Genomic DNA, 57,671 nt, shown 5'->3' with positions numbered 1-57,671 from the left:
CACCACGTGGAAATCATGCAGATGGCCGACCGACGCGTCCTCATCATCATCATCACCGACCGTGGGCGAGTCGACCAACGCATCGTGGAATTCGAGCGGGACCTCACCCCCGACGCCGTCACCACCCTCCAACAGGAGTTCATCACTGCCCTCAAAGGCCGTACCCTCAGCGAAGCTTCCACCGCAGTTGCCGCGCTCCTCGCCGAACCACACCATCTCTACTCCGAAGAACTCGCCCGCGCCGGGCATATCATCCTCGACACCCTTGTGGAGCACCCAGAAGAACGGCTTCTCCTCGGAGGGACCTCCCATCTCACCCGGCATGCCGCAAGCTTCCACGGCTCACTGCAAGAACTCCTCGATGCGCTAGAGGAACAGGTTGTCATTCTGAAACTGCTCAACAGCGCAGACACCAATCCACTTGGAGACCCCCACGCAGTCACCGTTCGCATCGGAGAAGAAACCCACCTGGAGCATATCCATGGAACCTCCGTCGTCTCCACCACCTACGGCGCAGACGACTCTGTCTTCGGAGGCTTGGGAGTCATCGGACCGACCAGAATGGACTACCTCACCAACATCGCGGCGGTATCCGCAGTCGCCCGGTACATAGGAGAAATTCTTGCCGGGCACTAGCCCTCCTCAACTACCTGCGGTGTGACATCACCGGACACACCGCCAGCCACCTGCCCCTGCTCCATAACAGATACACACGAAGGATCGTTCCTCTTGGCTTTGGACTATTACGGCCTCCTCGGCGTAGACCAGGACGCCACAAACCGCGACATCAAAAGCGCCTACCGTAAACTCGCTCGTGAACTGCACCCCGATGTCAACCCCTCCGAGGAGGCAGCAGAGAAGTTCAAACAGGTTACCACCGCCTACGAGGTACTCTCCGACCCCGAAAAGCGGCGCATCGTCGACATGGGCGGAGATCCCCTCGGACAGCCCAACGACGGCGGATTCGGAGGATTTGGCGGCGGAAGTATGGGAGACATCTTCGACGCCGTCTTCAACATGGCAGGCATGGGAGGCATGCGTGCAGGCGGAGCAGAACCACGCTCCCGCGTTCAGCCCGGCAGTGACTCTCTCACCCGCCTCCAGCTCACCCTCGAAGAGTGCTTCCGGGGTGGCCTCCAGGACCTCGACGTTACCACCTATGTCCTCTGCCCCGACTGCCGAGGCACCGGATCAGAATCTGGAGCACAGCCCGAAACCTGCCCGCACTGTGGCGGTAGCGGCCAGATTCAAGAAGTTCAGCAGTCCTTCCTTGGCCAAATTGTCACCACTCACGCCTGCCCCAACTGTGGTGGTACCGGCCAGATCATTGCCGACCCCTGCCGCACGTGTGACGGCGACGGACGTGTCCGTCGCAACCGCACCGTCACTGTGAAGGTTCCGGCAGGTGTGGGCAGCGGAATGCGTATCCGTCTGGTGTCCCAAGGTGACGTGGGTCCCGGTGGTGGCCCCGCCGGTGACCTCTATGTCGAAGTGCAGCAAAAACCCCATCCTGTCTTTACCCGTGAGAGCGACGACCTACACTGCAATGTGTCTATCTCGATGGTCGATGCCGCCCTCGGCTGCGAAGTTGACCTTGATATGCCCGATGGGGAGGTCCACACTGTCCGTATCCCGGCGGGCACTCAGCCGGGCGCCGTCCGCCGTGAGCACGGAAAAGGAATGCCGAATGTGCGGACCGGCCGCCGGGGTAACCTCGTCGTGCTCGTTAACGTCACCATCCCCAAGGACCTCGACGAAGAAGAAACCGCGGCTTTGCAGACGCTCCGCCGTCTTCAAAAAGGTGGTGCGCGCGTGCTCTCCGATGATGACGACGACAACCTGTTCAGCCGCTTGAAGCAAGCCTTCCAGCGTTAGTTACGAGCAGGTTAGGATAGCTTCATGAGTCTCCCCGTATTCCGCATTGACTCAGCCGATATGAGTGCTGAACCCGGCGCCACTCTCACGCTGAATGGTGCCGAAGGCCGCCATGCGGTGACAGTGAAACGCCTCCGAGTGGGGGAGAAGTTGATGATCGGTGACGGTGTCGGCACCCTGGCCGTCTGTCGCGTCACCGGCATCGACGGCAAAGACACCTTGCATGCCACTGTCGACGGGGTAAAAAACGTGTCCCGGCAAAAGCCTGCCGTCACCATCGTGCAAGGTATCCCCAAAGGCGACGCCGCCGACCTGGCAGTAGATCTGGCTACCGAGGCAGGCGTCGACCGCATCATTCCCTGGCAAGCGGAACGGTGTATCGCCCAATGGAGTGGCTCCAAGAAGGACAAAGGTCAGGCGAAATGGCAGAAGACTGCCATAGAAGCCGCCAAACAATCCCGCCGTGCTTGGGACCCAGAAGTGACCCCAGTGGCCACCCTCGATGACATTGTGAAGCTGGTGTCCGAGACACAGAAAGCCAGTGGTGTTGTCGCAATTCTGCATGAATCTGCCCGGGTGAAGTTCGCCAGTCTGCCCTTTAACCGCGCCACGAGTATCGTCCTCATCGTCGGGCCAGAAGGCGGCCTCACAAAAGAGGAAATCACCGCTTTGGAAACCGCGGGCGGACAATCCGTCATAATGGGACCTACCGTTTTGCGAAGTGCTGCCGCCGGCGCAGTCGCGTTGGGGGCCATGGGAGTCCTCACGGAGCGTTGGTAGCAAGGTAAGCTAAGGTTATGCCGTTCATCACCCGCACCTTCACTCTTGAAGGTGACACCATGCCGGCTCTGCTCGGCGCGCACGATGCCAATCTCCGCGAACTAGAAAAACTCCTTAGCTCCGATATCCACGTCCGAGGAACTGAACTTACTCTCGCCGGCGATCCTGACGATCCCGCTGATCTCCCTCTCTCACAAGCTGTCATCACTTCCCTCCTCGACACCATCGAGCAGGGCGTTATTCTAGACGTGCCGATGGTGCGTCGGACTGTCTCCATGCTCGCTGGCTCCGGCCACGATCAACCGTCAGAAGTATTCTCTACCCGGGTCGTGAACGTCCGCGGACGTACTATTCGGGCCCAAACCTCCGGCCAGAAACATTACGTCGAGGCGATCGCTAACCACACCATCGTCTTCGGTATCGGCCCAGCCGGCACCGGCAAAACTTACCTTGCCATGGCCATGGCAGTGAATGCGCTCCGCTCGAAAGAAGTCAACCGCATCATTCTCACCCGCCCCGCCGTTGAAGCAGGCGAGAATCTCGGCTTCCTCCCCGGTACCCTCAACGACAAAATCGATCCCTACCTGCGTCCACTCTACGACGCCCTGCGGGACATGATGGAACCTGAGCAGGCCCGCAAAATGATGGATACCGGGGTCATCGAAGTGGCCCCTCTGGCCTACATGCGTGGACGTACACTCAACAACGCCTTTGTTATTTTGGACGAAGCCCAGAACACTACCGCGGAACAAATGAAAATGTTCCTCACCCGCTTGGGTGCCGGATCCACCATGGTCATCACCGGTGATGCCACCCAGGTGGACCTCCCCGGCGGGAAAACCTCCGGTCTGCGCATCGCTCGACGCGTCCTGGAAGGTACCCACCCCGATATCGCTTTCATCGACCTCACCAGCGAAGACGTGGTACGCCATAGTCTTGTTACCGCCATTGTGGAAGCCTACGGGCGCTACGATGAAGAGCAGGAGAGACGTCGCGAACGGCATTCCTCCCAGTGGAAAGACGGTTCCCGTCAAGGGCCCTCACAGTGGAAGCATGAAAACTAGGCAATGAGCATCGAAGTAGCAAATGAATCCGGCATGGACGTCGACGAAACTATTCTTATCGACGTAGCCACCTACGCGCTTCAGCGTATGGACGTTCACCCCGCTGCGGAACTCGCCATCACCTTGGTCGATTTAGCCACTATTGAACAGTTGCATGTTCAATGGCTCGACCTTCCCGGGCCGACAGATGTGATGAGCTTCCCCATGGATGAACTCACCCCCGGTGGACGCCCGGATGCGGTCCAACCCGGACCGGCCATGCTGGGAGATATTGTCATCTGCCCGCAATTTGCCGCTGACCAGGCTAAACGTGCTGGACACGGGGCCGGGCATGAGATGGCGCTCCTCACAGTCCACGGTGTGTTGCATTTACTGGGATACGACCACGCAACAGCTGCCGAAGAGCAGGAGATGTTTTCGCTCCAAAACGCCCTCCTCGCGGAGTGGTATGACCAGCGCGATAGTCGCGTGTGAAAGGGATAGATCCACCACATTATGAGTTTGCTTGCCATCCTGAGTCTGGTCTTCGGACTCATTCTCATGGTCTTCGCAGCTCTCTGCGCAGCCCAAGACACCGCCCTCAATAACGTTTCTCCCGCTCGTGTCGTCGAAATCGCCCACGAGAACGAATTGGGTTCCCGCAAGATGCTTTACGTGGTGGAGCACCGAGACACCTACTCGGCCCTTATTGTTTTCCTTCGCACCACCTTCGAACTCGTCGCCACCATCCTCTTCGCGACGTTGTTCCTGGAAACGGTGGGAACAATGGAGGGTCGAGGTACCGGAACCGCCTGGGCGTTGGTCTATGCCGGCATCGTCAGCGTGCTCTGCAGCTACGTGGTGGCGGGAGTGTCAGCCCGCACTCTTGGGCTGCAAAAGCCCTACACAGTGCTGCGCTATACTGCTGCGCTACTTATCGCTTTCGGCTGGGTCTTCCGGCCCATCAGCCGCCTTCTCGTCCGTGTCGGCAATGCCGTAACTCCCGGTAAAGGATTTAAAGAAGGCCCCTTCTCCACCGACATTGAGCTCAAGGAGTTCGTCACCCTCGCGCAACAACGAGGTGCCGTTGAAGACGACGAACGCGAGATGATCGAATCCGTCGTCCAACTAGGTACCAATAATGCCCGCTCCGCCATGGTTCCACGTACGGATATGGTATGGATCGAGTCCACCAAAACCGCTAACCAAGCCATCAAACTTGCGGTGAAGTCTGGATTCTCCCGCATTCCCGTCATCGCCGACACCGTCGATGACGTCGTGGGTACCGTCTACCTCAAAGATCTTGTCGCCTATACCTACTCGGAGGTGGAAGACGCAGATAGTGTCACCGTCGGTGAACTGATGCGTCCCGCTTGGTTCATCCCCGATTCAAAGAGTCTTGATGACGTCCTCGATGAGATGCGCGCCAAGCGGAACCATATCGCTGTCCTCATCGACGAATATGGTGGGGTGGCTGGACTCATCACCATCGAAGACATTCTGGAAGAAATCGTTGGTGAGATTTCGGATGAGTATGATGCCTCCGAAGTTGCTCCCCTCGAAGAGCTGGGTGACAACCGGTGGCGTGCCTCCGCCCGCCTCTCCATTGACGACCTCGCCGAAGCTGTCGGGGTAGAGTTCAGCGAAGAACTACTCGACGAAGTTGATACTGTCGGCGGATTACTGGCCTACGAACTAGGTCGCGTGCCATTACCGGGAGCCCATATTCACACGGATACGCTGGACTTGGTGGCAGAGGCCGGGCATGACCACCGCGGCCGCCGTCGCGTTACTACCGTGCTGGTAAAAAAGATCCTCCCGGTATCCGAAGAGACCCCCGCTGACGAGGATGAAGGTAAGGATGACTGAACATTCTGTAGACCAGCCGCACGCCCCATACCGGTCGGGCTTCGTCTGCTTTGTGGGCCGCCCGAATACCGGCAAATCGACGCTCACCAACGCCATGGTGGGCCAGAAGATCGCCATCACCTCGAACCGGCCGCAAACCACTCGCCACACCATTCGCGGGATTATCAGCACTGACACGGCACAGCTCATCGTGGTCGATACGCCGGGGCTGCACCGCCCCCGTACACTCCTCGGGGAGCGACTTAACGAGCTCGTCAAAGACACCTTTGCGGGCGTGGACATTATTGGCCTCTGCATCCCCGCGGACGAACCCATCGGTCCAGGAGACCGGTGGATTCTAGACCAGGTGCGAACCAATGTCCCACACACTCCAGTCATCGGCCTCGTCACGAAAATCGACAAAGTTTCCCGCGACCAGATCGCCGCACAGCTCATAGCAGTGTCCGAACTCCTCGGACCTGCTGCAGAAGTCGTGCCGGTTTCCGCTAATTCTGGGGAGCAGGTCGATACTGTCGTCGATGTCTTCACCTCCCTTCTCCCAGCCGGCCCACAGTTCTATCCAGAGGACGAACTCACCGATGACGACACCGAAAAATTCCTCTCCGAACTCATCCGGGAAGCAGTCCTAGAGGATGTGCGGGACGAACTCCCGCACTCTATTGCCTGCAGCATCGAAGAAATATACCCGGACCCCGACGATGAGGGGCGCACGGTAGTGCACGCCACAATCTATGTCGAGCGGGACAGCCAGAAAGGCATTGTCATTGGCAAGAAAGGGGCACGTCTGCGTAAGGTTGGCCAGCGTGCACGCCAGGGCATGAGCAGAGTGCTTGGTACGCGCGTCTACCTGGATCTCCACGTCAAGGTACTAAAGGATTGGCAAACCGACCCCAAACAGCTAGGTAAGCTGGGTTTTTAACCATGCCGTCCTTTCGGGACCAGGGGCTGGTGTTACGCCATTACAACCTGGGGGAAGCAGACCGCATCATCGTGCTCTTCACTCGTGGGCATGGCGTCGTACGATGTGTAGCCAAAGGCATCCGCCGCTCACGCTCTCGTTTCGGGGCGAGACTGGAACCCTTCACTCTTACTGACGTACAGATTTACCCCGGACGCAATCTCCGTACCATCACCGAAGCGGCGACGGTCGAAACATTTAATTCCCGCATTGTGTCCGACTACGGACGGTACACAGCGGCAGCTGCCATCCTGGAAGCCACTGAACGATTGCTGGGTGAAGAGCAGCCCAACCCACGTCTTTTCGATCTCACCGTGGGGGTACTGGGGGCCTTGGCGGAAGGCCGGCGGGAACCCCAACAGATGGTCGATACCTATCTGCTCCGTGCCATGGCGGAGGCAGGGTGGGCGCCCGAATTGGAGAAATGCGCAGTATGCGGTGCGAAAGGTCCACACCAGGCCTTCCATCCGGCGGCAGGGGGAGTCGTCTGTGCTCAGCATCGTCCCCCCGACAGCGCCACCCCCATGTTCGGTGTACTCGACTACCTACGGGCGCTACGGGATGCGCGGTGGGAGCGCGCTGATGTCATTGCCGGAGACCGAAAGCTTGGTCAGAGGGTGCAAGAGGAAGCCCACCGACTAGTCGTTGCCCATCTACAATGGCATACGGAACGGAAGATTACCGCCCTCGATGTGGCGGACGAGGCAGAAAGAGGACAGCGTCGATGAGCTCATGGCGCGACAAGCTCGCCGATTTCTTCACCAGCTCAGAAACGAGCAGGAAACGGCTCTCCGGCACCACGCTCTCCGCTATCCAACAGCATTCGCTCCGTGAGGTGGAGGGCGCGCGCACCTATGCCGACGACGTGCCCGTCACTGAAGACCTCTTGCCCGACCAGGAGATCCGTATTCATACGCGAGGCCCGCAGATGGATCCCTGTTTCGAAGGACATGACTTCACCTCGGCTCCTCCCGCGATACCCGCCGAGTTTCTACCCCGCCACATTGCGCTGGTGATGGATGGGAATGGACGCTGGGCCCAACAGCGGGGGATGACCCGCACCGAAGGGCATCGACGGGGTGAGGCGGTGCTGTTGGAGGCCTGTCGTGCCTGCCTTGAAGCGGGGGTACCCTGGCTTTCCGCCTACGCATTCTCTACCGAAAACTGGACTCGCAGCTACGAAGAAGTCCGCTTCCTCATGAGCTTTTCCCGAGATGTCCTGCGCTGGCAGCGGGATGAACTCAATGAGATGGGAGTTCGGATTCACTGGGCAGGACGCCGACCCCGTTTGTGGCCGTCCGTCATCAAAGAACTCGAAATTGCGGAAGAACTCACGCAGCATAACGACAATATGCACCTCGTCATGTGCGTCAATTATGGAGGACGTGCAGAGATAACCGATGCCGCTAACCGTCTGGCGATGGCTGTCAAAGAAGGTGTGCTCGATCCTCGCGACATCAGCGAAAAGACGCTGTCTGACCTGATGTATGTGCCCGAAATGCCGGATGTAGACCTTTTCCTTCGCCCCTCCGGGGAAAAACGCACCAGTAACTTCCTCCTGTGGCAAAGTGCCTATGCCGAGATGGTGTACCAGGATGTGTTATTCCCAGACTTTGACCGCAGTCATCTATGGGCAGCACTTGACGAGTACGCCCGCCGCGACCGCCGTTTTGGGGGTGTCAAAAACACCTAAAAGTGGGGAGTTAAAGGGGAGTGGGGATATGCCGAAACAGGCTACAGGAACCGATGGTGGAGAATCTCCTCCGCGTGGCACAGTGCGTCGTTGACAATCTCTGACAGGTGCTCATCGACCAGAGAGTACTCATGCTCACGGCCTCGACGCGTGGACTTCACCACGCCGGCATTCTTCAGCACCCGCAAATGCTGGGACACCGCTGGCTGAGGAATATTCAGTGCTGCCACCAATTCGTGCACACAACACGGACGATGCTGCAGCTGGACAATAATCGCGATGCGAGCAGGGGCAGTAAGAGATTGCAGAAGAGTACCGGCAGCCTCCATCACCTTATGTGGAGGAAGTTCTGCCAGATCCTTATCCACGAAGCCAGAGGAGTGTTCTTCCGGTGCTTCTGCCATTCTGCGCCCCCGTCTCTCAATCCTGCGGTGAGTCTGTTCAGTGACAACTCTTTTTACATCATAGCGAGCTTGGCAAGTACGTAGTTGTGGGAATCTACGCCGCTGCTGCTCAAATGGGGTTTAACAGCGGTGCCTGCTAAGATTTTGCTGCAGAGACTTCACATCTGGCATGTTCAAAGGAGTTCATGGCCGTGGCCAAAAATAACCTCGTTGAGTCCGTCGCTAACTTGTGTAAACGCCGGGGCATCGTATACCCGTGTGGCGAGATTTACGGTGGCACCCGCTCCGCGTGGGATTACGGCCCGCTCGGTGTCGAACTCAAAGACAATATTAAGCGCCAATGGTGGAACAGCATGGTGCGCAGTCGCGACAATGTCGTCGGTTTGGACTCGTCCATCATCTTGCCTCGCCAGGTGTGGGAGGCCTCCGGCCACGTCGAGGTTTTCACCGACCCGCTCGTAGAATCCCTCTACACTCACAAGCGTTACCGAGCAGACCACCTCTTGGAAGCCTACGAAGAGAAGCACGGCCACGCCCCCGCTAATGGCTTGGCAGATGTACCGGATCCGGAAACCGGACAGCCGGGCAACTGGACCGAGCCGAAGGCCTTCTCTGGACTCATGAAGACCTACCTTGGCCCCGTTGACGATAAGGAAGGTCTGCACTATCTGCGTCCGGAAACGGCCCAAGGTATTTTCGTTAACTACAAGAATGTCATGACGACCTCTCGTTTGAAGGTCCCCTTCGGCATCGGCAACATCGGCAAGTCGTTCCGTAACGAAATTACTCCCGGCAACTTCATCTTCCGCACCCGCGAGTTTGAGCAGATGGAGATGGAATTCTTCGTCAAGCCGGGAGAGGACGAAGAATGGCACCAGTACTGGATCGATGAGCGCTGGAAGTGGTATACCGACCTCGGCGTGAGGGAAGACAACCTGCGTCTCTACGAGCATCCGAAAGAGAAGCTTTCGCATTACTCGAAGCGCACTGTCGATATTGAGTACGCCTTCCACTTCACTGGCTCCAAGTGGGGTGAGCTCGAAGGCATCGCGAACCGCACTGACTACGATCTCACGGTTCACAGCAAGCACTCTGGCGAGGACCTCTCCTTCTTCGAGCAGGGTACCGGCGAACGTTTTATCCCCTATGTCATTGAGCCTGCGGCTGGTCTGACCCGCTCCCTGATGTGCTTCCTGGTAGATGCTTACGAGGAAGAGGTAATCCCAAAGGCGAATGGCAAGATTGACAAGCGCACGGTGCTCCACCTTGATCCGCGTCTGGCACCCGTTAAGGCTGCAGTGTTACCGCTGTCCCGTAACGAGGAGCTCAGTCCGGTCGCCCGTGACCTCGCAAACCAGTTGCGTCGGCGGTGGAACGTCGATTTCGACGATGCGCAAGGTATTGGCAAGCGCTACCGTCGTCAGGATGAAATCGGCACTCCGTTCTGCGTTACCGTCGACTTTGACACGAAGGACGATCAGGCTGTCACCATCCGTGAACGCGATACGATGAGTCAAGAACGAGTGTCGCTCGACAATGTGGAGAATTACCTCGCTGAACGAATGCGTGGCTGTTAGCTAACAGCCCGTGCGCCTCGTGGCCTCACGGAGGACAATGGGAGCAGGGTACACTCTCGAGTGCCACATAGTTACCTGTACACCCACTTTCGAAGGAATCGACCAGGTTAGATGGATGGCGTTCTCCTGAATCAGGAGCTCGTCTTTCGAGTCATCGACTTGACGGGCGTCGTTGGCGCAGGCTGCTTAGGTGGCACTGTGGCACGCCGTCATAAGTTCGACCTGGTTGGTTTTCTTATCCTGGGTATTAGCACCGCACTGGGTGGCGGTATTTTGCGTGACCTCATGCTCAACCTCACACCCATTGCCTTGACTGACAATGCCTATCTGGTAGCAGCAGTTTGTGGCGTATTTATCTCCATGGTGCTGCGTATTGACGGGCGAAAGTTTTGGGTGAATCTCTTCAGCCTGGTCGACGCCATGACGATTGGATCCTGGGCGGCGACGGGTGCCTCAAAGACGCTCGCCGCCGGGTTAGGTGTAGGGCCCGCACTTGTGTTGGGTGTTATTACCGCGGTGGGTGGTGGTGTTACACGCGATATCTTGGTGGGCCGTACCCCAGAAGTGTTCGGCGGTAATACACTCTATGCCACCCCAGCACTCGCTGGTGCAGCCGTTGTGACCATGGTGCATGGCATCGGTTACCCCGGTGTGGGTATGATCGCCGGCACCATTACCGGTATTGCTCTCTGCCTGCCTGCACAACTGTTCGGCTGGTCGCTTCCGGTGATTCCCGATTGGAGTCTGGATTCTGCGGCTGCGGAAATGTTGCGCAAGGTGAAAGGCGACAAGTCTCGTCGCGCAAAGTCCCATCTCAAGGGACTACAGATGATGGAAGAGCAGGTTCACCAAGCGCAGATGCAGGCAGCAGAAGACGCCGCCACCAGCGAGCCAGGTGACGGATTCCCCGCGGACACTGAGCCACCTGGTGAGGGCCCCGCAGAGGGGACACCTCCGCCGCCTATCTTCGATAAGACAATGTAGGGAACGTCTCCTTAGAACTTACCGCCTATTCCAGATGGTCCGCCGAAGGATCCTCCAATGCCGGAGAACCCTCCCGAGTTACCCAAAGAACGAGCAATACCGACAGCCCCGTTGCTGACTGCGGACCAGCCATTGTTGTAGGACGATCCGCCACTCAGTAGATTGCCCAACAGCATACCGCCCAGGAAGCTGCTGGCGTTGGTGCCAGAGCGGATGCGCTGATCCCGGTTGTACATTGTGGCATAAGTGCGCTGGTCGTGTGCGGCTGCCTGAATGGCCTCCTGTGCCATCATCATGGCCTTTTGGGCCTCTTGCAGAGCGGTTAGATAGTCGGTTTCTGGCACTTGTTCTGCCATATGCAGATGAGTTTGCGCCTGTGAGAGGCGCGTACGGGCGGTTGCCTGCACAATATTCGTCCGAGTATTCACCAGGTCTTGAGCTGCCCGCACTTGTTGCTGAGCAGTAATAATAGCCTGGTGTACGGTCTCTTTTTGTCGCTGTAGGGTGTTGGCTTGCCCTTCAGTTGAGATGAGAGTGGACTGCAAGCTAGTGTCGGCAGCGACCAGCTCGTTATAGCAGGGGAGTGGCATAGCCTCCCCGCGTGATTCGGCGCGTTTGAGTGCCTGACGAGCCAAGTTGACCGCATTTTGCACTGGATTCGTGTTGACGGTGGAGCTCTTCGCGAGTGGGCTGGAGAGGAAACTCTCGGCCTCTGCCAGAGTCTTGGTGAGCTCTTCCTTTTGCCCCTGCAAGCTGGCTTGCGCGTGTGTAATATCCTCGTCAGCATGATCCACTGCGGCAAGCAGGCGCTCTGCCTGGGCAAGGAGCTTTTCTGCTTGCACAATCGCCGGTGCTACTGGATAGTGTTCCTCGCTGGGGCGTTTGAGTCCCTGCCGGGCACCATCCAGAGAGTCTTCTGCAAGGGAGATGTTCTCTTCTGCACCAAGGACGTTCGCTTCGATTGTTTCCAGGTTGAGCCGCTTATAGCGTTGCTGTAGCGATGAGATGGTCTGGCGGGCAGGCTCCAACCGCGCACGTGCTTCCACAGTACGAAGGGTGAGATTCGCAATGCGGGACTGTGGATCGGCCATGATGTCGCGCATTTGCTCAAACTGGGTGGCGTTCTCATTGAGAAGCTTGCCGGCATCGTCACAGTGCCGGAGTAATTCCGTCAGCATTTGGTGTTGCTGTTGTTGTGTTTCGGGGAAAGCGTCATCCAATTCTTGGCGGATTGTGAAAGCCTGGCGTAGATGCGCGGAGGCCTTCTGGAGGGCGATCTGGTACTGCTCCACTGCCGCATCTCCAAATTCCTGTCGAGCGTTAAGGACCGCCTGGTTAGCTTGCCGGATGGCGTTATCGGTAGCGATGAGCACTTCCTTTGACCGCTGATGCAGCGTGCCCAGTGGCACCGCCCCGAGGGGGTTGGGGGCGCCCCATTGTGGGTTAGCCAGTGCGTTCATGGCTGCTTCATTGTTGCGCTTGCGACGGGCCAAGCGGCGGACCACATAGTAGATAGCAACCGCGGCGGCAGCCACAAGTGCGAGGATGAATGCGCCTAACCCGAGGGGAACGTTGTCATCAGTAGTGGATCCAGCCGGCTGGGAACTCCGCACCGCATATAAGCCCTCTACTGTGGCGGGGCCAATGTTGCCCCAGGAAGCATCACTTTGCTGCAAGGAGGGGATGAGATACTTATTCATCAGCGTTTGCATCTGGTAGGTGGTGAGAGAGCCACCTTGCCCAATGTAGAGCTCTCTCTGCTGCGTCGCGACGGTGATAACAACGTAGTTCGGCCCCGCAATGTCGGACAGGGACACAAATTCTTTGGTCCACCCAGCTGGGGTGAGGTCTCCGTAAGTGTCGACGAAGACGAAGTAGATATCCAGGCCCAGTTGTTGGCGGACATCTACCGCAGCATCCTCGAGTTTTACCTGATCAGTCTCAGAAAGTGTGGTATTGCGTGCCACCACGTCTGTGCTATCCGGCATAGCAAAGGGCTCCACTGCATTACTGGCTGCGGGAGACCCCGCCAGCACACCTAGCGTGAGGAGAAGAGCGACACAACAACGCTTGAGAACGTTCACCATGGGGACAGAGACCCTCCCTTATCCATAGACGGACGGAGATAGGGGACAACAAAGTAGAGAGGTTGTAAGAACTCTCCGACTTAAGACTACTGGAGTTTCGCACCGCTGTATGGAGAAGAGGCAGTGGACCCCGCCCGCTCGCTAGAATGGGGGCGAGATGAGTGTATATACCGATCATGACCTAGCCCGACGCCTCCCAGAGCGACCAAAGGCGGCGCAACTGGGGGAAACTGGCAACTATGATCGCCGGAGCCCCTTCTCCCACGATCGTGCCCGCATCCTCCATAGTGGTGCACTGCGACGGTTAGCGGATAAAACTCAGGTGGTGGGTCCTCAGCAAGGAGATGTGCCACGCACGCGCCTGACCCATTCCCTTGAAGTCGCACAAATCTCCGGGGGCATCGCGGCAGGGCTGGGCGTCGATGCAGATCTCGCGGAGCTCGCCGGCCTAGCACACGACATTGGGCATCCCCCTTACGGTCATAATGGAGAACATGCTCTCAACGATCTTGCAGCTAGCTGCGGAGGTTTCGAAGGTAACGCACAGACGCTGCGGATTCTCACCCGCCTTGAGCCGAAGGTACTTGGCAGAGAGGGGATGTCGGTAGGCCTTAACCTCTCCCGCGCAGCACTCGATGCCGTCTGTAAGTATCCGTGGACTCGTCGTCCGGGGGTGCGAAAATTTGGGGCCTACGCCGATGACGCAGATACCCTGGCTTGGATTCGAGACAGCGCGCCAACCGGCCATAAGTGCTTGGAAGCACAGATCATGGATTGGGCGGACGACATCGCCTACTCAGTTCACGATGTCGAAGATGGGATTCTGGCCGGTCGTATTGACCTACGGGTACTAGGAGACAATTCGGAAGCTGCAGCCCTGGCAGCAGATGCCCATGCCACGTTTGGACTCTCCGCCGACCGTGTTGCAGCCGCTGCTGCCCGCCTTTGGGAGCTACCACATGTACGGGAAGTGGCTGACACCTGTGTCTCCAACTCTGGGACGCTAGTGGGGTCCGGGAATTACTTTGGCTCCCGGAGTAACTTGGTGGCGCTCAAACAACTCACGTCAGAACTAGTAGGACGCTTCGTTAACTCCACAATCGCCGCCACCCGGGCTCACTACGCGGGAGAACTGGGACGCTACCGGGGCGATCTGACGATCCCGCACGACATTGAAGCGGAAGTGGGGCTTCTTAAGACGGTGGCAGTCCGCTACGTCATGCACAATGTGGACCACCTGAAGGCACAGGAGCGTCAATATGACCGTATTTTCCGAGTGGCGAGCTGGCTGTTGCAGACTGGTGAGGGCGGCCTTGACCCGGTCTTTTGGGATGATTGGAAAGTAGCTTGTGCGGTGGGTGATGATGCCCGCCGTATGCGGATCGTGGTCGACCAGATCGCCTCGTACACCGAAACTCGTCTAGAACGTGTCGATAAAGCTGCCGCTGGTCTGCAAGCAGGGTGGGGCTAGGGCACGCTGGCATTCGCCCGCATGGGGTATCCTCAAACCATGGCCAAGGGACGGATTCCAGAAAGCGACATTGAGGCAATCCGTAACCTGGTGCGCATCGAAGACGTCGTCGGGGAATACGTGTCGCTGAAACCCGCCGGTGTCGATTCTCTCAAGGGGCTGAGCCCCTTCACTGACGAGAAAACTCCCTCCTTCCACGTTCGCCCCAACCACGGCTACTACCACTGTTTCTCTACGGGGGAGGGAGGTGACGTGTTCAGCTTCCTCATGAAGATGGAACATGTCACGTTCGTTGAAGCGGTGGAACAGCTAGCTGACCGCATCGGCTATCGCATCCACTACCAGGGAGGCGGCGCCACCACCCCCCAGCAGCGAGGGACGCGCCGACGGCTACTTCAAGCCAACGCAGCCGCGCACGAATTCTACCAGCAGCAGTTGGAAACCCCGGAGGCGCAGCCGGCCCGCGACATGCTCCTGGAACGGGGTTTTGATGTCGACACCATTAAAGAGTTCGGTTGCGGTTACGCCCCAGCAGGATGGGACACTGTCACTCGTCACCTGCAGAAACAAGGCTTCACCTTCGATGAGCTGGAGGCCGCCGGAATCTCCAAGATGGGCTCGCGAGGAACCCCTATCGACCGCTTCCATCGTCGCCTCTTATGGCCCATTTGCGCCCCCAGCGGGGAAGTGATTGGTTTCGGCGCACGCAAACTCTTCGACGACGACACACTCGGGAAGTATATGAACACTCCCGAAACCATGCTCTATAAAAAGTCCAAAGTTCTCTTTGGACTCGATAAAGCCAAAAAGTATATTGCCGAATCACACCAGTGCGTCGTCGTGGAAGGCTATACGGACGTGATGGCGATGTGGGCAGCTGGTGTGAAAACCGCCGTTGCCGCCTGCGGTACCGCATTCGGTGATGATCACCTGGCTATTCTGCGCCGCTTCCTCATGGATGATAACTACTACCGGGGAGAGATCATCTACACCTTCGATGGAGACGAAGCGGGTCAAAAAGCTGCCATGAAGGCATTTACCGGCGATCAGCAATTCGCCGGCCAGAAATTTGTCTGTATTGCGCCGGGCGGAATGGACCCCTGTGAGCTGCGACAGGCCGAAGGAGATGCCGCCGTACGGGATCTCATTGCACGCCGCATTCCGATGTTCGAGTTTGCGCTCCGCTCCCTACTGAGAGATTTTAATCTCTCCATCCCAGAAGGGCGGGTAGCAGCTCTCGAACGTCTTGTCCCAGTTGTTGCAGCTATTCATGATGCGGCGCTACGAGACGAGTATGCGCGCCAGCTTTCCGGCTGGGTAGGATGGCACGATCCCACCGAAATTGTGAATCGCGTGCGACAAGCCGCGCGTACCGCAGGGCGGATGCCGGCAGGAGGTCCGAGTGGACGGACGCAGCGAGGACGGTCGCAGCGGAGCCCACGAGGTGCTTCTTCCTTCTCTACACGTACTGGAACGGGAGGAGCTTCAGGTGGGCTGGCCAGTCAGAGCCAGCCTCGGATGCTGCATCCCCGCAAACCCTCTGAAGGTAGTGAAGAGGGGCGGCAGCGCGCGGCAGTGCGCCTCGCCATCCAGTATCCTCACACTGCCGGAGCTGGCTTTGACGCGTTGGGGTCCGACGCCTTCACCTACCCGCTCTACCGCACCATCCGGGATGCTATCGAAGCAGTAGGAGGCTGCACGAATGCGGTGGTGGACCATAACTGGGTCCCGTCCATTCAAGAACATATCGACGACCTGGTGGTACAGGGTGTGGTATCGGAGATCGCCGTCGAAGATATGCCAGTAGACCAGGAGCATATGGTCAGTTATGCGGAGGGTCTTTTCGCGCGCCTTGAGGAAGCATGGGTGGGGCAACAAGTAGCCGAGCTGAAAGCTGCCTTACAGCGAAAGAATCCGTCTACTGACCCCGACTACCACGACATGTTTAAGGATCTTGTGGCGCTGGAAGAATACCGGGCCACCTTGAAACAACTCGCCATCGGAACTTTCTGACAGCGCATCGGTACACCTGCTTTTCACCTACTTTTCCCCCTGTCCACCTGGCAATTTGGAGAGTTGTGGGGTGGGTAGGTAAGCTATCCATTCGTAACACCAAGGTGTTTAATCCCCCATAGCTCAATTGGCAGAGCATTCGACTGTTAATCGAAGGGTTGTTGGTTCGAGTCCAACTGGGGGAGCTTTTTTTACCCTATTTTGGGGTGCGGAAAATGGGCGGGTACAGAAAACGCTTACTTCACTGTGATGAAGCAAGCGTAACGATGGGAATGTTTTATTTACCTTGTCGGCTATTCGTGGAAGGTCCACTGCACCATGTGTCCCCGTGACAGAAGAATGGCGTAGAGCAGGTTGAGACGTGCGTTGTACTGCCCCCAACTGAGGCCAGATTGTGTCGCTTCTTCACTGGCTTCGTAGGTTTCTTGGTTGCGGAAACACTTGAGTTCTACAACCTCGTCTTCGCTATTGTCGAGCAGCTCTTTATTTTCGATGGAGCTGCAGACTTCTTGACAGTATTCGAAATAACCTTCGATAGTGCTCTGGAGGTAGTCAAAAACTTCCTGGGGTACTTTGACTCCACCAGTGATCCAGCGCACTGAGGATCGTCGATCGTAGAGCTGGGTGGCTTCTCGTAGTTCCCGAAGAGTTAAACCGCTAAGTGTAAACAGTCTGCGGATTTGAGCATTCTCGGGATAGGAACAAGCAGACATGTATTAATACCGTAATCGTCGTGCGAAAGAACTTGTTTAACGTGTAGATGCTATCTGTGGATCGAAGTATTAATACAGATCATAGCAAAGAAGTTTTATCGTTAAGAAACACTCATTTTGCCAGTGGGGGGTATCTCAGGCGCTTCGGCTTATACTGACGGAAACATAGTAATAAACAGTAATAATAGGTAGTAAGCGCGCTGCTGTTGCGTCTGTCCGAACAGGAGATGTCATGACTGAGGCTGCATATCCGGTAGATGTGTCGGTAGATTTTGCAGACGCCCAGCTGGTCGCTACCGACATCCATTACGACTATCCCGGTAGCCCCGTCCTCACTAACATCAATCTCACGCTTTCCGCAGGAGACGTACTGGGATTAGTTGGTGACAACGGAGTGGGCAAGTCTACCCTGCTGTGGATCCTCTCCGGTCGTCTCAAACCCAGTGCCGGTCGTGTCACCCACCAAGGAACCCGCGTTCTTGGAGCGCAGGAGCTCGAGGCCCCCTTCGACTCCACCGGCCGTATGCTTGTCGAGGAGGCTCTCGGGCCTGCCCGTCGCCGTCTCCAGGCACTGGAAGACGCCGCCAACGTTATGGCTACCACCGAAGATCCTGAAGCTGCCGCGCAAGCAGAACGACGCTATTCCGAGATCTTTAACGACGTCATGGCCCATGATGCCTGGAGTGCTGAGCATAACGCGGAAGTTGTTCTCGATAATTTAGGTCTGACTGGAGAGGGAGTCTCCGGGCATCTTCTCGACCAATGCACTGTCGACATGTCAGGTGGTGAGCGAGCTCGTCTCGGGCTCGCCCTTGCCCTCATTAGAGCACCTGAAATCCTCCTGCTCGACGAACCTACCAACCACCTTGATGCGCGCGGGCGTGAGCTCGTTGCCAAAACTATCCGAGAGCACCCGGGAATCGTCGTCTTGGCAACCCACGACCGTGACTTCTTGGATGCCACCTGCACTCATATTGGCGACATTGTGCGTAATCGCGAGGGTATCGGTATCTTCACCGGTAACTGGACCCAGTACGACAAACACCGCCGGCACGAACGTCAGCTATGGGAACACCAATGGCGCACCGAAGAGCACCAACGGGAACATTTGGAGACCACCATTGAGAAGGGTGCGCGCGAGGTTTCTCCTGGCCGTGTACGCCAGGATAACGACAAACTCTCCTACAACCTGGCCGGCGGTCGAGTGGAAAAACAGATCGCCCGCCGAGTTAGAGCCGCGCGCCAAAAGCTTACGGAATTGGAGGAGAACGGGGTGGCAAAACCGCCAGTTCTGCTGGGATTTAATGCCCCTCTGGCGAAGGCACCAAGCGGTAGACGTGTTGCCGCTGGTTCCGAAGAGGACTTCCATCTGAAGCTCCGTGGGGTGATAGTTCCCAAACGCGTCCACGTAGGTTCTCTCACCATCCGGCCTGGCGAAACTGTCATCATCACCGGCCCAAATGGATCCGGGAAATCTAGCTTGCTACACGTCATCACTGGTGCACTTCAACCGGAAGCGGGAGAAGTGCAGGTGGGTCAGGGTGCCACCTTGTCGATCCTGGAGCAAGTACAACGGTGGGAGGACCCGAAGAAGAGCGCTGCGGAACTCTACTCCTTCGTCTCCGGCCCGCACTCGCTGGACTTAGACGATCTGGGTCTTATCACTCCTGAAGATGCTCAGCGCCCAGTGGGTGATCTCTCGTTAGGACAGCAGAGACGGGTAGCCTTGGCCTTGCTCGTAGCTAACCCACCGGAAATTCTCTTAATGGATGAGCCGACTAACCACTTGAGTGTTGACCTCATCGAAGAGGTACAGGATGCGATTAAACAGTGCGAAGGGACTATTGTCGTCGTCACCCACGACCAACGCATGATCGAACAGGTAGAAGCGCGTCACTTAGTCGTTAAAGATGGAGAGGTGGAAGAGCTTCCCCGAGGTGTACTGCCCGAGATCTTCGATTAGTGTGCGGCGCAGAGTAGCCCTTGCTCTGGATTCCGAAGCGCTGCTCTGCATTCTGCACTCCAGTTGTGCATTCAGCGCTGTGCATACTGTGAGATGAACCTTGTTAGCCCCATTGCATGAGAAGGGTACTTCGGAATATTGTGGAAGACATGACCGAACGTGCATCTGCAGATTGGGACGCCCTCTACAGTGAGACACCTGCCCCCTGGGGAGGAACCCCTGCTGCGGCAGTCGTGGAACGGCTCTCGACTATGGAACCCGGTTCCGCTCTCGACTTGGGGTGTGGGGAAGGTCGTCACGCTCGTCTCCTGGCTCAGATGGGCTGGGACGTAGTAGGTGTTGATCTCTCCTCCGAGGCGATTCGTATAGCGGCAGAGCACGAGTCATTGGGGCCGAAGATTGTCTATACAGTGGGGGACGTCTGCAGCTGGGTACCGGTCTACGATGCGCAGGTTACTGGCGATGATCGTTTCACCAGCGGCAAATTTGACCTCATTTTGGGTGCTTACCTGCATTTGCCAATGCATCAGCTGCGGGATGTGTTGAAGCGTAGCCAAGCCTGGTTGAAGCCGCACGGGGCGCTTCTCTATCTTGGGCACGCTGCCGAAAACCTCCGTCACGGTATTGGGGGCCCACAGGATTCTGCACTTCTTCCGACCGTCGCTGATCTAGCCAGCGCCAGTGCGGGAATGCGGGTCATTCGTCTCGAGCATATGGTGCGCCCCGCCGGCCATTCGCAAGCGGTCGATGTCCTTCTTCATGCTGAAAACTGGGACTAGTACCGGAACCGTTGCTTCCATGTCGAGGTAGTGGTGTGGGGTTAGACGCAGGTGCCGTCCTCCGCGCATTGTTCGGCAGGTGTTTCTGTTTGCACCGTCACATGGTGAAGGTGGTAGGTGTGCTCCATGAGTTCTTGTACGTGCTGACGTGCTTGCGGATTGGTAGTGACAACGTGGACGGATCCGATGTTGTCACCGGTGGTGAGGCTCCACACATGAAAGTGGTGGAGTGCTTGTACACCGTCCACGGACAAGATGTCATGGCGAAGGGACTCCATATCGACATCAGTGGGGGTGCCTTGTAGGATGACGTTTCCTACTTGGCGGAGCAGTGCGACTGCTCGCGGAAGTACCCATATGGCGATAAGGACTGCAACGACGATGTCGGCATATACCCATCCCGTGAGATAGGTGATGAGACCCGAGATGAGTACTCCCACCGACCCCACCATGTCTGCCATCACTTCTAGATAAGCGCCCTTCACATTAATGGACTCGTCCTTACCACCACGGATGGCAAGAAACGCGAAAAAGTTCATGAGCAGTCCCACTACTGCGACGATCGTTACTGGCAGTCCCTGGACATTAACGGGATGGATGAGGCGCTCGACGGCTTCGACGACAATGATGACGGCGACTGCTAGCAACAGAATCGCGTTGAATCCCGCGGCGAGCACCTCAACACGGCGGAAACCATAAGTGTGTTGGGGAGTGGCGGAGGCACGCGCTCCAACACGGATGGCGACGAGTGCAGTGCACAGGCCGAAGACATCGGTGAACGCATGCGCAGAGTCCGATAGGAGAGCGAGTGAGCCGGAGAGTAGCCCTACGACAATTTGTGTGATGACAGTAACGAGTCCCAGTGCGATAGCGACACTGATGCGCCATTGAGGGGTGTGGGCCAATTCTGCTGCGTCGTGATGCTCGTGGGTGTGATGGTGGGAGTGACCGTGAGCTAGTGTGGCGCCGTGAGCATGGCTGCCGGTGTCATGGCTGTCATTGGTGAGATTCGGCACGTGGCTCTGTGTGTGGTTATGCGGCACGTGGCTCTGTGTGTGGTTATGAGCGTCGTCGTGAGCGTGATCGGACCGGTGAGTGTAGTCAGTGGCCTGCATTGCCGAACCTCTCTAATGTATGCGTGATAATGCATATGTTAGAGAGATGAATGAAGATTAGCAAGGCTACCCTTCGACAAGGAGAGAAGTGCGCCTGCTGGGGCTCGAACCCAGGACCGAATGATTATGAGTCATTTGCTCTAACCGACTGAGCTACAGGCACGCACTCCGCTGTTTGTAAGAACAGAAAGAGCGTATCCAGTGTAGCGCGTTGCGGACGAAACTCGTGATTCGGCAGAGTGTCACCGTTGTCGAGCTGGCTTGTTACTAATGTTACTTAAGTATATTAAAGTTAAAAATGTGCTTTGACCTGCGAGTTTTTTTCCAAATAATGCGGCGTGTCGGAGGTTCAATCGAGGAAAAGTCTCAACCTTTAGTGCAGACTTGAACGTGACAAGAGAAAAGTGCGCACACCTCCATATCGAACGTACTGCGTTGGGGAAGACGTCATACGTCTCGGAAGAAGAAGGAGGTGCGACGTGCACGTCGCCACACCATTTATCGATGCCACCACTGGCGTGGTGTCTATTTATGCTGCTCCCGCCGCGCTGTGTCCACGGATCGAGCAGACCCTTGCCCGTACCCTGCAAGCTGCCCTACCCACCCGGCGGCTCATGTGGCATACCGTAGAAGGCTGCCCTGGGATGCTCCGAACTACCGTGGACTGGATTGGGCCAGTTGGTAGTGGGCAGGCCCTCGCCGAGGCTCTTGCAGAATGGCCCATTCTTTCCTTTGATGTCACCGAAGACGCCACCGAGAGCTGGAATGGGCAGCGTTTTAGTCATACCCCCGACCTGGGGCTCTGGCACGGCGAAACCAATGCCTCCGGGGACGTTGTTGTCTCAGAAAACCGCCTTCGAGAACTCATGCGCTCCGGTGATCTTGAACATGGCATCGAACTCGCTCTCGGCACCGCATGGGACGAGTCCCTCGAATCCCTCCGTCAAGAACACCCCGCAAGTATCGACGTCACCTGGCTGTCCGCTGTCGGGTAAAAACCTGCTTTCGCATTTTCCTTCTCCTCTACACAAAAATCTGTGGTGGGCACTCGCAATCGAGTGCCCACCACAGTGTGTCAGGAGCGCTGTTATCTGTCCTGCATCTCCGCAGCCGACAGCGCGCTTTCAGGATCGACCCACAGTGACCCGCTTAATGTAGTCGACAACATCGCGTACTGTGCGCATGCCTTTCATCCGCTCATCGGGAATCTCAATGCCGTACTTGTCCTCAGTTTGGACAGCAATTTCTACCATAGAGAGGGAATCAACGTCCAGATCATCCACAAAACTCTTGTCTGGAGTGACCTCAGCTTGCTCAACACCTGTGACTTCTTCGACGATCTCGGCAAGTCCAGCAACGATGTCTCTTTCATCAGTGGCCATCTGCGGTGCTCTCCTTTCCGTCTCGTACCTTCGCTATGCGTGCAAGGGGAGGGCGCTCAGCAGCGCCCAGATAACACCCACGACTCTACCAAGATTTGTTGTTGGATTCGTTAATGTCCTCTAGCATTCCCAAAACGTTGGCGATCCGCAGTGTAAACCGCATACGCGAATCAAGTGGATCCATACCGGTAATGTCGTTCACTCTCTTTAAACGGTAACGCACTGTGTTGGGGTGGACATAGAGCTGCCGCGCGGCCTCCTCGACGCCACCATCGACGGAGAGATAGAGACGCAGTGTGTCGCGGATGGCCTGATTCGCCGACTTCTGCAAAGGCTTAATGATGTCATGAAACAGACGCTGTACAGCCCGATGGTCACCTGCAATAGCCCGCTCCGGGATAAACATGTCAGCGGTCGCAACCCGTGGAACATTAGGCATTGCTTGAGCGACGCGTAATGCTGCAAACGCTTCCTCCGCAGACCGTGAAGCCCCCGCTAGATTACGGGCTGTTGGCCCCAACATAATCTGGTCATCGGAGAAAATTTCATAGATAGGGCATTCAGGGTTCATCAACACTTCCGCGGGTATGTTTACCAACGTCACCAAATAGGGACCCTGTACCGCCGCAAGAGCGCGATATCCGAGGTCGGCCGCAGCTTGATGAAGACGAAGAACCGTGCGTTCCTGGCGATCCAAAGAACTCGGCGTTCCCACCATCACCGTCACTGGCCGATTAGTATCGCAGGCCAAGGCAGAGCCGAACGAACGGATGTCCTCGGACTTTGCTCCGCGCACCACTGCGTCAACCAAAGCCGTTTCCATACGAGCATCCCAGACACCGCGTTTCTCCGCAGCTGCTGCAAAATAGTCTGCAATGGAGAATCCCAGCTCGCGGCTGTAGCGAAGAGCGTGGACCAACAGAGTGGCTTTTGCCTCCGGCATATCCTTCATGTTAATGACGGCCTGCTCGATAATCTCCATGCTCGAGTGCAGGATGGAAACAGATTGCTGCAAGCTCAGGCCCTCTACCAAGTGGACTGAATCCGAACCAAGCACATCCTTAAAGTCGAGATCGTCATCATCCGGATGCTGAACCCAATCCGCGAAGAAGCGAATAGCAGACTGTACCAACGCACCAATGTCAGCGCGATGCTTGGCATCAAGCTCCTTAAAGAATGGAAGGGATATACTTATGTGTGCAATCACGGTCCGGGTGAGCTGCCCAGATATCTTACGAATGCGCTGGACAAGGCTCGGTGGCACTGCGTTGAGCAACGTCAGTTCAGCCTGCGAACCTTGGGAGGTCATTTGTTCAGTACTCACAAGATTATTGTTGCATGTTTGTGCAAATGAGTGAGTGTAGTTTCCGTGAGTTAAACCACACGTCTACACTCCGGAATGTGCTGGACTTGTTGCCAGAAAAAACCAGTGTGCAATAGTTTTTTCGTAGGTAGACTGGTGTAGTCATCGAGAAACGAACTCTAACTAGGAGGATCGACGCAGTGAGCGCCAGCTCCGACGCCAACAACTTCAACGCCATCTTGGCCCATAAACTTGAAATCTCTGACGACATGGTCGTGCAGGAAGTTGGTTGGGACGACGATTGCGACTCGTCCATTAGCGAAGCTATCGAAGATATCATCGGCTCCGCACTGCTCGAGGACACCTCATACGACGTCTGTGACGCCATTCTCTTCTGGTGGCGCGATGGTGATGGAGACCTTACCGATGACCTCGTTGATGTAGTCGCCCCGCTGTCTGACGGGGGAGTGGTATGGTTGACCACCCCTAAGACTGGTCAACCAGATGCTGTAGACCCTGCCGAGATTGCCGAGAGTGCCCGCACTGCCGGCCTCTCCCAGACGTCGACCTCCGCAGTTAATGACTGGATTGTCACACGTCTCGTGCAAGCTCGGCACGGCGCACCTCGCCGTTAAATTAGGGTAAACACCACCTCATAGGATAGAGTTTTAACGTCCTGCGTGGGTAGCTCAGGGGTAGAGCTCCGGTTTTACACACCGGCGGTCGGGGGTTCGAAACCCTCCTCACGCACTTTGAGAGATGCCCGGTCACACTGTGTGACCGGGCATCTTGGTGTCTTCAGTCGAGAGAAGTTGAGTGAGGCCTCGAAAGGGAAAGGATTGACGCAAAGGAAGCACTGTCGCTAAAGGGGAGGGGTGGGTGGGGGTTTTCCGGTGAGGAGAGTTCATCCCTCTAAGATGTTCTCAGCGCCATTCTGGGGGGGTCTTTCGATACCACTCTGGGGTGTGAAATAGATGTAACCCCCCAGGGCACTGCCCTGGGGGGTTACTACGATGCGAGAGGCTGATCCTACATCAGGAAGCCACCGAGCGAATTCGCAAGGCCCAGCACCGGTCCGGGAAGAATACCCATGAGGACGGTGAGTAAAGCGGTGATAACCACCACGATACTGACCGCGGCACCTGGCTTTGCCACCACAGTGGTGACATTCGGGCGCTTGAAGAACATGACGATAATCATGCGCACGTAGGCGTAGGCGGCCAGTGCGGACACCAGCAGGGCAACGACGACCAGCCAGCTGTAGCCAGCCAACCACGGCACTGCGAAGACGGTGAACTTACCAATAAAGCCAGCGGTAAGGGGGATACCTGCAAAGCTCAGGAAGTAGAGAGCGAAGGCCGCACCCAACCAAGGATGTTGACGTCCAATACCTTCCCAAGCAGAGATCGCAGTGGCCTCCTCGCCACTCTCGCGACGGACGACCGTGACAATGGCGAAAGCACCAATGGTCGCCAGGCCGTAGGCCGCCAGGTAGATCAACACCGAAGAGACAACACTGAACTCCAGGCTTCCTACCTTGAGGAGACCCTGGTGTGCACCCACCAGAGCGGTCATGATGAAGCCCGCGTGAGTGATGGAGGAGTAAGCGATCAGTCGCTTGACGTCGGTCTGGGTCATAGTCAGCAGGGCGCCGAACAGCATCGAGATGATGGCCAGTACCACGATGACAACTTCCCACTGGCTTTCGTTGAGAGGCACCGCGACGGTGAGAACACGGGCTAGAGCAGCAACGGCAGCCAGCTTGGTGCAGATTGCCATGAAAGCAGTCACCGGGGTGGGGGCGCCTTGGTAGACATCCGGTACCCAGCTGTGGAAGGGCACCGCACCGATCTTGAAGAGGAGGCCAATCACGACGAACACAACGCCCAGCACCAGCAGGGCAGGCTTGTCGGTGTGAGAGGACTGCTCTGCAATGCCGGCAAAGGTGAAGTTACCAGTCGCCGCGTAGAGCATCACGATGCCGTACAGCATAATGGCTGCTGCAAGTACACCCAGCAGGAAGTACTTCAGGGAAGCTTCCTGGCTCAGACGCCGGCGGTAGAGTGCCAATCCGGAGAGAACGTAGAGCGGCAGAGACATCACTTCAAGAGCGACGAAGAGCATAAGCAGGTTAGTCGCTGCGGCGAAGAGCATCATGCCGAACAGAGAGAACAGTGCCAAGACGTAGATCTCGGAGTGCTCAGTCCGCTCACTCTCGGGAATTGTCTTCAGACGGCGTGCATGCCGTGTACTGAAGAGAATCATGCAGAGGGCGGTGAAGACAATCAGGGCGCCCTGTGCCACATAGGTGGGCTTGTCCATGGCAAGGAGGCCATTGGCGACAACCGCGAAGCGGCCATCGACCCAGTTTGCAATAAGCATTCCCATCGTGGCAATGAGAACAGCAAAGACAGAGACCAGCTGCACGATTGCGCGGGCCGGCCGACGCACGAAGGCGTCCAGGAGGAGAGCGACACAGGCACCACCGAACATGATCAATAGCGGAGCGAGGGTCTGGTAATCCAGCGCAGGGCTCTCGATCATTCGTGCGGGGCTAGCCACCATGTCCATAGCAACGATGTTCTGGATCATTTAGCGCGCACCTCCTAGAGAGATAGTGGTCGATTCAGGCTGCGCGGCCGGAGCCACGGCTTCGTGGTTAGTCGCCTTCTCAACAAAGGTGACTGCCTGTTCAGAATCGGGGTTCAGCACCCTGGTCAACGGAGTGGGGTAGACACCAAGGACGAGGAGCAGGGCGAGCAGAGGAACAATGATCCACCGTTCTGCCATGGACAGCTCGGAGACCTTTTCTTCCACCTCAGCAGAGGGGAGACCCGTCATCGTCCGCTTGTACATCCGCATGATGTAGAGGGCGGCAAGCACCATGGCGATGGCCGAGATGCCCGCAGCCCACGGGTACTTCGTCCAGGTTCCTGCCAGCACACCGAACTCAGACACGAAGGGTGCCAGGCCGGGGAGAGACAGGGACGACAGACCAGCGACGAGGAGGAATCCGGCAAGTACCGGGGCAACCTTCTGTACGCCACCGAAGTTGTCGATCTCCGCGGAGCCACGACGCTTCATCAGGTAACCAACAAGGAGGAAGAGCGCGGCGGTTGAGATGCCGTGGTTGAACATATAGAGGTTGGCACCTGCCACCGAGGTTGGGGTGAGCGCGAAAAGGCCCAACACGATGAAACCAAAGTGGCTGACAGAGGTGTACGCCACCAGGCGCATGAGGTTTTCCTGCGCCAGTGCGGCAAAGGCGCCGTAGATGATGGAGATCACTGCCAGAACAATGACCACCGGGGTGGCCCACTCAGCTGCGTTCGGGAAGAGACCCAGCGCAAAGCGGAACATACCGAAGGTGCCAATCTTGTCCATGATGGCGACCATCATCACTGCACCACCCGGGGTGGTGTTCTCTGCGGCGTCGGGCAGCCAGGTGTGAACCGGAACCATGGGGGCCTTCACAGCGAAGGCGATCATGAATCCGACGAACAGCAGGCGTTCCGTGTTCGTGCCGAGGTTCATGTTCATGAGGTCACTCAGCAGGAAGGTACCGTGGCCATTGCTCTGGGAGTTCACGTAGACGCCGATAACGGCGGCCAGCATAACCAGACCAGAGGTCAAGGAATACAACAGGAACTTGATGGCGGCGTAGCGACGCTGTGCTCCACCAAAACCACCGATGAGGAAGAACATCGGGATGAGGGTGGCCTCAAAGAAGAGATAGAAGAGCAGGACGTCAGTGGCGGTGAATACGTAGAGGGAGAAACCCTCGACGGCCAGCGCAAGTGCCAGGAAGGCGCGTTCGCCCAGCTGGTCTTCACGGAAGTTCTCCGTAAAGGCATAGAGCAGGACCAGCGGGGTGAGAATGGTGGTGAGGAGCACGAGGCTCAGCCCGATACCATCCACACCGAGCGAGTAGAAGGCGTCAATCTGGGGAATCCACTGGTGTAGTTCGGTGAACTGCATACCCTGTCCAGGGTTGAAGAGTACTGCCATGGCAATGGCGATACCCAGCGAGCCGAGGGAGGCAAGCATGGCCACCACGCGGCTGGCAACACCCCGGACCACGGTAAGGAGGAGCGCTCCTACCAGGGGGATTAGTGCGGCAGAGGTAATTAACATTCTCTCAATCCTCCCTTATGCCAGTTGTCCGAGGATGAGCGCAACAGCGGCGAGAACTGCGGTACCAACGACCATGAGGAGGCCGTAGGAGCGGATCATGCCGTTCTGCAAGCGCGACAGTAAACCGGACAGACTGACCAGGCCGCGTCCGCCACCATCAACGGCGGGGTTAACGGCGCGTCGGTCTAGAAGAGCCGTAGCCTGCGCAAGACCCAGGGTAGGCTTCACAGCAATGTATTCATTGATCGTGTCGCCATAGAGGGCATTGTCGCCGATACGGGTGTACAGAGGCGCATTCTCACGCGTAGTGGGGATGGGCTTGCGGAAGATCAACCAGCCGACTAGCACGCCAACGATAACCACTAGGAGGGTAGCGGCTGTCTCCCAACTGAAGTGAACAATGTGGAGATCCGGCGCAGTACCACCAACGGCGGGGTTGAGCCACTTGGTGATGCCTCCCACCATGAGGAAGCCACCAATCACGGAGAAGATACCGAGAATAACCAGCGGGATCACCATCGTCGCCGGGGACTCGTGCGGGTGCACGTCCTCTTCCCAACGCTTTTCACCAAAGAAGGTCATCATCATGAGTCGCGTCATGTAGAAGGCGGTGATGCCAGCACCGATCAGTGCTGCCAGGCCAAATACCCAGCCACGCTCAAAAGCGACCTCAATGATGGGGTCCTTGGAGAAGAAGCCTGCAAAGCCGGGGAAGCCGATGATAGCTAGGTAGCCGGCAGCGAAGGTGAAGAAGGTCCAGGGCATGGCCTTGCGAAGTCCACCGAACCGGCGCATGTCGACGCTGTCATTCATAGCGTGCATGATCGAGCCGGCTCCGAGGAACATGTTGGCCTTGAAGAAACCGTGGGTAACCAGGTGGAAGATGGCTAGTGCGTAGCCGGCAGGACCAATGCCTGCGGCCAGAATCATGTAGCCGATCTGGGACATGGTCGAACCAGCGAGAACCTTCTTGATGTCGTCTTTGGAGCTACCGATCCAGGCACCAACCAGGAGGGTAACAGAGCCAACGATGACGACTGCCAGAGCGGCCTGCCACGAAAGCTGGTAGATGCTGCCACTGCGGACGACCAGGTAAACACCGGCGGTAACCATGGTAGCAGCGTGGATGAGGGCGGACACGGGGGTCGGGCCCTCCATGGCGTCGAGGAGCCAGGCCTGGAAAGGAACCTGGGCGGACTTGGCGCAGGCGCCCAGCAGGAGCATGAAACCGAGGAAGGTGGGGACCCAGCTGTCTACATCGGCAATGCCAGCGTTGACAGCGGAGAATTCGGTGGAACCGAAGAACTTGAACATGGTGATGATGGCAAGCATCATGCCCACGTCACCCATACGGTTCATGATGAAGGCCTTGTTCGCAGCCTTCGCAGCGGAGGGCCTGTGTGCCCAGAATCCGATGAGGAGGTAAGAGGCCAGACCGACGCCTTCCCAACCGATGAACAGCACCAGGTAGCTATTGCCGAGAACCAAGGTCAGCATGGCTGCCATGAAGAGGTTGAGGAATGCGAAGAACTTACGGCGCTTCTCATCATGTGCCATGTAGCCCACCGAGTAGAGGTGAATAAGGCTACCGACACCGGTGACAAGGAGCACGAAGACGATGGAGAGGGGATCGAGGCGAATACCAAGATCGGTCTCCACGCCCGGCAGCGACATCCAGGTGTAGAAGGGTGCTGTCAGGGCGCGATCCGCAGCGGAGCGCATCGCCATCTGGATAAACAGGGTGAGGCCACAGGCGAAGGCGGCAAAGCTCATCACGACGGCGAGCCAGTGCCCCCAGCGGTCCAGCAGCCGGCCGCCCATAAGCAGCAGTGCGGCGCCAATGAGGGGCAGGCCGATAATTAGCCAAGCCACCACGGTGGTCGTCGTATCCGCTGTAGGCGGGGCGACAGTCAATGACTGTCCAGTTGCAAGAAGAGTATTGGATACCACTGCCTTTAGCCTTTCAGTGAACGTTCTTCATCGACGGACACTGTGTACTGCGTACGCCACATGGCGACCACGATAGCGAGGCCAACCACGACTTCTGCAGCAGCAACCACCATGACGAACAAAGCGGCGACTTGGCCGTCGAGATTACCGAACTGGCGCGCGAGGGCCACCAGGCCAAGGTTGCATGAGTTCAGCATCAGTTCGACGGACATAAACACGACCAGTGCACTACGGCGAACCAGGAAGCCCAGGATACCGATAGCGAACAAGATCGCGGACAGGGTCAGGTAGAAACTAGTAGCCATGTCACTCATCCTCTCCGTCGCTCTTGGCAAGAGCTTCATAGGTCTTAGCGGTCTGCTCAGCCAACTGCTGGCCGGAGCGTTCCGCGTGGGCGTCGTAGATCCCTTCGGAGACGGAGGAGCGAAGTTCGCTACCGTCAGGGAGGAGAGCGGGGACGTCCATGGCGTTACTGGAGGCGTAGACGCCGGCACCAGGCATAGCACCCACATCGGTGCCCTTTTCAGCGTAGGCACGGAAGCGGGCTTCCATGGTTTCACGCTGAGTCGGGCGGTTCTTGACGCGGGTACGGAGGGTGAGCACAATAGCACCCACCGCGGCAATGATGAGAAGTGCAGAGAGCACCTCGAAGATGATGACGTACTTGTTGAAGATCAGCTCACCGAGGCCAGCGATATTTCCGCCGGTGGTGCGGGTGGCTTCATCAAGTCCGGCAGGATCCTGCCAGGTGACCAGCGAGATAGCTACAGCTACTAGAACGATAACCGCCAGTGCCATGATGATGGCCGCTATCCGCTGACCGGGGATGGGGTCGCCCTCTTCGGCATCTGCATTCGCACCGACCATCATCACGATGAAGAGGAACATCACCATGATGGCGCCTGCGTAGACGACGATCTGGACGACAAACACGAATGGCGCATTGAGAATGGCGTATTCGATTGCCATACCGACCATCACCAGCAGGAGGGATAGGGCGGAGTGAATGAGTTTGCGGGACAGCACCATACCGAGTGCAGCAGCCACAATAACGATGGCCAGGATCCAGGAGAGGACCTGTCCGAAGATGTGACCGGCGCTGGAGTCACCAGCGGCAAGCGTCATCATCGGAGCAACAGTGGCGGAAGAAGCGATGGAAAACGCCATGATTATCCTTCCTCCAATTGCTTCGATTCACGTGAGTCTGCGTGCAGAGGCAGGCCCATGAAGTATCCCTTTTCGTTGTCTGCAAGGCGACGGGGGTGCGGAGGCATCTCCATGCCGTCTTCCAGTGGAGCAAGGAGCTTGTCCTTGCCGTAGATCAATGCTTCGCGGGAAGCGTTTGCCAGTTCGAAGTCATTGGTCATAGTTAGTGCGCGCGTTGGGCATGCTTCGATGCACATGCCGCAGAAGATGCAGCGCAGGTAGTTGATTTCGTAGATGGCGCCGTAGCGTTCACCGGGGGAGTAGCGCTCATCCTCGGTGTTTTCTGCAGCTTCCACACGAATAGCATCAGCTGGGCATGCCCAGGCACACAGTTCGCAACCGACACACTTTTCGAGACCATCGGGCCAGCGGTTGAGCTGGTGACGACCGTGGAAGCGGGGCTCTGTGACCTTCGGCTTTAGCGGGTATTCCTCTGTGAACTTCTTACGGAACATCGTCCGGAAGGTCACTCCGAGGCCCGCCCAGCGCGAAAAGACACTCATGACAGTTCCTCCTTCCGCTGTGTGCCGGCAGCAGCGGGGGCATCCTCGAAGACCGGCAGCGGGTAGTGGGCAGTAACAGGATCGACAACAGGCGGCTTGGCATCGGTGATGATCTTGTCGATCGGGCGACGCTGCAGGAACAGCACGAGAGCTGCGATAGCGGCGTAGATCAGCACCACACCAATGGCGGTAGCGTCATCAGTCAGCCAGGAACCGGGTTCTGCCATGGCGCGAGCCTTCTGGTAGATACCTATGACGACCAGCCAGCCGAGCGAAAGCGGCAGCAGGGTCTTCCACCCAATAGACATCAGTTGGTCGTAGCGGTAACGCGGGACGGTACCGCGGACCCAGATGAAGAAGAACAGACCAAGGACGACCTTGAGAACGAACCAGAGAAGGCCCCACCAGCCGCCGTCGATTGCGGTGTTGTTGAACGGCCACGGTGCGTTGAACCCACCGAGGAAGAGGGTTGCGCAGATGGCGGACAGCGTTGTCATGTTCATGTATTCGCCCAGGTAGAAGAGAGCGAAGCGGAAACCCGAGTAGTCGGTGGAGTAACCACCAACCAGTTCGGATTCACATTCCGGCATATCGAACGGGGCGCGGTTGGCTTCTGCCAGCATAGCTACCACGTAGATACAGAAGGCAGGAGCGAGCAGAATGAAGTTGTGGGCGGGGAAGGGGGAGTCCCAGCCGAACAGAGTCAGGGTGTTGGCCTGGTGCTCGACGATACCTACGGTGGACATGGTGCGGCTCGCCAGGACGACGGACACCACCGCAAGACCCATAGAGACCTCGTAGGAGATCATCTGTGCGGCGGAGCGCAGACCACCCAGCAGAGAGTAGCGGGAGGTTGACGCCCAACCGGCGAGGACGATGCCATAGGTGCCAATCGAAGCGATGGCTAGGATAAAGAGCACTGCGACCGGGAGGTCACCGAGCTGTAGTTGGGTGTAGTGACCGCCGATGGAAACCCGTCCACCCAGGGGGATGACGGACCAGGTGGTGAAGGCGGCGAGACCGGTGAGCATCGGGGCCAGGGTGAAGACGAACTTGTCGACGTTATCCGGCGAGAAGTCTTCTTTCATAAGGGTCTTGATGCCGTCCGAGAAGGGCTGCAGGAGACCTAGTGGACCTGCCATGTGGGGGCCGACGCGCTGCTGGAGGAATGCCAGGATACGGCGTTCGAACCACACACAGAAGATTGCGAAAAACAGGGGAATACAAAAGATCACGATGGCCTTCACGAGGATGAGCCACCATGGGTCACCCCACACGCCGATAGTGCTTTCAGACACGGGATGACACCTCCATTCGAACGTTGTGAGCATCGTCTGACGGAACCACAGTGACCTGGTCTCCAGGTACTGCACCGGTCACCGCAAGCGGGTTACCGGGAACATTGCTGGGAACCCACACCACGTCGTCTGCCATCTCTTCGACGACGGAGACGGGGAGCGTGAGAGATCCCTGCGAGGTGGAGACGGTGGCGGCGCCACCAGCGGTGAGGCCGCAGGCCGTGGCAGTGGCCGGGCTGACGCGCAGGTGGCCGCGACGGCGGTCACTTCCCTTGAAGATAGTTCCGTCAAGAGCGGCGGAGTCGCCCATGAGTTCACGCCAGCTGTCGAGCACCAGGCCAGATGCGGCGGTGGTGGAGACTGTCGGCATGGAACCACCGACAGCACCGGTGGCAGCTGTCTGCAGGAGGTCAGCCACCTGAGAGCTGGCGGGAATCTGCAGGCTGGTCCCCATCGCCTTCGCGATGGCTCCGAGGACGCGGCGGTCTGACATGGTAGTGACGGGCATACCGGTAAGTGGCTGGACCTTACGCCACCGTGCTTCCCAGTTGAGGAAGTGTCCCTTGACCTCGGAAATGAGGCTGACGGGGAGGACAACGTCGGCGCAGGCGCTGAGGGAGCTGCGGCGTTGTGCCAGCTGGACGGTAAAGGCGGCGGTGGCAGCCTGGTGGAGTAACTGGACGTCGACGAAGTCGCGTTCGTCCAGAGCACCAATCAGCAGAGCCTGCAGTTCACCATCGGCTGCAGCCTTCAGCATTGCCTTGGTGGAGAGCCCACCGGCGGCGGGGAGGCAGCCGGCTTCTAGTGCACCGCGGTCGCCAGCGTGCAGTGGCACCCAGGCGAAGCGAGCACCGGACTTCTCTGCGGCGGTAACAATGGCACTGAAGGTTCCAGCAGAACCAGCGGCGCGGGCTCCCACCAGAATGATGGTGTCGCTGTCGAGGCCGTCGAGCTGGGCGAGAGCATCTGCTTCTCCACCGGGGCGGCAGGTGACAACCTCAGCGTTGAGTTTGTTGGTGCCGATGGTGCGGTGGCTCGCGATGGAGACAACCTGAAGGCCCATCTTGCGGACTGCACGGCGCAGCCGCAGGAAGAGGTTACTGGCTTCGTCTTCCGGATCGAGGGATACCAGCACAACCTTCTTTGCTTCATCAAGTGCCTGGTAGGTGACGTTGTTTTCAAGCGAGGTACCTGCCACGTACTGGGTGAGGAAGGCAGCTTCTTCCGTGGTGCCTTTGTCAGAGCGGAAGTCGAGATTCTCGGTTCCGGCGACGTTGCGGGCGAAGGCGGCGTAGGCGTAGGTGTTTTCCACCGTGCTGGAGGCTCCCGGCAGAACGCCGAGAGAGGAGCCAGCGGCCATGAGACCAGCGGCGACAATGGAGAGCGCTTCCGGCCAGGAGGCCTCAATGAGCTGTCCATCGCGGCGAACCAGTGGAGTAGTGATGCGGTCTGCGAGGGTGCCGTAGCGGAAGCCATATCGGCCCTTGTCGCAGCTCCACTCGAGGTTAACGTCGGAGTCTTCGCCGGCTAGACGACGAGTGATCTTGCTGTGACGGTGGTCTACGCGGAGCGCGCAGCCGTCTGCACAATGTTCACAGGTGGTGTCGGTAGAGACGAGGTCGAACGGGCGTGCCTGGAAGCGATAGTCGGCACTGGTCAGAGCACCCACCGGGCAGATCTGCACGGTGTTACCGGCAAAGTAGGAGCCGGCGTCGGACTCAGGAACAGAGGAGACTTGCTGGCGGGCACCTCGTTCTGCAAGTGCAATGCAGCGATCGCCGGAGACCTGCTCGGAGAAGCGGGTGCAGCGGGTGCAGAGCACGCAGCGTTCACGGTCAAGAAGGATGTTGCTGACCAGTGGCAGCGGGGTGGGGAAGTGGCGCTTATCGCAGTCGAAGCGGGTCTCCGCCTGTCCATCGGACATGGACTGGTTCTGCAGCGGGCACTCACCACCTTTGTCACAGATGGGGCAGTCCAACGGGTGGTTGATGAGGAGAAGCTCCATGATGCCACGCTGAGCTTCTTCGGCCAGCATGGAGGATGCTTGGGTCTTCACAACCATGCCTTCAGCCACTGCTAGGGAGCAGGAGGCCTGAGGCTTCGGGAAACCACGTCCGTTACCAGCGTCAGGTACCTCGACCATGCATTGGCGGCAGGCGCCAACCGGGTCGAGTAGCGGGTGGTCACAGAAGCGGGGAATACGGATACCGAGCTTTTCAGCAGCACGGATGACCATAGTTCCCTTGGGAACGGATACGGACCGACCGTCAATCTCCAGGGTTACAAGGTTGTCCTGGGCAGAGGTCGAGGTGTTATCGCTCATTGAACCTTCTCCTCATCACTAAAGAGCGCACTGGCCTCGTAGGGCAGGAGCTCCCAAGCGGGGGTGGTGTAACCGGCCTCAAACTCCTCACGGAAGTGCTTGACGGCACTGGTGACACAGGCGACAGCGCCATCTGCGAGGGCACAGAAGGACTTGCCGCCGATATTCCCGGCAATACTCAGCAACTTGTCGACATCGCCCGGCTTGCCTTCGCCGCGCTCGAGGCGCTGCAGCAGCTGTACGAGCCACCAGGTGCCTTCACGGCACGGGGTGCACTTGCCACAAGATTCGTGCTTGTAAAACTCGATAAAACGAGTGGTTGTGCGGACTACTGAAGTAGTCTCGTCGAAAATCTGGAGGGCTTTAGTGCCCAGCATGGAGCCGGCACCTGCCACCCCCTCGTAATCCAGCGGTACATCGAGGTGTTCCGCCGTGAGGATGGGGGTGGATGAACCGCCCGGAGTCCAGAACTTCAGTTCGTGTCCATCACGCATACCGCCTGATAGCTCAAGCAGTTCACGCAAGGTGATGCCCAGCGGTGCCTCGTACTGGCCCGGGTTCTTCACGTGTCCGGACAGCGAGTAGATGGTGGCACCCTTGGACTTTTCGGTACCCATCGAGCTGTACCATTCGGCACCCTTGCGGATAATCGCGGGAACAGAAGAGATGGACTCGACGTTGTTAATAACAGTGGGAGAGGCGTAGAGGCCTTCCACTGCAGGGAACGGCGGGCGCAGACGCGGGTGCCCACGCTTGCCTTCCAGCGAGTTGAGAAGGGCAGTTTCCTCACCACAGATGTAAGCGCCGGCACCAGAGTGAACCATAACGTGGAGACGCTTGCCAGTACCGAGGACGTCGTCACCAGCCAGGCCGGCATCGTAAGCTTCCTGAATGGCCTGCTGGAGGCGACGTGCCACGTGGGCTACCTCACCGCGGAGGTAGATAAAGGCTTGCTCGGCACCGAATGCGTAGCAGGCGATGAGTGCGCCTTCTACCAGGGTGTGCGGACTAGCCATGATCAGGGGCATGTCTTTGCAGGTACCAGGCTCGGACTCGTCACCATTGACGACGAGGTACTTGGGCTTGGGATTGTTCTGCGGAACGAACGACCACTTCATACCGGTGGGGAAGCCTGCACCACCGCGTCCGCGGAGTCCAGAATCTTTCACCAGGCTGAGAACCTCGGCGGGTTCCATACTCAGGGCTTTACGAAGTGCGTCGTATCCTTCGTGGGACTTGTAGCTCTCCAGCTTCCACGGCGTTTCATCGCCCCAGTGTGCGGAGAGGATGGGAGTAAGGAGTTCACTCGACACGTTACTCACCTTCCTTCACATCATACGCAATGCGCCAGCCTGCCAAAGAAGCGTGGCCAGCAGCGGGGCCTTCGTCGCTGCGACCGTCGTTGAAGCCGGCGAGGACGCGCTCGTTGTCACGCCACGAGGTGATCTGCGGACCACGGGTGGAGTGAACTTCTTCGTCGTTGCGCAGCTTGTCGAGGATCTCAACAGCCTTGCGAGGAGTCATGTTGTCCATGTACTCCCAGTTCAGCATCATGACGGGGGCAAAGTCGCAGGCGGCGTTGCATTCCACACGTTCGAGTGTGAAGGCTCCGTCTTCAGTGGTTCCTTCGCCGTCGAGGCCGAGGTGCTTGCGTACGGTCTCGTAAACGAGGTCGCCACCCATCACTGCGCACAGGGAGGTGGTGCAGACACCGATAAGATGCTTGCCGACCTCATCCTTGTGGAACATGGTGTAAAAGGTAACGACACCCAGCACAACGGCTTCGGGAATATCGAGGATGCGGGCAATATGGCGGACGCCTTCGCCGCTGACTTTTCCATCGATACTCTGCACGAGGTGCAGCATGGGAATGATGGCAGACTGGGCGTGCGGATAGCGATCGGCCAGGATCTGCAGTTCTTTGATATTTTCTTCGGTGATGCTGGTGGTGGTGTCGCTCATGTCGACAGCATCAGCATCGTCGAACTTGGAGACAAAGTGGGCTTCAATCACCGGTCAACACCTCCCAGAACGGGGTCGATACTACCGACCGCGACGACGATATCGGACAGCATGCCGCCCTCACACATGGCGGGGAGGGCCTGCAGGTGGTGGAATCCAGGGTCACGCAGGTGAACACGGTAAGGATGAGTTCCGCCATCGGACACGACGTGGCACGCGAGTTCTCCCTTGGGGCTCTCGGTTGCAACGTAGGCCTGTCCAGCCGGAACTTTGATGCCTTCAGTCACCAGCTTGAAGTGGTGAATGAGGGATTCCATGTCCTCACCCATAATCTTGCGCACGTGCTCAAAGGAGTTGCCTTGACCGTCGTTGTACACGGCGAGGTTGGCGGGGCGCGAGATCTTCGGATCTTCAATCATGAAGGGTTGGCCCTGTGTGTCGGCGAGACGATCGCGGCACTGCCGGCAGATCTTCAGGGATTCGTACATTTCGGCGAGGCGAACACGGAAGGCGCCGTAGGCGTCGCAGGTGTCCCAGACCGGAATGTCGAAGTCGTAGGTTTCGTATCCGAGGTGGGGCTGCTTCTTCCGGAGGTCCCATTCCACGCCAGCGGCGCGTAGTCGGGGGCCGGTGACGCCAAGCGCCATACAACCGGTGAGGTCGAGGTAGCTGATGCCGAGCATACGTTTCTTCAAGATGGGGTTGTCGTTGCACATCTTGTCGAAGTCGGGCAGTCGAGCATCCAACCAGTCGAGGGTCTCATCCAGCTTGTCCAAGCCGTAATCCGGCAGGTCATTGGCGACACCACCGGGGCGCAGGAAAGCATGGTTCATGCGCAGACCGGAGATGGCCTCGAAGAAGTCGAGGATCATTTCACGGTCACGGAGGCCGTTAGTCAGCAGTGTCACACCACCGAGCTCGTTACCGCCGGTGCCAAGGGCGACCAGGTGGGATGCGATGCGGTTGAGCTCCAGCATGAGCACGCGAATGATGTTGGCGCGCTCCGGGATCTCGTTGGTGACGCCGAGGACTTCTTCGACAGCCATAACGTAGACGGCTTCGTTGAAGAGAGGCGCTACGTAGTCGGCACGGGTGACCAGGGTAGAGCCCTGGGTCCAGGTGCGGGCTTCGCAGGTTTTCTCGATGCCGGTATGCAGGTAGCCAATGGCCGGGCGGAGGTTGGTGACGATGTCGCCGTCTAGTTCGAGGCACAACCGCATAACGCCGTGGGTCGAGGGGTGAGCAGGACCCATGTTAATGATCATGCGGCTACTTTGTTCCTGGATTTGGCGATCGACGATCTCCTGCCAGTCGCCACCTTCGGCAGTGAGCTCAACCGTGTTCGGATCGGCTTCAAAGAGCTGTTCGACGGACGTTACGCCCGTCGGTGAGGTGAAGTTCTTTTCAGGGACAGACATTAGCGGTAACTCCTCCGTTGTTCCGCCGGCGGCACTTCAGTGCCGTGGAATTCGACCGGGATACCACCGAGCTGGTAGTCCTTCCGCTGCGGGTGGCCTTGCCAATCGTCCGGCATGAGGATGCGGGTAAGGCCAGGGTGTCCGTCAAAGATAATGCCGAACATGTCCCAGGTTTCGCGCTCGTGGTAGTTCACCATGGGGTAAACGGTGACCACGGAGGGAATGTGGGGTTCGGACTCGGGGCAGACGACCTCGACGCGCAGGCGGCGGTTGTAGGTCATAGAGAGCAGGTGGTAAACGCTGTGGAGCTCGGCATCCTTTTCTGCGGGGTAGTGCACTCCGGAAACCGAGGAGCACACTTCGTAGCGCAGTTCTGCATCGTCACGTAGCGCCTGCATGGTCTTCAGCAGGTGCTCGCGCGGGATGTAGATAGTGGGCATGTCGGTGAAGTTGGTGACGGGCGAGTCAGCAACTTCGGGAACTAGCTCAAACAGGCGGTCAAAAATCGCGTCGAGCTCTCCGCCGAAGGGACGGGAGAGAGGAACGATGCGAGCAGGCAGACGCACGATATGCGAAAAGCCGGAGGTGTCTCCGGTTCCATCAGACCACATACCTTGCTTTGCCGCGAAGGGTGTCCAGCTGGCTGCAGGGTTTGGAGAACCTGCCACGTCGGTCTGGTCTTCAGTGTTCTGGGGGTTGTCAGTCATGCGCTCCTCCCTTCTTACTTCTTCTTCATCCGGATGAGTTTCTCCTCGGCGACACGAACTTCACCGGCGAGAGCAGCGGCTTCCTTAGCCTGCTCGTCGGCGATGATGTGCTTTTCACCGAGTTGGGTCTTCTTGGCGATCATGGCGCGCAGCTTGAAGGAGGCGTCGATCAGCATGTCGGGGCGCGGCGGGCAGCCAGGAATGTAAAGGTCTACCGGGACGACGTGGTCGGCACCCTGCACGATGGCGTAGTTGTTAAAGACGCCGCCCGAGGAGGAGCACGCACCCATGGCGATAACCCACTTGGGGTCGGGCATCTGGTCGTACACGCGGCGCATGATGGGGGCCATCTTCTGGCTCACACGGCCAGAGATGATCATGAGGTCAGATTGGCGCGGGGAAGCACGGAATACTTCCTGTCCCCAACGGGAGGCGTCGAAACGCGGGCCTGCATAGGACATCATCTCAAATGCGCAGCAGGCAAGGCCGAAGGTGACGGGCCAGACTGACCACTCGCGGGTGAGGCCAAACAGCCATTCTGTGGTGGTGGTTACAAAGCCACCTGAAAGTTTGTCTTCAATTCCCATTTCGAATTCCAGTCACTTAATTGGGTAGATAGTGAAAAGCAAGACGTGGTTTATTCCCAGTTCAGTCCTCCTCGGCGCCACACGTAGATGTAGGCAACCAAGAGGGTGGCCACGAACAGGAGCATCTCCACGAGGAGGAACCAGCCCATCTTGTCGAAGGCAATTGCCCAAGGGAACAAGAAGATGGTTTCAACGTCGAAGATGAGGAACATCATGGCGATGGTGAAGTACTTGAGGGACATACGGCCGCCATTTTCGGGGCGGTCCACTGCGTCCACACCGCACTCGTAGACGTCATACTTGGACTTGTTGTAGCGGTGGGGGCCGATGATGACTGAGGCGCCTACCATCACCAGCACAAACAGCGCTGCAATGATCACCATTGCCAGAATGGGAATGTAATACGACACGTCGGTTTCCTCTCACACGTGAGTGTCAGTTAAGGAGATAAGAGGTCCGTACCTGGGTAGCAGATCGAAAAGCTCTGGCTACTTACCCGGGCGGAGGAGATTCGCCGCAGCGAGGGGCAGATCGATGGGATCAACGGGGAGAAGGTAGACAGCATCCGCCTTACTCCAGGTAGATAGCCATGCATCGTCACGTCGTTGCAGGAGAACGAGAAGCGGCGGGTGATCCTCCACTTCGGCATTAATTTGGTAACTCAGGCCCATACCACCAAACGGGGCGGCTTCGCCATCGAGAAGGCAGAGATCGATTTCCTTGTTGTGAAGGGCACGCATAAGTGCCGGACCAGTGGCAAAATCGACCAATTCAACGGGGGGCAGATCTGCGGAAATAGAAGTGCCGAATGCTGAATGTACGTCCTCTCGCAATTGCGGGCGATCAGAATAAACCGCAATGCGCAGCACCGTGGAGGATGAGTCTGTGCGAGTAGTCACAGTGTTATCAGGCATGTGATTAGCCTACCGAGAAGATGCCTCATTTTATGCATCAATGGGCAAGGAGTTTCAGCTAAATCTGCAGGTAAGGCGATCCTAAGTCAGCCTGTTGTCGGGATTTAGAGGGAATAAGTGACAGCCCTCCTAACGGAACTCTCAGTTATCCTGAGAGGGGGCTTTTTTCATCCGCGAGAGGACTTTTATGAACGCACAAGTCAGGAATGTACTTATCAGCGCGGGTATGGTGCTCGGGGGCGTGTTGGTGGGAACAGGCATTACGGGCTTGCTTTTTATTCTCGGTGTGACACTAGTTTCTACGATTTCTCACTCAATTATTAATCCCACAGAATGGACCCCAGTAATCCCACTTATCGGACTGATTGCCACCTATCTGACGGCAGGCGGGTCTGTCGGCATTATCCGTAGTCGGCACCCCTTTTCTCCTCTGGCAGTGGGCATGATCATCGCTGCCATAGTCTTCCTTCTCGTCATCGTGGGCTACTACTTTAGCTATGCTCATTAGAAGTGAATAGTTATTCAGTGAAACGAATAAATCGAGTGAGTGGTCTCACGCTCGGATTCCTTCTCGACCGCCTATTTGCTGACCCTAGCCAGTATCACCCGGTGGCGTTCTTCGGACGCAGAGCAGAACGGTTGGAGTCTTGTATCTACGCCTCATCTCGGCCACGAGGCGTGCTCTACTATCTCATCTCGAGTGGGGTACCCACCGCTGCCGCTGTCATGATCCAGCGAGCCGGCCGTTCACGCCCGCTTCTCCACATAGGTCTACTCGCTGCTGGGACCTGGGCAGTATTGGGTGGAACCACTCTTCAACGAGTTGGGCGTGAGATGGAACAACGACTGCGCGACGGCGATCTGGTGAGAGCTCGGGAGCTCGTTCCATCTCTGTGCTCGCGGGACCCCCAGTATCTCGACACGGAAGGTATTGTCCGCGCAACCGTCGAGTCCCTGGCAGAAAACACATCCGACGCGACCATTGGGGCACTCTTCTGGGGAGGACTAGCAGGGCTTCCAGGGCTTCTCTGGTACCGCGCCACCAACACTCTTGATGCCATGGTCGGCTATCGCTCTGCGCAGTACCACAATTTTGGGTGGGCAAGTGCACGAATGGACGATGTGGCGAATTTTGTGCCTGCGCGTCTCACAGCTCTTCTTACTGCAGCTATTGTTCCTCATCGAGCACAAGAGATTCTGCATCTGTGTCGTCGTGATGCTCGCGCGCATCCCAGCCCTAATGCGGGAGTAGTAGAGGCGGCCTATGCGGGTGCCTTAGGAATAACATTAGGTGGGGAGACGATATATGATTATGGTGTAGAGAACCGACCGCGTTTAGGGAATGGCCCAGCACCGACCTGTGAGGATCTTGCTGCGGCAGTGCGGCTCTCCGGTAACCTCCAGTGGGCGGGACTGTGTGTAGCACTTATTCTCGCGGCAGTAACTCCTGGACTGCTTGGGGAAGCTCCGCGACGCTGTCGATAGTATGAGTGGCATGCCCCCACTCTGCAGCAGAACCAGTACCCCACGTGCAGAGAATAGTGTCGATACCGAAGACAGCGGCCCCTTCCACGTCGTGAATACGATCACCCACCATCACATAACGTCGGCGGGGACGTAGCGGGTCATCTCCGGCCTGACGGATTGCCTCTGCAATGACGTCAGCCTTCGCTTGGCGTGTGGTGCCGTCATTGTTCGCACCTACCATGCCGCTAAAGAGCTTTTCAATGCCAACGTGGGCGACAGTCTTAAATGCGACAACCTCCCGCTTAGAGGTCGCCAGGTAGAGCTCATAACCCAGTGCACGCAGTTCAGCCAGCGCATCAGCTATGCCGGGAAAAAGCTCCGACTTGTCCCACATATGAGTGTCGTAGTGGTCGAAGTAGAAACGCTTTCCGGCGTCAACCTCGGCAGGTGACCATCCGAGTCGAGCCATCGTCACTTGCATGGGAGGGCCAGCCACCGATCTCAGAAATTCCGCAGAGGGACGCTCTTTCCCTAGCGCATCGGCAGCCAAACAGAGCGTTTGCTGCACAGTTGCTAAAGAATCAATGAGGGTACCGTCCAAGTCCAAGAGAACTATGGGGGCACATTGGGAGCCTGACGGGCGAGGAGATGTCACCTCTGTAGTGTCGCACACCGTTGAGACCGCTGGCACCCCACCCCGCTGAAATCAGTGAACACTGTCTTCTCACAGCGTTGTTACACCTCGATGGCGGTACTGCTATCTGTGGCGTCCAGTAGGCTCAAAGTTATGACTGGTGTCCCAGACGCTCCGTGGAACATTCACGGGGACCAACAGGTTCGGCCCGGCATGCTCAATTTCGCTGTGAACGTCTGCCAACCGGGCCCACCGCCCGTGGTGCTCAACGTATTAGAAGCTGCGCTACCACAGCTTGCGAGCTACCCACGACAGGCTGACTACGTACATGCCCAAGAAGCCCTCGCCGCTTTGCATGGCGTCTCTCCCTCATGGGTACTTCCTCTCGCGGGCGAAACAGAGGCATTCGACCTACTTAGCCGGCTTCCCTGGCAGCACGTCGCCATACTTCATCCCTCCTATGCAGGAGCCGAAGCTCCCTTCCACAATGCGGGACACGGGGATATCGTTCATTACTACCTGGCAGAGGACCATCTTCCCACCCTTCCTCACCAGTGCGACCTGGTCATCGTCGGTAATCCAGTGAACCCCACATCGTATCTACATACCCGCGGGGAGCTTGCACAGCTCCGTGCACCTGGTCGTATTGTCGTGGTCGATGAGGCTTTCATGGATGTCGTAGCGCCCGCTCATGCCGCTGCTGCAACTTTTCTCCCCACCTCACCTGTGTATAGTCACGGTGTCACGTCTGCCGCATCTGCACCCACTGCCTCCACCCAGAGCCTCCTCGGAGACGACCTCATCGTGTTGCGGTCCTGCACGAAAACGTGGGGTCTCGCAGGTCTCCGGGTGGGGTACGCGGTCGCACACCCCGCGCTAGTCAAACGTCTGACCCGTCGCCGCAGCCCCTGGACCGTTTCAACTCTGTCTCTAGCCGTGCTGAGTGCGCTTCCACAGCCGGCGCTACAAGAGGAACTCGCGGCTATCCGCACTCGCATTGCCACAGAGCGGGATGCGATGATCCGTTCCTTAACTAAGGCCGGCTGGCGGGTACGGCTCCCCGCCAGTGGTCCCTTTCTGTTGGCACAACCGCCGCAGTACTCGGGCACGGTGGAAGCGCTCCGGCTAGGCTTGCAGGAAAGAGGTATTGCCGTCCGCCGCACCGATACGTTTCCCCTGCTCGATGCTGGGTGGTGGCGGCTAGCGGTCAGAGATGCCACGAGTGTGCAGCAGCTCATCGAAGCTATCTGCGTACTCATGACGGAAGAGGCAGGAGAGGAAACGTTGGTATGAACGAGCACTCCGAGACGGTAGCGGCGACCCCCAGTGTGGAATCTGAACGTGCACCGCGCACGGTGGGAGACATTATTGCCGTCATGGACCGGGCGTACCCGCCGCACTACGCCGAAAAATGGGACCATCCGGGCCTCGTCTGCGGCGACCCTGACGCGGTCGTCAACAAGGTGTGCTGCGCAGTTGACCTCACACCTGAGACTCTCAATGAGTCGTTAGCACAGGGGGCGCAGATGGTGATCACACACCATCCAGTTCTCTTTCAGGCAGTGCACTCCGTCGCCGTCTCAACTCCCAAAGGCAAGATGATCCACAATGCTATTTCCGCAGGGTGTGCACTTTTCTGCGCACACACTAATGCAGATAGTGCCAATCCCGGAGTCAATGATGCGTTAGCGGAAGCGCTTGGGCTCACCGTGCAGCGGCCGCTTATTCCTTACCACCCCGAGGCACTCGACCGCTGGGTGGTGCATGTGCCTGCCAGTCAGGTAGCCGTCCTCCAAGACGCCGTTTTTTCTGCTGGGGGAGGTGCCCTTGGGGATTACACCCAGTGTTCTTTCCGCGTCGATGGGACTGGACAGTTCCTTCCTATGAGAGGGGCTGACCCCTATCTGGGAACGCCAGGCAAGCTGGCAACAGTCTCCGAGTCCCGTATCGAGTTCGTAGCAGAGCGTCGCCTGCGGGCCGAGATTCAGGAGGCAGTGACGACAGCCCATCCCTACGAGGAACCTTCGTACGACATCCTGGAAAGCTACGCTCCGGCACCTGGCAGTAATCTGGCAGACGCTCCTGGCCTCGGGCGAATCGGAACTTTAGCCCAGCCTCTACCACTACGTGATTTTGTTGAGATCGTGTTAGAAGCTCTTCCCCCCACCGTGTGGGGAGTTCGGGCGGCGGGGGACCCCACCGCAACAATTGAAACCGTTGCCGTATGTGGAGGTGCTGGAGGAAGTTTTCTCGATGACGTACGCGCAGCGGGAGTGGACTGCTACGTGACCTCAGATCTCCGTCATCACCCTGTTGACGACTTCCTGCAAGCTGGGGGATCAGCAGTAATAGATACCGCACACGCGGCAAGCGAGTATCCCTGGCTATCACAAGTTGCGGACTTACTGGAGAGAGAGCTCGACCTTGATGTCACGGTTCTCCCTCTCATCACCGACCCCTGGACCCTTCATTCAAAGTAAACTTTAAGGAAAAGCGGTTAACACCATAGAGATTCCGGGTCAGTAGACACCATGAGCTTCCGCATGTGAGCGGCTCTGCGCCAGTGAGGAGAAGTCCGCTATGAAGTGTTCCCCCGTCCTGCAGAGGCTGCTGCTCGACCTTGCCGACGTTGATGCCGCCATCGTTGCGGCAGAGCATCGCAACAGCGAGCCCAGCACAGATCGTCATGTAAAGATCCAACAACGCCACTACTTTGAGGCGCGCTCTACCGCTGCCCGAGCTCGATTAGCGCTGGAAGACTTCGAACGCGAACTACAACGAGCGCGGGGAGAACTAGCCTTTCTCGAGAGGCGTCAAGCCCATGACGAAGAAGCGGTCCACGTTGCGCATGAGACGGAAGTATTGCGCGATCTTCACCACGATCTCCACTCTGTAGAAAGGCTACTTAACAACTCTCGCAGGCGAATTCGCCATCTGGAGGAACAAGTATCTGCTTACCAAGCACAGGTCGCAAATTGTGATGCTGCTGTGAAGCGCACCCAACGAGAACTGGATAGTGCGGTGGCGGCGCTTGACAAATACACCGCGGATATAGCGAGCGCACTTCCCAAGATGCGTGCTGAACGGGAAGCGTTAGTAGAGTCTCTTCCCAGTTACGTTGTTGATGTCTACGAAGAAATTCGGGAAGAACGAGGAGTGGGGGCGGGACGTTTAATCGGCCCCAATTGTGGGGTATGCCGCATGGATCTTTCTACTGGTCAACTGCATGCTATTCATAGCGCCCCGCCGGACGAATTAGTGCGTTGCCCAGAGTGCGGTGGCTTGTTGGCGCGGAGTGACCTCATGCGCTAGCTTCTAGAACGGTGTTCTCCGTGCGGACGGTACCATGGAAACAACCTCCGTCTGACAGAGTAGCGAAGGAGAATTCCGGTGGCAGAAGGATTACGCGGCTGGACTCGCCCCGATATGGGCCGGCCAACGCGGTTTGTGATGGTGCGTCATGGGCAGACTGCAGACTCCGTCCGCCATCTTTTCTCCGGATCGGGAGGAACCGACCCAGAATTGACGGAGTTAGGCCATCGACAAGCACAACAGGCAGCGCAACGTGTACAGGAGAGCGTTGCACCGGGAGATTTCTCGGTGCTTTTCGCTTCGCCTTTGCGCCGGACCCAGCAGACAGCACAGTATCTTGCCGAGTCACTGGATCTCCCTGTCGTCACAGACGATCGTTTGCGAGAATGCGATTTTGGAGAGTGGGAAGGGTACACGATGGGGGAAGTGCTGGAACGCTACCCAACTGACGCTGCAGCGTGGATGCAGGATCCCGAATGTGTACCCCCAGGAGGTGAGAGTCTCGCCGCGGTGCGACGTCGACTGCAGTCCTTTCGGGAAGATGTCACGGCACAGTTCAGTGGAACTAATGTGCTGATGGTGAGCCATGTGACACCAATCAAGTCGTTGCTGTGGGAGGGACTTGGGAAAGTTGACACGGTGTTTTATCGGCTCTTTCTAGATCTTGCGTCAATTTCGGTAGCGGAGTTTTATCGCGATGACGGGTCGACAGTCCGGTTAGTTAATTACGGCGGGGGAGTGGTGTCCTAGTTCGCTGCCGGAATTCGTGGGATAACTAGTACACTTAACACCGGTAAATGAGTCAGCTTGGCTGTCGCGGTTGGGGAAACCTTATGATCTAAGAAGTCCCCGTCGAGGAAAGTCCGGACTCCATAGAGCAGGGTGGTTGCTAACGGCAACCCGGGGTGACCCGCGGGATAGTGCCACAGAAAACAAACCGCCACCTTAGTGGTAAGGGTGAAAAGGTGCGGTAAGAGCGCACCAGTATTGTCGGTGACGGCAGTAGCTTGGTAAACCCCACTCGGAGCAAGATCGAAGGCTTCACGCCTGGTGGAGCTGCGCACATGTTTGACGGCTGCTCGCTGAAGTGTGCGGGTGGATCGCTTGAGGTACTCGGCAACGATGTACCCAGATGGATGGCGGCCGCCTACGGGCAATGCTTGTGGGAACAGAATCCGGCTTACGGTTGGCTCATTTACCGTTTTTGTTGTTGTGCGAAAGAACTTGATGGGGCCAGGAATGGAAAGTTTCCATAATGGTGACGAGATCTTTTGCTGAATGGCAACTTTTTGAGAGCTAGATCACTTTCGTGGGCAATTTTCAGAAAACACAGGTTTCTTAAGAAGCGGACCGGTGATGCTCGAAAATCAGCATAGTCTGGGTGCTCGCTACAACCGGATTATTGTTCAGCTGATGCGCGACGAAATCAGACAATTCATTGGTATCGCGCATACATACATAGATCAGATAATCGTCAATACCGCTCACAAAATAAACATCCTGAACACCCCGTAAACTTGCCATCGTTTTCCCAAAAGTGTCCATTCCCATGCGAGAACCTGCGTGAAGCCGGACAGCAATCATCGCCTGGAGGCCGCGGCCGATAAGTTGTGGGTCAATGTCAGCGTGCACACCGCGGATTACTCCATTATCAGTGAGCGCCTTCACCCGGGCAGAAGCTGTGGAGGGAGCAATCCCTACTTGGGCAGCCAAATCCTTGTTGGCAATGTCTCCGTCTTTCTTAAGAATCTGAAGAATTTTCTGGTCAACCTCATCAAGTTGCGGAGGTTCAATCAGCGAAGAATCCATAGTTTTCACCCTGAGTTAAAAAAGTTTTTTCGGAATAGGCGCGAGCTTACCGAATTTTCTTCAGAATAAGCGTGACCCAGAAATTTTATTGGGGTTCGCGAGAGAACAAAAACAATGAACCCCACAACACGTTTCAGGAGTAGCAATGCGCATTGGCATTCCCAAGGAAGTTAAGAACAACGAATTCCGCGTATCCGTCACCCCCTCCGGCGTCGCCGAGCTCGTGAACCGCGGCCACGAAGTTTTCGTGGAAGAGTCCGCCGGTGTCGGATCCAACTTCCCCGATGAAGAGTACATCGAGGCTGGCGCCACCATGCTCGAGACCGCCGACGAAGTATGGGAGAAGGGCGATCTCATTATCAAGGTAAAGGAGCCCATCGCCGAGGAATTCCACCGCATGCGCGATGACCAGGTGCTGTTCACCTACCTGCACCTCGCCGCCTGCACCGATTGCTGCGATGCCCTGCTCAAGGCAGGCACCACCTCCATCGCTTACGAAGTTGTCCAGACTCCGGATCGCAAGCTCCCGCTGCTTGCCCCGATGTCCGAAGTTGCTGGCCGCCTCTCTGTCCAGGTGGGCGCCCAGCATTTGATGAAGCAGTACGGCGGCGGCGGCAAGCTGCTCGGCGGCGTGAGCGGTGTCCGTCCCGCCAACGTGGTCGTACTCGGTGCCGGTACCGCTGGCTCCAATGCCGTCGCTATGGCCGTTGGTATGCGTGCTGACGTCACCGTCTTCGACATCAACATTGCTGCTCTGAAGGCTCTCGACGACATTTACCAGGGCCGTGTCCACACCGTCGTGTCCAACAAGGCTGAGATCACCAAGGCTCTCAAGACTGCCGACCTGGTTGTTGGCTCCGTCCTCATCCCGGGTGCTTCCGCTCCGAAGCTGGTGACCAACGACATGGTGGCACAGATGAAGAAGGGCGCCGTGCTCGTTGACATTGCCATCGACCAGGGTGGCTGCTTTGAGGACTCCCACGCCACTACCCACGAGGATCCCACCTTCACTGTTCACGACACCACCTTCTACTGCGTCGCGAATATGCCTGGTGCTGTCCCCAATACCTCTACTTGGGCACTTTCCAATGCCACTCTGCCCTACGTCCTGCAGATTGCTGAGCAGGGCTGGGAGATGGCAGTACAGAAGAATTCTGCCCTGAAGGCTGGCCTCTCCACCCACCAGGGCAAGATGTACTCTGCCCCGGTGGCTGAGGCACTTGGACTCCCGCTGGCCACTCTGGACTAAGTATCTAGCCCAAAGGGCGGCCTCCGACGGGAGGCGTGTTGTGTGATAGAGACGACGCCCGCACCCATGGGTGCGGGCGTCGCCGTATTTATGGGCCGATATCGCGACCAAATAGTGGAAAATTCGGAACAATAGAGCTATGACAACTTCTGACAACGGCAACTGGTACGTCAACACCTCGACCGGAGAAGTCTCCCAAGGAAAGCATCGTGAATGGGGCGACCGGTTGGGTCCCTACCCAACCGCAGAAGCTGCCGCAGAATGGCGCGGCCAAGCTGCTGCCCGTAATGCGGAAGCCGATGCCGCAGATCTCGATTGGGAAAACTCTATCGGAGCCAACGAAGAGGAGAAACCCTCGTCCTAGCTGCAGGGAACTCTCCCGGATATCCACCCACAGAGTACTTCCCCAGCGTTACACCTCACTGCACACAAAGGAAGGCGAGCACCCAACATTGGGTGCTCGCCTTCCTTCTCTCTCGCTAATAAGTGGGGAGGGTTACCAGCGTTTCAGCAAGAGTACGAGTAGCTAATGCCAACTTCGTCTCTTTCCAAATATCGGGACACGATTTCGCTAGTGCAATATCGATATCGTGGGGATTCTTCATGATTGAACGCACAGTAATGTCATTGTGGAGTGACCACTCGAGGACCGCAGCGTTGAAAGATCCGCGGGCTGCCCGCACGCTATTGGTTCGCCAGGGGGAGAGGGATGGTTCAATGGCCTGACAGAGCAAGGGGGCGTTTGCCTCGACTCCGGGAGTCACCGCCTTTTCCCGCTGCTCTGGAATAGCGCTAGTGGTGGTGGTCTCACTCACTTCCGGTGCAGGCAGTGAGGACGATTCACAGCCTGACAACATAAGTGTCACAGAAATGCCGGCAATACCTGCGACAATTCCGGAGGACAAACAGTTAACGCTCTTCATACTTTTTAGCTTAGCGATGAGTCTGAAAAGTTCCTGGAGGTAGACAGAAAGAATGCTCCTTTTTCCGAACCGAGCTCTCCCCAACGCGGCATCTCCTGTGAAACGATAGACAGCATGGACGCGTTGCGTCCCTATGCCCGCAAATGACAGGAGAGTAAATGCGACGGGACACAGTTAGCATGCCGCGCAAACTCGGTGCCTTGGTGATGGCGATGGGGTTAGCCGCCTCATTGGGAGTAACCACCACTGCCACCGCGGCAGCCCAAGACCCTTACACGATGGCAACTCCCGCAGCTGGAGAAAACCATCCTGCTCTGCAGAAGTTCTACGCACAGCGCGTACAGTGGGGTCCTTGTCTAGACGCAGCGATGCGTTCATCGACACTCGATCGTTACCAGGCGTTTCTCAATATGGGTGAGATGGAGTGCGGAACAGTTGAGGTTCCGGTGGTCTACCCAGATGTCATCGCACAGGATAAAGCCCTGGGTAACCCCTGGAAGGTTGAACCGGGCAAGACGGCTGTCGCCAAGATTGCTGTCTCCCGTGTGAAGGCCACTGGAAAACGCTGGGGCGGCATGCTCATTAATCCGGGTGGACCGGGTGGATCTGGACTCAATATGTCCGCGAGCTTGGCCTCGCCGGCAGCTGCAGCGAAGATTCTCGAGCATTTTGACCTCGTCGGTTTCGACCCGCGTGGTGTGGGAGCTTCAGAACCTAATCTCAAGTGCATCTCTGACAAAGCCTTCGACAACAAGCGGACTTTTGGCGATGCCGCCTATACCCGTAAAGCCGTGGTGTACCAGAACCAGCAGAACCGCCATTACATGAACGGTTGTATTAAGGACGTGGGAGCGACCTTCCTTGCCCATATTGGTACCCGTGATGTCGTGCGCGATATGGATGTTATCCGCGCTGCCATCGGAGACAAGAAGCTCACCTATATTGGCTACTCCTACGGCACCTTCCTCGGCTCGCAGTACGCAGAGGCATTTCCCACGAAGCTGCGTGCGCTGGTATTGGACGGTGTCGTCGACCCCACTGAGGATAGTGTTGAATCTGTCGTCAACCAGGGTGCTGGATTCCAGAAGTCTTTTGAAGCATGGGCGAAATGGTGTGCAAAAGAACGGGATTGCCCGCTAGGTAATGATCCGTCCAAGGCCACAAGCGAGTTCCACAAGCTCGTCTGGCCATTGCAAAAGAAGCCTGCTCCGACCATCGTCATGAGCCGTTCGCTCAGCTGGTCTGACTCTGTACAAGCTGTTATTGCTTCCCTCTACACGCAAGCAACGTGGCCCCTGTTGAAGCTCGGTCTGCAGCAGCTGAAGACAGGTGCCGGTGGTGACGTATTGCTGGCGTTAGCAGATGGCTACTACGGACGCTGGATCGACGGTACCTATGCCAATACGCAGGACGTGTTCCAGGCTGTGCTCTGCATGGACAATGAGTCCAACTCCGACCATGCCAAGCAGCTCAACATGATGCGGCGCTACATGAAAGCGATGAAGTTTGCTGATCCGGGTGGCGCAATTGAAAACGTTCCAGCGGATCTCTGCTCAATCTGGCCGGCACGGCATACCATTCGGCCGCATAAGCCGTCTGTGCATAGCAACGGCAATATCCTTGTGGTCTCTACCACTGGAGATCCAGCTACCCCCTATGAAGCCGGTGTGCAGCTGGCACGGGATATGAAAGCCCCGCTGGTGACTTACGTGGGCGAAGGCCATTGTGCAGCCCTGCGTGGTCAGGCGTGTGTGGACCGGTATGTGGGAGACTTCATCGTCAACAAGAGGATCCATAAGAGCCATGTGACGTGCCGTTCTCAGCCGTAGGCTGACGGACGCATCCGCACTGGCAACGAGGCACCGCCTCTCCGATCTTGGAGAGGCGGTGCTGTGTTATTTGGAATAGGCAGAGGGGAGTGGAAAGTGGGTTGCCGCGTTCTGGGAGAGTGTCTGGTACCGATGGGAAACGTTAGGAAACAGTGACCAGAGTTAACATGCCGGTAATGCTGATCTAATACCCTCGGAAGTATGAATCGACAGCAGGAATTTGTCCTTCGCGCCCTTGATGAACGCGATATTCACTTCGTCCGACTCTGGTTCACTGATCTTTTGGGGTACCTCAAGTCAGTCGCTATTTCGCCAGCTGAACTAGAGGGGGCGTTCGAAGAAGGTATTGGTTTCGATGGATCGTCGATCGAAGGCTTTTCCCGCATTACCGAAGCGGACACCATCCTCATGCCGGATCCTTCCAGCTTCCAGATGATGCCGTGGCTGCATGAGGATAAGCGGCAGCACTCTGCACGTATTTTCTGTGATATCCTCATGCCGGATCTCGCCCCCTCGTGGGCTGACCCTCGCCACGTCCTGCGCCAGGTGATGAATCGGGCGTCGGGAATGGGTTTCTCCTGCTATGTCCACCCGGAGATTGAATTCTTCGTCCTGAAATCACTTGACACAGAAGGTCAGCGCCCCGAACCGATCGACGCTGGCGGTTACTTCGACCAAGCCTTCCACGACATCGCCCCGCACTACCGGCGGCATGCAATCGAAGCTCTCGAATCGATGGGTATCTCGGTCGAGTTCAGCCATCACGAAACTGCTCCTGGCCAGCAGGAAATTGACCTGCGGTTTGCCGATGCACTGGGAATGGCGGACAATGTCATGACCTTCCGCTATCTGGTGAAGGAAGTCGCTATTAATGATGGAGTTCGGGCCACCTTTATGCCCAAACCTTTCACCGATTTTGCTGGCTCCGGTATGCACACACACGTCAGCCTTTTCGAAGGTGACACTAACGCTTTTGATGATCCCAATGACCCCATGGGTCTCTCCACGGTTGCACGGTCCTTTATGGCTGGTGTCCTGGAGCACGCCAACGAGATCTCCCTCGTCACCAACCAATGGGTGAACTCTTACAAGCGGTTGGGTGGGGGATTCGAAGCTCCCATCGCAGCCACCTGGTCTTCCGGTAATCGCTGCACGATGCTGCGAGTACCTCGCTATATGCCAAATAAGTCCAGTTCACGACGGGTTGAGGTACGTACCCCTGACCCCGGATGCAACCCCTACTTGGCGTTTGCAGCTATTTTTGCCGCCGGTTTGAAGGGAGTCGAAGAAGGCTACGAGCTTCCTCCGGAAGCAGAGGAAGACGTCAATCTCATGCGTCCTAAAGAGCGCAAAGCGATGGGCTACCGCGACCTTCCAGAAAGTTTGGAGGACGCCATCGCGTGCTTTGAGAGTTCCGAGCTTATGGCAGATGCGCTGGGCGAACATGTTTTTGAGTTCCTTATTCGGAGCAAGCGGGAAGAGTGGGCGCGGTACTCCAACCACGTCACCCCCTACGAACTGCGTCACTACCTTTCCCTGTGACCACCCCACGTAATACCGGGCGCCGTGTGATCCCCAGCCCCGCCAGGTTGGGGCTATCGCGGTCTACCGCGGAACAAGAACTTACGGAGCTGGGATGGATGCGGGAAGAATGTGTAGACCTTCTGCGTGCGCTCTCCCGCAGTCCAGAGCCCAACCTCTGTCTCGCCACCTTGGTTCGGTTACGGGATGCATTGTACGACACTGAAGGTGAGCAGAGCTGGACAAGCTTTACGCAGGATCTCCTCGCAAATACCGTGCTACGGAGCAGGCTTCTTGCGCTTCTGGGAGCGTCTACAGCTCTGGGGGACCACCTTGTGACGCACCCTACAGTAGCCCGCCATCTAGATGCTGCTGTTCCCACATTTTCGGCTAGCGTACAACACCTGTTACAGAGCATTCAGGCCACCCCGGTGGATGCTACTGCGTCAGCTGATCTCACCACCACAGGCACGTACCGCGCCGGAATCACTGGCCCGGATGCCTTGCGCGCCATGAGAAGTGCATACCGCGACATGATGTGTTTGGTGGCCGCCGCCGATGTCGCTCATACAGTCGACAGCGCTGAGCGTCAAGCACCTCGTCGAGACACTTCAGAGCGCCTCACGGAGTTAGCAGAAGCAGCATTAACCGCTGCCTTGGCAGTTGCTGTAGCGACAGTTTATCCTAATGCTGGCGAGGCACCAGGGCGCCTCGCCATTATTGCAATGGGCAAATGTGGTGCCCGCGAACTCAATTACATATCAGACGTCGACGTCGTTTTTGCGGCTGAACCTGCTGATGCGAAAACTGCCCGACTGGCTGCGGAATTCATGAGCATCGGTACCCATTGCTTCTTTGAAGTGGACGCGGCACTCCGCCCTGAAGGTAAAAAAGGTGACTTGGTCCGCTCTGTAGGTTCGCACCTTGCATACTACAAACGTTGGGCAAAGACATGGGAGTTTCAAGCCCTGCTCAAAGCGCGGCCGATGACCGGGGATATGGAATTGGGGCAGGAGTACTTCGACGCCATCTATCCACTGGTCTGGACAGCATGTGAACGGGACCAGTTTGTTGCCGATGTGCAGGAGATGCGGCAACGCGTGGAGAACAATCTTCCTGCCGCTCAAGTTACCCGTGAGCTCAAATTAGGCCGAGGTGGCTTGCGGGACGTGGAATTTGCAGTACAGCTGCTACAGATGGTGCATGGGCGCACTGATACAACTTTGCGGGTACGAGCCACCGGGGAAGCCCTGGATGCACTTGCGGAAGGCGGCTATATCTCCCGGCACAATGGGGGAGAATTGAACTCCGCATACGACTTTCTTCGCCTCCTCGAACATTGCCTGCAGTTGCAGCATCTTCGACGCACACACTTCCTGCCAGCTGAGGACGACGAAATAGCGCTTCGCTGGCTCGCACGGGCAGCGGGATGCCGTCCGACCGGAACAATGGATACAGAAGAAGTGCTGGTCAATCGTCTCCGGCGAACGAGAGCACGCATCCGAACTCTGCACGAGAGCCTCTTCTACCGTCCACTGCTTCTCAGTATTGCCGCCGCAGATGCCTCCACCGTTTCCCTGGACGATGAGGCAATGGAGCGGCAGCTGGCGGCGCTGGGATATCAGAACCCGCGCCACGCGCTCACCCATCTACGTGCACTGACCGGGAATAGTAGCCGACGTGCCCGCATCCAAGAGTTGCTTCTCCCCATGGTTTTGGAGAGGCTCAGCCGCACTGCTAACCCTGATGCAGGTTTGCTGGACTATCGGCGTTTGTCTGAAAAGCTGGTTGACAAGTCGTGGTACCTCCGGCTTCTTCGGGATGATGAAGTGGTGCTGGAACGTCTGGCCACCATCTGTGGTACTAGCCGTTATATTCCCGACCTGTTGATGAATGCTCCCGAGGTCATTCAAATGTTGTCCGGCAGTCGGCTGGTGGAGGCAAGCTCAGCCGACATTGCCTCGGCCCTCGAAGCGAGTGCTCGCCGCCACCACAACCCGGCGGATGCAATCGATGCGGCACGTTCATTACGACGGGCAGAGTTAGCGCGTATAGCCTGTGCGGATGTTCTCGGAATGCTGGATGTGGAGGAAGTGTGCGCTGCGCTCTCCACTATCTGGGTGGCTGTCCTCAACGCGGGATTGTCCGTCACGACTCGTGAGCATTTGGAGAGCGCCGGGCTGGCGGAACAAGATGCCCCGGCACGCATAGCGGTGATCGGTATGGGGCGTCTAGGCAGCAGAGAGATCGGCTATTCTTCCGACGCCGATGTGATGTTTGTGTGCCAACCCACCGAAGCGGCCGAATCTAACCAGGAGGCGCTGCAGTGGTCGACCGAGGTTATTGACAAGCTTCAACAGCTGCTCAAGAAACCGTCTACTGATCCGCCCTTGGAAATTGATGCAGATTTGCGGCCCGAGGGGAAGAAGGGTGCGCTGGTACGCACCCTGGAGAGTTACCGGACCTACTACGAGGAGTGGGCGGAGCCATGGGAACTACAGGCATTACTGCGGGCGGAGCCACTTGCCGGAGACATGGAGCTAGGGCAGAAGTTTATCGAAGCGGTGAACCCTCTCCGTTATCCAAAAAAGCTCCCCGTACAGGTAACCCAACAGATTCGTCGTATGAAGGTTCGGGTGGAGACGGAACGCATGCCGCGGGGCGTAGATCCGAGCCTCCACACCAAGCTAGGGCGAGGGAGCCTCTCCGATATTGAGTGGACTGTCCAGCTGCTGCAGCTACAGCATGCCTATGCCTATCCAGAGTTGCAGGTGACTTCTACGCGAGCGGCGCTGGAGGCAGCCACACAAGCAGGACTATTGAGTTTGGATGACGAAGACACACTGTGGATTGCCTGGTCCCGCGCAACGTCTACGCGGAACGCGCTCGCGTTGGCTAAAGGCCGTCCACTTGATGTGCTACCTATTCAGGGTGACATCCTGTCCAGTGTGGCGGCAATTTGTGGGTGGCCGGTGAATTCGGGTGCGGACTATGTGGAGAATTATCTGAAGTCCACGCGACGGGCCAGAAAAGTTGTGGAGCGCGTCTTCTGGGGAGAATGACGCGCTCCACAAGAGCTCGTGCTGTGCGTCCTGTCACCGTAGTTCCAGTGTGCACAGAGCTATATGAGGTTTCCCTAGTAGCGGATACTCACCGGGACTCGAGCAATGATGTCCAGACCATTGACGTGGTCGTGGAACATGGTGATCGAGCAGCCCTTGCGGCAATCGACCTTTTTGCCGGGAACAGTTGAGCCGGTGAGGGTTACCGTAATTTTGGCATCGACCGCACCATTCCGGGGAATGGGGTTGGTGCCGCCGGGGGAGTTGGTCACCCACAGCTGATTCCCGACCTGACGGCGCTCACCGGTGCAGAGAGGGATGGGGCCTTTGTAGTTTGTTTGGCAGAGTCCAACGTTGTAGCCGGAGAGGGGATCAAGCCCACGCAAGGAGGTCTTCACGACACTGCCGGCGTGAAGACCTTTGGTGGGGGTGGCGCTGAGCGTAGGTGCAGCCTGCGCAGCACCAGTGCCGAGGGGGAACAAACCAGCGACAGCAAGGGCTACCAGAGCAGAACCTCGCCGCGCTTTACGCATCGCGATGCGGCTGGAAAAGATCGTCACTTTCTTTCCCTTTCACCTAAAAATTGCCGTTTTTCCGCGATTAGTATCCCACAGATGGGTAAAGTCCCGGTCTCTCCGGCCGGGACTTTAGTCTCATATACACATAGTCGCATTCATGCGCACATGTAATGAATTTGTAATGTTTAGCGCTTAGTACTTCACCGAGACGGGCACACGGGAGAGGATATCCAGGCCATTCACATGATCGTGGAAGAGGGTTACGGAGCATCCCTTACGGCAGTCCACCTTCTTGCCCGGAACCGTAGAACCAGTCAGAGTGATGGTGATCTTGCC

The 57,671-nt window shown here is 57.4% G+C and carries 54 protein-coding genes, 3 tRNA genes and 1 other RNA gene (2 of these 58 running past the window's edge); 31 read left to right on the top strand and 27 right to left on the bottom strand.

Annotated elements, in window-relative coordinates; genetic code table 11:
* The 9 genes from hrcA to Q0X28_RS04610 form a co-directional block, all read left to right on the top strand.
* Positions 1–636 carry the 3' portion of a heat-inducible transcriptional repressor HrcA gene (hrcA, locus tag Q0X28_RS04650; RefSeq protein WP_296239050.1) on the top strand. Its footprint begins 405 nt before the window's first position, so 636 of the gene's 1,041 nt are visible here — the last part of the coding sequence; its start codon lies beyond the left edge, outside the window; the stop codon is at positions 634–636.
* A gap of 93 nt (positions 637–729) precedes the next feature.
* On the top strand, positions 730–1,875 hold the full coding sequence (dnaJ, locus tag Q0X28_RS04645) for a molecular chaperone DnaJ (RefSeq protein WP_296239052.1): 1,146 nt from the start codon (positions 730–732) through the stop codon (positions 1,873–1,875).
* Positions 1,876–1,899: 24 nt separating this feature from the next.
* Positions 1,900–2,655: a 16S rRNA (uracil(1498)-N(3))-methyltransferase gene (locus Q0X28_RS04640; protein ID WP_296239054.1), complete on the top strand. Its 756-nt coding sequence runs from the start codon at positions 1,900–1,902 to the stop codon at positions 2,653–2,655.
* A 17-nt stretch (positions 2,656–2,672) separates the two neighbouring features.
* Entirely contained in the window at positions 2,673–3,719 is a 1,047-nt protein-coding gene (locus Q0X28_RS04635; RefSeq protein WP_298576829.1) for a PhoH family protein, read from the top strand.
* 3 nt (positions 3,720–3,722) lie between these two features.
* Positions 3,723–4,193 (top strand): rRNA maturation RNase YbeY, encoded by a 471-nt coding sequence (gene ybeY / locus Q0X28_RS04630; RefSeq protein ID WP_296239058.1) that lies wholly within the window; start codon positions 3,723–3,725, stop codon positions 4,191–4,193.
* 21 nt (positions 4,194–4,214) lie between these two features.
* Positions 4,215–5,567 (top strand): hemolysin family protein, encoded by a 1,353-nt coding sequence (locus tag Q0X28_RS04625; protein WP_296239060.1) that lies wholly within the window; start codon positions 4,215–4,217, stop codon positions 5,565–5,567.
* Positions 5,560–6,486 carry a GTPase Era gene (gene era / locus Q0X28_RS04620; RefSeq protein WP_296239063.1) on the top strand — a complete coding sequence of 309 codons (927 nt, stop codon included), beginning with the start codon at positions 5,560–5,562 and terminating at the stop codon, positions 6,484–6,486. The genes Q0X28_RS04625 and era overlap by 8 nt, the downstream gene beginning before the upstream one ends.
* A gap of 2 nt (positions 6,487–6,488) precedes the next feature.
* Positions 6,489–7,253: a DNA repair protein RecO gene (gene recO / locus Q0X28_RS04615; protein ID WP_296239066.1), complete on the top strand. Its 765-nt coding sequence runs from the start codon at positions 6,489–6,491 to the stop codon at positions 7,251–7,253.
* A gap of 200 nt (positions 7,254–7,453) precedes the next feature.
* Positions 7,454–8,218, top strand: a complete 765-nt coding sequence (locus tag Q0X28_RS04610) for an isoprenyl transferase (RefSeq protein ID WP_296239151.1) — start codon at positions 7,454–7,456, stop codon at positions 8,216–8,218.
* 41 nt (positions 8,219–8,259) lie between these two features.
* On the opposite strand, the gene Q0X28_RS04605 is transcribed toward Q0X28_RS04610, so the two are convergent.
* Positions 8,260–8,622, bottom strand: coding sequence for a helix-turn-helix transcriptional regulator (locus Q0X28_RS04605; protein WP_296239068.1), 363 nt, complete (start codon positions 8,620–8,622; stop codon positions 8,260–8,262).
* Positions 8,623–8,813: 191 nt separating this feature from the next.
* On the opposite strand from Q0X28_RS04605, the gene Q0X28_RS04600 reads away from it, so the two are divergent.
* A complete protein-coding gene (locus Q0X28_RS04600) occupies positions 8,814–10,199 on the top strand; it encodes a glycine--tRNA ligase (protein WP_296239070.1) in 1,386 nt (461 codons plus the stop codon).
* Between the two features lie 111 nt (positions 10,200–10,310).
* Positions 10,311–11,183, top strand: coding sequence for a trimeric intracellular cation channel family protein (locus Q0X28_RS04595; RefSeq protein WP_296239071.1), 873 nt, complete (start codon positions 10,311–10,313; stop codon positions 11,181–11,183).
* Between the two features lie 11 nt (positions 11,184–11,194).
* On the opposite strand, the gene Q0X28_RS04590 is transcribed toward Q0X28_RS04595, so the two are convergent.
* Positions 11,195–13,270 carry a TPM domain-containing protein gene (locus Q0X28_RS04590; protein WP_298576825.1) on the bottom strand — a complete coding sequence of 692 codons (2,076 nt, stop codon included), beginning with the start codon at positions 13,268–13,270 and terminating at the stop codon, positions 11,195–11,197.
* Positions 13,271–13,427: 157 nt separating this feature from the next.
* On the opposite strand from Q0X28_RS04590, the gene Q0X28_RS04585 reads away from it, so the two are divergent.
* From Q0X28_RS04585 to Q0X28_RS04575, 3 genes are all read left to right on the top strand, one after another.
* Positions 13,428–14,741: a deoxyguanosinetriphosphate triphosphohydrolase gene (locus tag Q0X28_RS04585; RefSeq protein ID WP_296239076.1), complete on the top strand. Its 1,314-nt coding sequence runs from the start codon at positions 13,428–13,430 to the stop codon at positions 14,739–14,741.
* A 39-nt stretch (positions 14,742–14,780) separates the two neighbouring features.
* Positions 14,781–16,754 carry a DNA primase gene (dnaG, locus tag Q0X28_RS04580; protein WP_296239078.1) on the top strand — a complete coding sequence of 658 codons (1,974 nt, stop codon included), beginning with the start codon at positions 14,781–14,783 and terminating at the stop codon, positions 16,752–16,754.
* A 112-nt stretch (positions 16,755–16,866) separates the two neighbouring features.
* Positions 16,867–16,939: transfer RNA gene (locus Q0X28_RS04575), tRNA-Asn, on the top strand.
* A 108-nt stretch (positions 16,940–17,047) separates the two neighbouring features.
* Here the strand turns inward: Q0X28_RS04575 and Q0X28_RS04570 are convergent.
* The gene (locus tag Q0X28_RS04570; RefSeq protein ID WP_298576822.1) at positions 17,048–17,467 is read right to left on the bottom strand and encodes a hypothetical protein; all 420 of its coding nucleotides are present in this window, start codon (positions 17,465–17,467) and stop codon (positions 17,048–17,050) included.
* A gap of 232 nt (positions 17,468–17,699) precedes the next feature.
* Here Q0X28_RS04570 and Q0X28_RS04565 point away from each other — a divergent pair, with 232 nt between their 5' ends.
* Positions 17,700–19,430: an ABC-F family ATP-binding cassette domain-containing protein gene (locus tag Q0X28_RS04565; protein WP_296239082.1), complete on the top strand. Its 1,731-nt coding sequence runs from the start codon at positions 17,700–17,702 to the stop codon at positions 19,428–19,430.
* A gap of 149 nt (positions 19,431–19,579) precedes the next feature.
* Positions 19,580–20,209: a bifunctional 2-polyprenyl-6-hydroxyphenol methylase/3-demethylubiquinol 3-O-methyltransferase UbiG gene (locus tag Q0X28_RS04560; protein WP_290599310.1), complete on the top strand. Its 630-nt coding sequence runs from the start codon at positions 19,580–19,582 to the stop codon at positions 20,207–20,209.
* 41 nt (positions 20,210–20,250) lie between these two features.
* On the opposite strand, the gene Q0X28_RS04555 is transcribed toward Q0X28_RS04560, so the two are convergent.
* Complete coding sequence (locus Q0X28_RS04555; RefSeq protein WP_298576819.1) at positions 20,251–21,225, bottom strand: cation diffusion facilitator family transporter; 975 nt, start codon at positions 21,223–21,225, stop codon at positions 20,251–20,253.
* 188 nt (positions 21,226–21,413) lie between these two features.
* Positions 21,414–21,487 (bottom strand) — tRNA-Ile (locus Q0X28_RS04550).
* 316 nt (positions 21,488–21,803) lie between these two features.
* Between Q0X28_RS04550 and Q0X28_RS04545 the strand changes: the two genes are divergently transcribed.
* Entirely contained in the window at positions 21,804–22,319 is a 516-nt protein-coding gene (locus Q0X28_RS04545) for a DUF3145 family protein (protein ID WP_296239096.1), read from the top strand.
* A 129-nt stretch (positions 22,320–22,448) separates the two neighbouring features.
* Here Q0X28_RS04545 and Q0X28_RS04540 read toward each other — a convergent pair whose 3' ends face one another.
* Positions 22,449–22,706: an acyl carrier protein gene (locus tag Q0X28_RS04540; protein ID WP_296239097.1), complete on the bottom strand. Its 258-nt coding sequence runs from the start codon at positions 22,704–22,706 to the stop codon at positions 22,449–22,451.
* 85 nt (positions 22,707–22,791) lie between these two features.
* Positions 22,792–24,030 carry a CdaR family transcriptional regulator gene (locus Q0X28_RS04535; protein WP_298576816.1) on the bottom strand — a complete coding sequence of 413 codons (1,239 nt, stop codon included), beginning with the start codon at positions 24,028–24,030 and terminating at the stop codon, positions 22,792–22,794.
* 179 nt (positions 24,031–24,209) lie between these two features.
* On the opposite strand from Q0X28_RS04535, the gene Q0X28_RS04530 reads away from it, so the two are divergent.
* Together Q0X28_RS04530 and Q0X28_RS04525 are read left to right on the top strand one after the other, a co-directional pair.
* On the top strand, positions 24,210–24,644 hold the full coding sequence (locus tag Q0X28_RS04530; protein WP_296239101.1) for a DUF3052 domain-containing protein: 435 nt from the start codon (positions 24,210–24,212) through the stop codon (positions 24,642–24,644).
* A 43-nt stretch (positions 24,645–24,687) separates the two neighbouring features.
* Positions 24,688–24,759, top strand: a tRNA-Val gene (locus Q0X28_RS04525).
* Between the two features lie 279 nt (positions 24,760–25,038).
* On the opposite strand, the gene nuoN is transcribed toward Q0X28_RS04525, so the two are convergent.
* The 15 genes from nuoN to Q0X28_RS04450 form a co-directional block, all read right to left on the bottom strand.
* Positions 25,039–26,601: an NADH-quinone oxidoreductase subunit NuoN gene (gene nuoN / locus Q0X28_RS04520; RefSeq protein ID WP_296239104.1), complete on the bottom strand. Its 1,563-nt coding sequence runs from the start codon at positions 26,599–26,601 to the stop codon at positions 25,039–25,041.
* Positions 26,602–28,143 (bottom strand): NADH-quinone oxidoreductase subunit M, encoded by a 1,542-nt coding sequence (locus tag Q0X28_RS04515; RefSeq protein WP_296239106.1) that lies wholly within the window; start codon positions 28,141–28,143, stop codon positions 26,602–26,604.
* 15 nt (positions 28,144–28,158) lie between these two features.
* Positions 28,159–30,093: an NADH-quinone oxidoreductase subunit L gene (gene nuoL / locus Q0X28_RS04510; protein WP_298576813.1), complete on the bottom strand. Its 1,935-nt coding sequence runs from the start codon at positions 30,091–30,093 to the stop codon at positions 28,159–28,161.
* Between the two features lie 5 nt (positions 30,094–30,098).
* Complete coding sequence (gene nuoK, locus Q0X28_RS04505) at positions 30,099–30,398, bottom strand: NADH-quinone oxidoreductase subunit NuoK (protein ID WP_053962454.1); 300 nt, start codon at positions 30,396–30,398, stop codon at positions 30,099–30,101.
* A gap of 1 nt (position 30,399) precedes the next feature.
* Positions 30,400–31,260 carry an NADH-quinone oxidoreductase subunit J gene (locus Q0X28_RS04500; RefSeq protein WP_296239112.1) on the bottom strand — a complete coding sequence of 287 codons (861 nt, stop codon included), beginning with the start codon at positions 31,258–31,260 and terminating at the stop codon, positions 30,400–30,402.
* Positions 31,261–31,262: 2 nt separating this feature from the next.
* A complete protein-coding gene (gene nuoI, locus Q0X28_RS04495; RefSeq protein WP_296239114.1) occupies positions 31,263–31,802 on the bottom strand; it encodes an NADH-quinone oxidoreductase subunit NuoI in 540 nt (179 codons plus the stop codon).
* Positions 31,799–33,100, bottom strand: coding sequence for an NADH-quinone oxidoreductase subunit NuoH (gene nuoH / locus Q0X28_RS04490; protein WP_298576810.1), 1,302 nt, complete (start codon positions 33,098–33,100; stop codon positions 31,799–31,801). Before nuoH ends, nuoI begins: the two co-directional genes overlap by 4 nt.
* A complete protein-coding gene (locus Q0X28_RS04485; RefSeq protein ID WP_296239118.1) occupies positions 33,093–35,423 on the bottom strand; it encodes an NADH-quinone oxidoreductase subunit G in 2,331 nt (776 codons plus the stop codon). Before Q0X28_RS04485 ends, nuoH begins: the two co-directional genes overlap by 8 nt.
* On the bottom strand, positions 35,420–36,745 hold the full coding sequence (gene nuoF, locus Q0X28_RS04480; RefSeq protein ID WP_298576808.1) for an NADH-quinone oxidoreductase subunit NuoF: 1,326 nt from the start codon (positions 36,743–36,745) through the stop codon (positions 35,420–35,422). Before nuoF ends, Q0X28_RS04485 begins: the two co-directional genes overlap by 4 nt.
* Positions 36,738–37,436, bottom strand: coding sequence for an NAD(P)H-dependent oxidoreductase subunit E (locus Q0X28_RS04475; protein ID WP_296239123.1), 699 nt, complete (start codon positions 37,434–37,436; stop codon positions 36,738–36,740). Before Q0X28_RS04475 ends, nuoF begins: the two co-directional genes overlap by 8 nt.
* Positions 37,433–38,803 (bottom strand): NADH-quinone oxidoreductase subunit D, encoded by a 1,371-nt coding sequence (locus tag Q0X28_RS04470; RefSeq protein ID WP_296239125.1) that lies wholly within the window; start codon positions 38,801–38,803, stop codon positions 37,433–37,435. The genes Q0X28_RS04475 and Q0X28_RS04470 overlap by 4 nt, the downstream gene beginning before the upstream one ends.
* The gene (locus tag Q0X28_RS04465; protein ID WP_296239126.1) at positions 38,803–39,510 is read right to left on the bottom strand and encodes an NADH-quinone oxidoreductase subunit C; all 708 of its coding nucleotides are present in this window, start codon (positions 39,508–39,510) and stop codon (positions 38,803–38,805) included. Before Q0X28_RS04465 ends, Q0X28_RS04470 begins: the two co-directional genes overlap by 1 nt.
* 14 nt (positions 39,511–39,524) lie before the next feature.
* Positions 39,525–40,097 carry an NADH-quinone oxidoreductase subunit B gene (locus Q0X28_RS04460; RefSeq protein WP_296239128.1) on the bottom strand — a complete coding sequence of 191 codons (573 nt, stop codon included), beginning with the start codon at positions 40,095–40,097 and terminating at the stop codon, positions 39,525–39,527.
* Positions 40,098–40,147: 50 nt separating this feature from the next.
* Positions 40,148–40,507, bottom strand: coding sequence for an NADH-quinone oxidoreductase subunit A (locus Q0X28_RS04455; RefSeq protein ID WP_296239132.1), 360 nt, complete (start codon positions 40,505–40,507; stop codon positions 40,148–40,150).
* A 78-nt stretch (positions 40,508–40,585) separates the two neighbouring features.
* Positions 40,586–41,011 carry a response regulator gene (locus Q0X28_RS04450; RefSeq protein WP_296239134.1) on the bottom strand — a complete coding sequence of 142 codons (426 nt, stop codon included), beginning with the start codon at positions 41,009–41,011 and terminating at the stop codon, positions 40,586–40,588.
* A gap of 187 nt (positions 41,012–41,198) precedes the next feature.
* Here Q0X28_RS04450 and Q0X28_RS04445 point away from each other — a divergent pair, with 187 nt between their 5' ends.
* Both Q0X28_RS04445 and Q0X28_RS04440 read left to right on the top strand, forming a co-directional pair.
* Positions 41,199–41,519, top strand: a complete 321-nt coding sequence (locus tag Q0X28_RS04445) for a hypothetical protein (protein WP_296239136.1) — start codon at positions 41,199–41,201, stop codon at positions 41,517–41,519.
* 35 nt (positions 41,520–41,554) lie between these two features.
* Positions 41,555–42,496 (top strand): cobalamin biosynthesis protein, encoded by a 942-nt coding sequence (locus Q0X28_RS04440; RefSeq protein ID WP_296239138.1) that lies wholly within the window; start codon positions 41,555–41,557, stop codon positions 42,494–42,496.
* Here Q0X28_RS04440 and Q0X28_RS04435 read toward each other — a convergent pair.
* Positions 42,438–43,133 (bottom strand): HAD hydrolase-like protein, encoded by a 696-nt coding sequence (locus Q0X28_RS04435; protein WP_296239140.1) that lies wholly within the window; start codon positions 43,131–43,133, stop codon positions 42,438–42,440. The two genes, Q0X28_RS04440 and Q0X28_RS04435, sit on opposite strands and share 59 nt — an antisense overlap.
* Positions 43,134–43,265: 132 nt before the next feature.
* On the opposite strand from Q0X28_RS04435, the gene Q0X28_RS04430 reads away from it, so the two are divergent.
* The 5 genes from Q0X28_RS04430 (at position 43,266) to rnpB (ending at position 47,622) form a co-directional block, all read left to right on the top strand.
* Positions 43,266–44,405 (top strand): aminotransferase class I/II-fold pyridoxal phosphate-dependent enzyme, encoded by a 1,140-nt coding sequence (locus tag Q0X28_RS04430; RefSeq protein ID WP_296239142.1) that lies wholly within the window; start codon positions 43,266–43,268, stop codon positions 44,403–44,405.
* Positions 44,402–45,592 (top strand): Nif3-like dinuclear metal center hexameric protein, encoded by a 1,191-nt coding sequence (locus Q0X28_RS04425; protein ID WP_296239144.1) that lies wholly within the window; start codon positions 44,402–44,404, stop codon positions 45,590–45,592. Before Q0X28_RS04430 ends, Q0X28_RS04425 begins: the two co-directional genes overlap by 4 nt.
* A gap of 100 nt (positions 45,593–45,692) precedes the next feature.
* Positions 45,693–46,424 carry a zinc ribbon domain-containing protein gene (locus Q0X28_RS04420; protein ID WP_296239147.1) on the top strand — a complete coding sequence of 244 codons (732 nt, stop codon included), beginning with the start codon at positions 45,693–45,695 and terminating at the stop codon, positions 46,422–46,424.
* 78 nt (positions 46,425–46,502) lie between these two features.
* Positions 46,503–47,174, top strand: a complete 672-nt coding sequence (locus Q0X28_RS04415; protein ID WP_296239149.1) for a histidine phosphatase family protein — start codon at positions 46,503–46,505, stop codon at positions 47,172–47,174.
* A gap of 48 nt (positions 47,175–47,222) precedes the next feature.
* An RNA gene (gene rnpB, locus Q0X28_RS04410) (RNase P RNA component class A) lies at positions 47,223–47,622 on the top strand.
* Positions 47,623–47,762: 140 nt separating this feature from the next.
* Here rnpB and Q0X28_RS04405 read toward each other — a convergent pair.
* A complete protein-coding gene (locus Q0X28_RS04405) occupies positions 47,763–48,233 on the bottom strand; it encodes an Lrp/AsnC family transcriptional regulator (protein ID WP_296238848.1) in 471 nt (156 codons plus the stop codon).
* Positions 48,234–48,378: 145 nt separating this feature from the next.
* On the opposite strand from Q0X28_RS04405, the gene ald reads away from it, so the two are divergent.
* Positions 48,379–49,482 carry an alanine dehydrogenase gene (gene ald, locus Q0X28_RS04400; RefSeq protein ID WP_296238845.1) on the top strand — a complete coding sequence of 368 codons (1,104 nt, stop codon included), beginning with the start codon at positions 48,379–48,381 and terminating at the stop codon, positions 49,480–49,482.
* A gap of 139 nt (positions 49,483–49,621) precedes the next feature.
* Positions 49,622–49,846 (top strand): hypothetical protein, encoded by a 225-nt coding sequence (locus Q0X28_RS04395; protein WP_296238843.1) that lies wholly within the window; start codon positions 49,622–49,624, stop codon positions 49,844–49,846.
* Between the two features lie 115 nt (positions 49,847–49,961).
* Here Q0X28_RS04395 and Q0X28_RS04390 read toward each other — a convergent pair whose 3' ends face one another.
* Complete coding sequence (locus tag Q0X28_RS04390) at positions 49,962–50,405, bottom strand: hypothetical protein (RefSeq protein WP_296238841.1); 444 nt, start codon at positions 50,403–50,405, stop codon at positions 49,962–49,964.
* 158 nt (positions 50,406–50,563) lie between these two features.
* Between Q0X28_RS04390 and Q0X28_RS04385 the strand changes: the two genes are divergently transcribed.
* The 3 genes from Q0X28_RS04385 to Q0X28_RS04375 all read left to right on the top strand — a co-directional run bounded on the left by Q0X28_RS04385 (position 50,564) and on the right by Q0X28_RS04375 (position 56,817).
* Complete coding sequence (locus Q0X28_RS04385; RefSeq protein ID WP_296238839.1) at positions 50,564–52,234, top strand: alpha/beta hydrolase; 1,671 nt, start codon at positions 50,564–50,566, stop codon at positions 52,232–52,234.
* 201 nt (positions 52,235–52,435) lie between these two features.
* Positions 52,436–53,776, top strand: a complete 1,341-nt coding sequence (glnA, locus tag Q0X28_RS04380; RefSeq protein WP_296238836.1) for a type I glutamate--ammonia ligase — start codon at positions 52,436–52,438, stop codon at positions 53,774–53,776.
* Positions 53,773–56,817, top strand: a complete 3,045-nt coding sequence (locus tag Q0X28_RS04375) for a bifunctional [glutamine synthetase] adenylyltransferase/[glutamine synthetase]-adenylyl-L-tyrosine phosphorylase (protein ID WP_296238834.1) — start codon at positions 53,773–53,775, stop codon at positions 56,815–56,817. The genes glnA and Q0X28_RS04375 overlap by 4 nt, the downstream gene beginning before the upstream one ends.
* 74 nt (positions 56,818–56,891) lie before the next feature.
* On the opposite strand, the gene Q0X28_RS04370 is transcribed toward Q0X28_RS04375, so the two are convergent.
* Both Q0X28_RS04370 and Q0X28_RS04365 read right to left on the bottom strand, forming a co-directional pair.
* A complete protein-coding gene (locus Q0X28_RS04370) occupies positions 56,892–57,377 on the bottom strand; it encodes a hypothetical protein (RefSeq protein ID WP_296238833.1) in 486 nt (161 codons plus the stop codon).
* Between the two features lie 150 nt (positions 57,378–57,527).
* A protein-coding gene (locus tag Q0X28_RS04365; protein ID WP_298576799.1) for a hypothetical protein crosses the window boundary here: on the bottom strand, positions 57,528–57,671 show its end. It continues 333 nt past the right edge of the window; 144 of the gene's 477 nt are visible here — the last part of the coding sequence; its start codon lies beyond the right edge, outside the window; the stop codon is at positions 57,528–57,530.

Source organism: uncultured Lawsonella sp., from assembly GCF_947252745.1.
GTDB lineage: Bacteria > Actinomycetota > Actinomycetes > Mycobacteriales > Mycobacteriaceae > Lawsonella.
This window is presented reverse-complemented; position numbering and strand designations above follow the sequence as displayed.

Excerpts from the sequence above, each read along its gene's own strand:
- Q0X28_RS04640 (WP_296239054.1), top strand. The coding sequence starts at position 1,900 with ATGAGTCTCCCCGTATTCCGCATTGACTCAGCCGATATGAGTGCTGAA.
- Q0X28_RS04635 (WP_298576829.1), top strand. The coding sequence starts at position 2,673 with ATGCCGTTCATCACCCGCACCTTCACTCTTGAAGGTGACACCATGCCG.
- ybeY (WP_296239058.1), top strand. The coding sequence starts at position 3,723 with ATGAGCATCGAAGTAGCAAATGAATCCGGCATGGACGTCGACGAAACT.
- Q0X28_RS04625 (WP_296239060.1), top strand. The coding sequence starts at position 4,215 with ATGAGTTTGCTTGCCATCCTGAGTCTGGTCTTCGGACTCATTCTCATG.
- era (WP_296239063.1), top strand. The coding sequence starts at position 5,560 with ATGACTGAACATTCTGTAGACCAGCCGCACGCCCCATACCGGTCGGGC.
- recO (WP_296239066.1), top strand. The coding sequence starts at position 6,489 with ATGCCGTCCTTTCGGGACCAGGGGCTGGTGTTACGCCATTACAACCTG.
- Q0X28_RS04610 (WP_296239151.1), top strand. The coding sequence starts at position 7,454 with ATGGATCCCTGTTTCGAAGGACATGACTTCACCTCGGCTCCTCCCGCG.
- Q0X28_RS04605 (WP_296239068.1), bottom strand. The coding sequence starts at position 8,622 with ATGGCAGAAGCACCGGAAGAACACTCCTCTGGCTTCGTGGATAAGGAT.
- Q0X28_RS04595 (WP_296239071.1), top strand. The coding sequence starts at position 10,311 with ATGGATGGCGTTCTCCTGAATCAGGAGCTCGTCTTTCGAGTCATCGAC.
- Q0X28_RS04590 (WP_298576825.1), bottom strand. The coding sequence starts at position 13,270 with ATGGTGAACGTTCTCAAGCGTTGTTGTGTCGCTCTTCTCCTCACGCTA.
- Q0X28_RS04585 (WP_296239076.1), top strand. The coding sequence starts at position 13,428 with ATGAGTGTATATACCGATCATGACCTAGCCCGACGCCTCCCAGAGCGA.
- dnaG (WP_296239078.1), top strand. The coding sequence starts at position 14,781 with ATGGCCAAGGGACGGATTCCAGAAAGCGACATTGAGGCAATCCGTAAC.
- Q0X28_RS04570 (WP_298576822.1), bottom strand. The coding sequence starts at position 17,467 with ATGTCTGCTTGTTCCTATCCCGAGAATGCTCAAATCCGCAGACTGTTT.
- Q0X28_RS04565 (WP_296239082.1), top strand. The coding sequence starts at position 17,700 with ATGACTGAGGCTGCATATCCGGTAGATGTGTCGGTAGATTTTGCAGAC.
- Q0X28_RS04560 (WP_290599310.1), top strand. The coding sequence starts at position 19,580 with ATGACCGAACGTGCATCTGCAGATTGGGACGCCCTCTACAGTGAGACA.
- Q0X28_RS04540 (WP_296239097.1), bottom strand. The coding sequence starts at position 22,706 with ATGGCCACTGATGAAAGAGACATCGTTGCTGGACTTGCCGAGATCGTC.
- nuoN (WP_296239104.1), bottom strand. The coding sequence starts at position 26,601 with ATGATCCAGAACATCGTTGCTATGGACATGGTGGCTAGCCCCGCACGA.
- Q0X28_RS04515 (WP_296239106.1), bottom strand. The coding sequence starts at position 28,143 with ATGTTAATTACCTCTGCCGCACTAATCCCCCTGGTAGGAGCGCTCCTC.
- nuoK (WP_053962454.1), bottom strand. The coding sequence starts at position 30,398 with ATGGCTACTAGTTTCTACCTGACCCTGTCCGCGATCTTGTTCGCTATC.
- Q0X28_RS04500 (WP_296239112.1), bottom strand. The coding sequence starts at position 31,260 with ATGGCGTTTTCCATCGCTTCTTCCGCCACTGTTGCTCCGATGATGACG.
- nuoI (WP_296239114.1), bottom strand. The coding sequence starts at position 31,802 with ATGAGTGTCTTTTCGCGCTGGGCGGGCCTCGGAGTGACCTTCCGGACG.
- Q0X28_RS04485 (WP_296239118.1), bottom strand. The coding sequence starts at position 35,423 with ATGAGCGATAACACCTCGACCTCTGCCCAGGACAACCTTGTAACCCTG.
- Q0X28_RS04470 (WP_296239125.1), bottom strand. The coding sequence starts at position 38,803 with ATGTCTGTCCCTGAAAAGAACTTCACCTCACCGACGGGCGTAACGTCC.
- Q0X28_RS04465 (WP_296239126.1), bottom strand. The coding sequence starts at position 39,510 with ATGACTGACAACCCCCAGAACACTGAAGACCAGACCGACGTGGCAGGT.
- Q0X28_RS04460 (WP_296239128.1), bottom strand. The coding sequence starts at position 40,097 with ATGGGAATTGAAGACAAACTTTCAGGTGGCTTTGTAACCACCACCACA.
- Q0X28_RS04450 (WP_296239134.1), bottom strand. The coding sequence starts at position 41,011 with ATGCCTGATAACACTGTGACTACTCGCACAGACTCATCCTCCACGGTG.
- Q0X28_RS04445 (WP_296239136.1), top strand. The coding sequence starts at position 41,199 with ATGAACGCACAAGTCAGGAATGTACTTATCAGCGCGGGTATGGTGCTC.
- Q0X28_RS04430 (WP_296239142.1), top strand. The coding sequence starts at position 43,266 with ATGACTGGTGTCCCAGACGCTCCGTGGAACATTCACGGGGACCAACAG.
- Q0X28_RS04425 (WP_296239144.1), top strand. The coding sequence starts at position 44,402 with ATGAACGAGCACTCCGAGACGGTAGCGGCGACCCCCAGTGTGGAATCT.
- Q0X28_RS04420 (WP_296239147.1), top strand. The coding sequence starts at position 45,693 with ATGAAGTGTTCCCCCGTCCTGCAGAGGCTGCTGCTCGACCTTGCCGAC.
- Q0X28_RS04405 (WP_296238848.1), bottom strand. The coding sequence starts at position 48,233 with ATGGATTCTTCGCTGATTGAACCTCCGCAACTTGATGAGGTTGACCAG.
- ald (WP_296238845.1), top strand. The coding sequence starts at position 48,379 with ATGCGCATTGGCATTCCCAAGGAAGTTAAGAACAACGAATTCCGCGTA.
- Q0X28_RS04395 (WP_296238843.1), top strand. The coding sequence starts at position 49,622 with ATGACAACTTCTGACAACGGCAACTGGTACGTCAACACCTCGACCGGA.
- Q0X28_RS04390 (WP_296238841.1), bottom strand. The coding sequence starts at position 50,405 with ATGAAGAGCGTTAACTGTTTGTCCTCCGGAATTGTCGCAGGTATTGCC.
- Q0X28_RS04385 (WP_296238839.1), top strand. The coding sequence starts at position 50,564 with ATGCGACGGGACACAGTTAGCATGCCGCGCAAACTCGGTGCCTTGGTG.
- glnA (WP_296238836.1), top strand. The coding sequence starts at position 52,436 with ATGAATCGACAGCAGGAATTTGTCCTTCGCGCCCTTGATGAACGCGAT.